Source organism: Brachybacterium halotolerans, assembly GCF_016623465.1.
In the GTDB taxonomy this organism is placed as follows: Bacteria; Actinomycetota; Actinomycetes; order Actinomycetales; family Dermabacteraceae; genus Brachybacterium; species Brachybacterium halotolerans.
Genome location: NZ_JAEDAJ010000013.1, coordinates 1 through 57338 on the forward strand (window position 1 = coordinate 1; position 57338 = coordinate 57338).

General features: G+C 71.8%; 49 protein-coding genes (1 of these 49 running past the window's edge). 23 read left to right on the plus strand and 26 right to left on the minus strand.

The window, feature by feature from the left end:
* Nucleotides 1-37: 37 nt before the first annotated feature.
* The 4 genes from I8D64_RS15130 to sucC form a co-directional block, all read right to left on the minus strand.
* On the minus strand, nucleotides 38-994 hold the full coding sequence (locus I8D64_RS15130) for a C40 family peptidase (protein WP_343068602.1): 957 nt from the start codon (nucleotides 992-994) through the stop codon (nucleotides 38-40).
* A gap of 193 nt (nucleotides 995-1187) precedes the next feature.
* A complete protein-coding gene (locus I8D64_RS15135; protein ID WP_200503632.1) occupies nucleotides 1188-1916 on the minus strand; it encodes a metal-dependent transcriptional regulator in 729 nt (242 codons plus the stop codon).
* Nucleotides 1917-2180: 264 nt separating this feature from the next.
* Nucleotides 2181-3071 carry a succinate--CoA ligase subunit alpha gene (sucD, locus tag I8D64_RS15140; protein WP_200503633.1) on the minus strand — a complete coding sequence of 297 codons (891 nt, stop codon included), beginning with the start codon at nucleotides 3069-3071 and terminating at the stop codon, nucleotides 2181-2183.
* 9 nt (nucleotides 3072-3080) lie between these two features.
* The gene (sucC, locus tag I8D64_RS15145) at nucleotides 3081-4247 is read right to left on the minus strand and encodes an ADP-forming succinate--CoA ligase subunit beta (RefSeq protein WP_200503634.1); all 1167 of its coding nucleotides are present in this window, start codon (nucleotides 4245-4247) and stop codon (nucleotides 3081-3083) included.
* Between the two features lie 126 nt (nucleotides 4248-4373).
* On the opposite strand from sucC, the gene I8D64_RS15150 reads away from it, so the two are divergent.
* From I8D64_RS15150 to I8D64_RS15160, 3 genes are all read left to right on the plus strand, one after another.
* Nucleotides 4374-4721, plus strand: a complete 348-nt coding sequence (locus tag I8D64_RS15150; RefSeq protein WP_200503635.1) for a hypothetical protein — start codon at nucleotides 4374-4376, stop codon at nucleotides 4719-4721.
* A gap of 90 nt (nucleotides 4722-4811) precedes the next feature.
* Nucleotides 4812-5435, plus strand: coding sequence for a hypothetical protein (locus I8D64_RS15155; RefSeq protein ID WP_200503636.1), 624 nt, complete (start codon nucleotides 4812-4814; stop codon nucleotides 5433-5435).
* Nucleotides 5432-6697, plus strand: coding sequence for a beta-propeller fold lactonase family protein (locus tag I8D64_RS15160; protein ID WP_200503637.1), 1266 nt, complete (start codon nucleotides 5432-5434; stop codon nucleotides 6695-6697). The genes I8D64_RS15155 and I8D64_RS15160 overlap by 4 nt, the downstream gene beginning before the upstream one ends.
* A gap of 18 nt (nucleotides 6698-6715) precedes the next feature.
* On the opposite strand, the gene I8D64_RS15165 is transcribed toward I8D64_RS15160, so the two are convergent.
* On the minus strand, nucleotides 6716-9424 hold the full coding sequence (locus I8D64_RS15165; RefSeq protein ID WP_200503638.1) for a UvrD-helicase domain-containing protein: 2709 nt from the start codon (nucleotides 9422-9424) through the stop codon (nucleotides 6716-6718).
* A gap of 97 nt (nucleotides 9425-9521) precedes the next feature.
* On the opposite strand from I8D64_RS15165, the gene I8D64_RS15170 reads away from it, so the two are divergent.
* Nucleotides 9522-10709, plus strand: a complete 1188-nt coding sequence (locus I8D64_RS15170) for a lysylphosphatidylglycerol synthase domain-containing protein (RefSeq protein WP_200503639.1) — start codon at nucleotides 9522-9524, stop codon at nucleotides 10707-10709.
* A gap of 84 nt (nucleotides 10710-10793) precedes the next feature.
* On the opposite strand, the gene I8D64_RS15175 is transcribed toward I8D64_RS15170, so the two are convergent.
* Nucleotides 10794-10994 (minus strand): BldC family transcriptional regulator, encoded by a 201-nt coding sequence (locus tag I8D64_RS15175; RefSeq protein WP_200503696.1) that lies wholly within the window; start codon nucleotides 10992-10994, stop codon nucleotides 10794-10796.
* A 530-nt stretch (nucleotides 10995-11524) separates the two neighbouring features.
* On the opposite strand from I8D64_RS15175, the gene I8D64_RS15180 reads away from it, so the two are divergent.
* The gene (locus I8D64_RS15180; protein ID WP_152351705.1) at nucleotides 11525-11731 is read left to right on the plus strand and encodes a DUF3073 domain-containing protein; all 207 of its coding nucleotides are present in this window, start codon (nucleotides 11525-11527) and stop codon (nucleotides 11729-11731) included.
* 113 nt (nucleotides 11732-11844) lie between these two features.
* Here the strand turns inward: I8D64_RS15180 and purM are convergent, their stop codons facing one another.
* The 7 genes from purM to I8D64_RS15215 form a co-directional block, all read right to left on the minus strand.
* The gene (gene purM / locus I8D64_RS15185; RefSeq protein ID WP_200503640.1) at nucleotides 11845-12984 is read right to left on the minus strand and encodes a phosphoribosylformylglycinamidine cyclo-ligase; all 1140 of its coding nucleotides are present in this window, start codon (nucleotides 12982-12984) and stop codon (nucleotides 11845-11847) included.
* Nucleotides 12981-14582, minus strand: a complete 1602-nt coding sequence (gene purF, locus I8D64_RS15190; RefSeq protein WP_200503641.1) for an amidophosphoribosyltransferase — start codon at nucleotides 14580-14582, stop codon at nucleotides 12981-12983. The genes purM and purF overlap by 4 nt, the downstream gene beginning before the upstream one ends.
* A gap of 76 nt (nucleotides 14583-14658) precedes the next feature.
* The gene (locus tag I8D64_RS15195) at nucleotides 14659-15021 is read right to left on the minus strand and encodes a hypothetical protein (RefSeq protein WP_200503642.1); all 363 of its coding nucleotides are present in this window, start codon (nucleotides 15019-15021) and stop codon (nucleotides 14659-14661) included.
* Nucleotides 15018-15797: a copper homeostasis protein CutC gene (locus I8D64_RS15200; protein WP_200503643.1), complete on the minus strand. Its 780-nt coding sequence runs from the start codon at nucleotides 15795-15797 to the stop codon at nucleotides 15018-15020. The genes I8D64_RS15195 and I8D64_RS15200 overlap by 4 nt, the downstream gene beginning before the upstream one ends.
* The gene (locus I8D64_RS15205; RefSeq protein ID WP_200503644.1) at nucleotides 15794-16264 is read right to left on the minus strand and encodes a sterol carrier family protein; all 471 of its coding nucleotides are present in this window, start codon (nucleotides 16262-16264) and stop codon (nucleotides 15794-15796) included. Before I8D64_RS15205 ends, I8D64_RS15200 begins: the two co-directional genes overlap by 4 nt.
* Nucleotides 16265-16289: 25 nt before the next feature.
* Nucleotides 16290-17582: an adenylosuccinate synthase gene (locus tag I8D64_RS15210; RefSeq protein ID WP_200503645.1), complete on the minus strand. Its 1293-nt coding sequence runs from the start codon at nucleotides 17580-17582 to the stop codon at nucleotides 16290-16292.
* 164 nt (nucleotides 17583-17746) lie between these two features.
* Nucleotides 17747-18175 carry a DUF3151 domain-containing protein gene (locus I8D64_RS15215; RefSeq protein WP_200503646.1) on the minus strand — a complete coding sequence of 143 codons (429 nt, stop codon included), beginning with the start codon at nucleotides 18173-18175 and terminating at the stop codon, nucleotides 17747-17749.
* Between the two features lie 165 nt (nucleotides 18176-18340).
* Here I8D64_RS15215 and I8D64_RS15220 point away from each other — a divergent pair, with 165 nt between their 5' ends.
* On the plus strand, nucleotides 18341-19885 hold the full coding sequence (locus I8D64_RS15220; protein ID WP_200503647.1) for a phosphotransferase: 1545 nt from the start codon (nucleotides 18341-18343) through the stop codon (nucleotides 19883-19885).
* 30 nt (nucleotides 19886-19915) lie between these two features.
* Nucleotides 19916-20353 carry a D-aminoacyl-tRNA deacylase gene (gene dtd / locus I8D64_RS15225; protein WP_200503648.1) on the plus strand — a complete coding sequence of 146 codons (438 nt, stop codon included), beginning with the start codon at nucleotides 19916-19918 and terminating at the stop codon, nucleotides 20351-20353.
* Between the two features lie 24 nt (nucleotides 20354-20377).
* Here dtd and betT read toward each other — a convergent pair whose 3' ends face one another.
* Nucleotides 20378-22615 carry a choline BCCT transporter BetT gene (gene betT / locus I8D64_RS15230; protein WP_343068603.1) on the minus strand — a complete coding sequence of 746 codons (2238 nt, stop codon included), beginning with the start codon at nucleotides 22613-22615 and terminating at the stop codon, nucleotides 20378-20380.
* 411 nt (nucleotides 22616-23026) lie between these two features.
* Here betT and I8D64_RS15235 point away from each other — a divergent pair, with 411 nt between their 5' ends.
* Both I8D64_RS15235 and I8D64_RS15240 read left to right on the plus strand, forming a co-directional pair.
* Nucleotides 23027-23773, plus strand: coding sequence for a phosphoglyceromutase (locus I8D64_RS15235; RefSeq protein ID WP_200503649.1), 747 nt, complete (start codon nucleotides 23027-23029; stop codon nucleotides 23771-23773).
* A 164-nt stretch (nucleotides 23774-23937) separates the two neighbouring features.
* The gene (locus tag I8D64_RS15240) at nucleotides 23938-24552 is read left to right on the plus strand and encodes a C39 family peptidase (RefSeq protein WP_200503650.1); all 615 of its coding nucleotides are present in this window, start codon (nucleotides 23938-23940) and stop codon (nucleotides 24550-24552) included.
* A 33-nt stretch (nucleotides 24553-24585) separates the two neighbouring features.
* Here the strand turns inward: I8D64_RS15240 and I8D64_RS15245 are convergent, their stop codons facing one another.
* Nucleotides 24586-26268, minus strand: coding sequence for a helicase HerA-like domain-containing protein (locus I8D64_RS15245; RefSeq protein WP_246483094.1), 1683 nt, complete (start codon nucleotides 26266-26268; stop codon nucleotides 24586-24588).
* Between the two features lie 62 nt (nucleotides 26269-26330).
* On the opposite strand from I8D64_RS15245, the gene I8D64_RS15250 reads away from it, so the two are divergent.
* Nucleotides 26331-27365, plus strand: a complete 1035-nt coding sequence (locus tag I8D64_RS15250) for an acyltransferase domain-containing protein (protein WP_343068604.1) — start codon at nucleotides 26331-26333, stop codon at nucleotides 27363-27365.
* Between the two features lie 12 nt (nucleotides 27366-27377).
* On the opposite strand, the gene I8D64_RS15255 is transcribed toward I8D64_RS15250, so the two are convergent.
* Nucleotides 27378-28124: a TetR/AcrR family transcriptional regulator gene (locus I8D64_RS15255; RefSeq protein ID WP_228357599.1), complete on the minus strand. Its 747-nt coding sequence runs from the start codon at nucleotides 28122-28124 to the stop codon at nucleotides 27378-27380.
* A gap of 172 nt (nucleotides 28125-28296) precedes the next feature.
* On the opposite strand from I8D64_RS15255, the gene I8D64_RS15260 reads away from it, so the two are divergent.
* The gene (locus tag I8D64_RS15260; RefSeq protein WP_281392356.1) at nucleotides 28297-30225 is read left to right on the plus strand and encodes an MDR family MFS transporter; all 1929 of its coding nucleotides are present in this window, start codon (nucleotides 28297-28299) and stop codon (nucleotides 30223-30225) included.
* A 134-nt stretch (nucleotides 30226-30359) separates the two neighbouring features.
* Entirely contained in the window at nucleotides 30360-31487 is a 1128-nt protein-coding gene (locus I8D64_RS15265) for a GNAT family N-acetyltransferase (protein WP_200503652.1), read from the plus strand.
* 287 nt (nucleotides 31488-31774) lie between these two features.
* Here the strand turns inward: I8D64_RS15265 and guaA are convergent, their stop codons facing one another.
* Genes guaA through I8D64_RS15280 form a run of 3 tightly spaced genes read right to left on the minus strand, consistent with a single transcriptional unit; the run spans nucleotide 31775 to nucleotide 34754 of the window.
* A complete protein-coding gene (guaA, locus tag I8D64_RS15270) occupies nucleotides 31775-33367 on the minus strand; it encodes a glutamine-hydrolyzing GMP synthase (protein WP_200503653.1) in 1593 nt (530 codons plus the stop codon).
* A gap of 9 nt (nucleotides 33368-33376) precedes the next feature.
* Complete coding sequence (locus I8D64_RS15275) at nucleotides 33377-33853, minus strand: DUF3817 domain-containing protein (protein WP_200503654.1); 477 nt, start codon at nucleotides 33851-33853, stop codon at nucleotides 33377-33379.
* On the minus strand, nucleotides 33828-34754 hold the full coding sequence (locus I8D64_RS15280) for an SURF1 family cytochrome oxidase biogenesis protein (RefSeq protein WP_200503655.1): 927 nt from the start codon (nucleotides 34752-34754) through the stop codon (nucleotides 33828-33830). Before I8D64_RS15280 ends, I8D64_RS15275 begins: the two co-directional genes overlap by 26 nt.
* A 118-nt stretch (nucleotides 34755-34872) precedes the next feature.
* Here I8D64_RS15280 and pta point away from each other — a divergent pair, with 118 nt between their 5' ends.
* From pta to I8D64_RS15295, 3 genes are all read left to right on the plus strand, one after another.
* Nucleotides 34873-37032, plus strand: a complete 2160-nt coding sequence (gene pta / locus I8D64_RS15285) for a phosphate acetyltransferase (protein ID WP_200503656.1) — start codon at nucleotides 34873-34875, stop codon at nucleotides 37030-37032.
* Nucleotides 37029-38306, plus strand: a complete 1278-nt coding sequence (locus I8D64_RS15290) for an acetate kinase (protein ID WP_200503657.1) — start codon at nucleotides 37029-37031, stop codon at nucleotides 38304-38306. Before pta ends, I8D64_RS15290 begins: the two co-directional genes overlap by 4 nt.
* Nucleotides 38307-38375: 69 nt before the next feature.
* A complete protein-coding gene (locus I8D64_RS15295) occupies nucleotides 38376-39011 on the plus strand; it encodes a hypothetical protein (RefSeq protein ID WP_200503658.1) in 636 nt (211 codons plus the stop codon).
* 36 nt (nucleotides 39012-39047) lie between these two features.
* Here I8D64_RS15295 and I8D64_RS15300 read toward each other — a convergent pair whose 3' ends face one another.
* Nucleotides 39048-39701: a biliverdin-producing heme oxygenase gene (locus I8D64_RS15300; protein WP_200503659.1), complete on the minus strand. Its 654-nt coding sequence runs from the start codon at nucleotides 39699-39701 to the stop codon at nucleotides 39048-39050.
* Between the two features lie 292 nt (nucleotides 39702-39993).
* Here I8D64_RS15300 and I8D64_RS15305 point away from each other — a divergent pair, with 292 nt between their 5' ends.
* The 6 genes from I8D64_RS15305 to I8D64_RS15330 all read left to right on the plus strand — a co-directional run bounded on the left by I8D64_RS15305 (nucleotide 39994) and on the right by I8D64_RS15330 (nucleotide 49728).
* On the plus strand, nucleotides 39994-41154 hold the full coding sequence (locus tag I8D64_RS15305; RefSeq protein WP_343068605.1) for a heme/hemin ABC transporter substrate-binding protein: 1161 nt from the start codon (nucleotides 39994-39996) through the stop codon (nucleotides 41152-41154).
* Between the two features lie 101 nt (nucleotides 41155-41255).
* Complete coding sequence (locus tag I8D64_RS15310; RefSeq protein WP_200503660.1) at nucleotides 41256-42302, plus strand: FecCD family ABC transporter permease; 1047 nt, start codon at nucleotides 41256-41258, stop codon at nucleotides 42300-42302.
* Nucleotides 42299-43183, plus strand: a complete 885-nt coding sequence (locus tag I8D64_RS15315; protein ID WP_200503661.1) for a heme ABC transporter ATP-binding protein — start codon at nucleotides 42299-42301, stop codon at nucleotides 43181-43183. Before I8D64_RS15310 ends, I8D64_RS15315 begins: the two co-directional genes overlap by 4 nt.
* Nucleotides 43180-47103: an HtaA domain-containing protein gene (locus I8D64_RS15320; protein ID WP_200503662.1), complete on the plus strand. Its 3924-nt coding sequence runs from the start codon at nucleotides 43180-43182 to the stop codon at nucleotides 47101-47103. The genes I8D64_RS15315 and I8D64_RS15320 overlap by 4 nt, the downstream gene beginning before the upstream one ends.
* 133 nt (nucleotides 47104-47236) lie before the next feature.
* Entirely contained in the window at nucleotides 47237-48673 is a 1437-nt protein-coding gene (locus I8D64_RS15325; RefSeq protein WP_200503663.1) for an HtaA domain-containing protein, read from the plus strand.
* Nucleotides 48674-48759: 86 nt separating this feature from the next.
* The gene (locus I8D64_RS15330) at nucleotides 48760-49728 is read left to right on the plus strand and encodes a WxL protein peptidoglycan domain-containing protein (protein ID WP_200503664.1); all 969 of its coding nucleotides are present in this window, start codon (nucleotides 48760-48762) and stop codon (nucleotides 49726-49728) included.
* Nucleotides 49729-49759: 31 nt separating this feature from the next.
* Here I8D64_RS15330 and I8D64_RS15335 read toward each other — a convergent pair whose 3' ends face one another.
* Nucleotides 49760-50869: a GuaB3 family IMP dehydrogenase-related protein gene (locus I8D64_RS15335; RefSeq protein ID WP_200503665.1), complete on the minus strand. Its 1110-nt coding sequence runs from the start codon at nucleotides 50867-50869 to the stop codon at nucleotides 49760-49762.
* A 25-nt stretch (nucleotides 50870-50894) separates the two neighbouring features.
* Nucleotides 50895-51602, minus strand: coding sequence for an exonuclease domain-containing protein (locus tag I8D64_RS15340; RefSeq protein WP_200503666.1), 708 nt, complete (start codon nucleotides 51600-51602; stop codon nucleotides 50895-50897).
* 150 nt (nucleotides 51603-51752) lie between these two features.
* Between I8D64_RS15340 and I8D64_RS15345 the strand changes: the two genes are divergently transcribed.
* Nucleotides 51753-52178, plus strand: a complete 426-nt coding sequence (locus tag I8D64_RS15345) for a VOC family protein (RefSeq protein WP_200503667.1) — start codon at nucleotides 51753-51755, stop codon at nucleotides 52176-52178.
* A 16-nt stretch (nucleotides 52179-52194) separates the two neighbouring features.
* Here the strand turns inward: I8D64_RS15345 and guaB are convergent, their stop codons facing one another.
* The 3 genes from guaB to I8D64_RS15360 all read right to left on the minus strand — a co-directional run bounded on the left by guaB (nucleotide 52195) and on the right by I8D64_RS15360 (nucleotide 56134).
* Complete coding sequence (gene guaB / locus I8D64_RS15350; RefSeq protein WP_200503668.1) at nucleotides 52195-53694, minus strand: IMP dehydrogenase; 1500 nt, start codon at nucleotides 53692-53694, stop codon at nucleotides 52195-52197.
* Nucleotides 53695-53801: 107 nt separating this feature from the next.
* Nucleotides 53802-54974: an ABC-2 transporter permease gene (locus I8D64_RS15355; RefSeq protein ID WP_200503669.1), complete on the minus strand. Its 1173-nt coding sequence runs from the start codon at nucleotides 54972-54974 to the stop codon at nucleotides 53802-53804.
* Nucleotides 54971-56134 carry an ABC transporter permease gene (locus I8D64_RS15360; RefSeq protein ID WP_200503670.1) on the minus strand — a complete coding sequence of 388 codons (1164 nt, stop codon included), beginning with the start codon at nucleotides 56132-56134 and terminating at the stop codon, nucleotides 54971-54973. Before I8D64_RS15360 ends, I8D64_RS15355 begins: the two co-directional genes overlap by 4 nt.
* 76 nt (nucleotides 56135-56210) lie before the next feature.
* Between I8D64_RS15360 and I8D64_RS15365 the strand changes: the two genes are divergently transcribed.
* On the plus strand, nucleotides 56211-56819 hold the full coding sequence (locus I8D64_RS15365; protein ID WP_200503671.1) for a TetR/AcrR family transcriptional regulator: 609 nt from the start codon (nucleotides 56211-56213) through the stop codon (nucleotides 56817-56819).
* 6 nt (nucleotides 56820-56825) lie between these two features.
* On the opposite strand, the gene I8D64_RS15370 is transcribed toward I8D64_RS15365, so the two are convergent.
* Nucleotides 56826-57338, minus strand: partial view of a hypothetical protein gene (locus I8D64_RS15370; RefSeq protein WP_200503672.1) — the 3' portion only. 285 nt of this gene lie beyond the right edge of the window; only the last 513 of its 798 coding nucleotides appear in the window; its start codon lies beyond the right edge, outside the window; the stop codon is at nucleotides 56826-56828.

Here is a 57338-nt window from a genome sequence, read left to right on the forward strand (position 1 = left end):
GGGGCCCGCCGCGCGACGCGGGGGATGTCAGGGATGATCAGTGGGTGTACGTGACGTACGTCCAGGAGCCCGAGTAGATGTGGCGCTCGGTCGTGCCGACGCGCTTGTTGCCAGCGTCGATCAGCATGTCGCCGCCCGCGTAGATGGCCACGTGGCCGGGCTTGCGCATGAGGTCACCGGGGCGCGCCTCGGACTTGGAGATCACGCGACCGCCGGCGGCCTGGGCCGAGTCGGTGCGGGGGAGGCTGATGCCGTTCTGCGCGTAGACCCACTGGGTGAAGCCCGAGCAGTCCCAGCCGCTGGTGCTGGTCCCGCCGAACACGTACGGGGTGCCGATGCCGCTGCGGGCGGTGGCGAGGATGCCGTTGCCCGAGGAGCTCGAGGCGGCGGGGGCGCTGGACTTCTTCTCCGAGGAGTCCGAGGTGGACTTCTCCGAGGTCGAGGACGAAGAGCTGCTCGCGGAGGAGCTGCCCGAGGTGCTCGAGTGCGAGGAGGTGCTCTCCTGCGACTGGTCGTCCTGCTGGCTCTGGGACTGCTGGTCCTCAGCCTGGTCGTCCTGGCTCTGGTCCTGGGCCCGGTCGTCCTGGGCGGCTGCGTCGGCGGCCGCCTGCTCGGCGGCCTCGCGCTCGGCGTCAGCCTTCTCCTGGGCACGCTTGGCCTTCGCGTCGGCCTCGGCCTTGGACTCGGTGTCGAACGCACTGTCGACCTTGGAGGCCGAGAGCACCGACGCGGTCTTCGCCGACTTCGCGGGCGACTTCACGGACTGCAGCTGGACCGCCTCGGCCTTCGGCGCGGGCAGAACGGCCGGGGCGGCGTTCCCCTGGGCCTGCGCGGCGCCATCGGCCTGGGTCGAGCCATCGGCCGTCGCGGCGGCGGACCCGCCGAACAGCATGGTGGCGGCGATCGCAGCGCCGGCGGCGGTGCGGCCGGCGCGGACGGCCGGCGTCACCGGGCGCATGGCTCGACGGTGCGTGTTCATCGCGGTCTTCGACACGTGAGGGCTCCCCTGGGCCTCCGCCGGAGCGGAGATTCGGCTTCGTCTTCAGTTGCCCGATCCGAAGCGCTGCGCGCCGAACTCGGTGGGCGTCGGCCGATCGTTCCGCGATCGACACGCCCTCGACCCTAAGGACTGCTGAACGCCCGCACCCAGCGTCCTGAGAAGGTCTGGGGAAGACCTTGCCGACTCTTTACTCGGCCGCCGCGGGGGTCACCACGAGCTGACCGGCGGTGTCCTCGTCGATGATGATCGGCTCGGCGCCATCGCCTTGCAGCCGGAAGCCGGACTGCGTCCGCTCCGCCCGGAACGTCTCGCCCGGGAGGATGCCGTGACCAGCGAGATCGCGCAGGAGGTCGACGTCGGTCTGGGCCGTCTCGCCGATCCTGCGCAGGCGCAGCTCGAGCGAACCGGAGCCCCCCAGCGCGCGGTCCAGGGTGCCGTGCCAGCTTGCCGAGTCTTGACCTTCGGGGGTGACGCCGGTCTCGTCGGAGGTGTCGATCCCGAGCTCAGCGAGACCCGGGATGGGATTGCCGTAGGGGTCGATGAAGGGCGCGGCGATCTGCTGGGCGATGCGCGTCTCGACCTCGCGGCTCATGACGTGCTCCCAGCGGCAGGCCTCCTCGTGGACCAGCTCGAAGGGCAGCCCGACCTGCTCGATGAGGTGGCGCTCCGCGAGACGGTGCTTGCGCATCACGTCGGTCGCGATGGCCTGGCCCTTGTCCGTGAGCATGATGCGGCGCTCGTCGTCGAGGTGCAGGAGGCCGTCGCGCTCCATGCGGGCGACGGTCTGCGAGACCGTCGGCCCCGAGTGCCCGAGCCGATCCGCGATCCGGGCGCGCATCGGGGGGATGCCCGCCTCATGAAGCTCGAACACCGTCTTGAGATACATCTCGGTGGTGTCGACAAGATCGCTGCTCATGGATGCTGCTCCGTTCCTGGTTCCTCCGACGGGCTCTACCGTACCTGTTCAGACCGACACTCCCCCAGCGATTGCGCTGTCGGCCGACGCGCACGCCGGCGTGCGTTCGCCGGCCGGGACCTTGGGTCCCGTCCTGACCCGTCCCGTCACGCCCCAGACGCACGGGCGGGGGGGGGCCCCCCGGGGGGGGGGGGCCCCCGGGGGGGGCCCCCCCCCGCCCCTCGGCCGCATGACCCGATCGGGCCCGAGCGACCGGAGCCGCTCTCAGGCCTGGGACGAGATGATCTCGCGCATGAGGTCGGCCGTCTCGGTCGGGGTCTTGCCGACCTTCACGCCCGCGGCCTCGAGGGCCTCCTTCTTCGCCTGCGCGGTGCCGGCGGAGCCGGAGACGATCGCGCCCGCGTGGCCCATGGTCTTGCCCTCGGGGGCGGTGAAGCCCGCGACGTAGCCGACCACCGGCTTGGACATGTTGTCCTTGATGTACGCGGCCGCGCGCTCCTCGGCGTCGCCGCCGATCTCGCCGATCATCACGACGCCCACGGTGTCGGGGTCGTTCTCGAACGCCTCGAGGGCGTCGATGTGGGTGGTGCCGATGACCGGGTCGCCGCCGATGCCGATGCACGTGGTGAAGCCGAGGTCGGCCAGCTCGTACATCATCTGGTAGGTCAGCGTGCCGGACTTCGAGACCAGGCCCAGCTTGCCGGGGCCGGTGATGTTCGCCGGTGTGATGCCCGCGTTGGACTTCCCGGGGCTGATCAGACCCGGGCAGTTCGGCCCGATGATCCGGGTGGTGCCCTTGTCCTTCGCGTAGTTGAAGAACTCGGCGGAGTCCTTCACCGGGATGCCCTCGGTGATGACCACGAGCAGCGGCATCGCGGCGTCGATGGCCTCGATCGCGGCGGACTTGGCGAACTTCGGCGGCACGAAGATTACGGAGACATTCGCGCCGGTGGCCTCCATGGCCTCCGCGACGGATCCGAAGACGGGGACCTCGTGGCCGCCCTCGAAGGACACGGTCTGACCGGCCTTGCGGGGGTTCACGCCGCCGACCACGTTCGTGCCGGAGTCGAGCATGCGCTGGGAGTGCTTCATGCCCTCCGAGCCCGTCATGCCCTGGACGATGACCTTGCTGTTCTCATCGAGGAAGATCGACATGACGGTCCCTCACTTTCCTGCGGCGAGCTCGGCGACCTTGGCCGCTCCGCCGTCCATGGTGTCGGCCTGGGTGACGAGCGGGTGCGCGAAGTCCGCGAGGATCTTCCGCCCCTCTTCGACGTTGTTGCCGTCGAGGCGGACCACGAGCGGCTTCGTCGCGGCGTCGCCCAGCTTCTGCAGGGCGCCGACGATGCCGTTGGCCACCGCGTCGCATGCGGTGATGCCGCCGAACACGTTGACGAAGACCGCGGAGACCTGCTCGTCGCCGAGGATGACGTCCAGACCGTTGGCCATGACCTCGGCGCTCGCGCCACCGCCGATGTCCAGGAAGTTCGCGGGCTTCACGCCGTTCGACTCGCCCGCGTAGGCGACGACGTCCAGCGTCGACATGACCAGGCCCGCACCGTTGCCGATGATGCCGACCTCGCCGTCGAGCTTGACGTAGTTGAGGTCCAGGGCCTTGGCCTTCGCCTCGAGCGGGTCCTCGGAGGCGGTGTCCACGAGGTCGCCGTGGTCGGGGTGGCGGAACTCGGCGTTGTCGTCGAGGGTGACCTTGCCGTCCAGGGCGACGATCTCGCCGGAGCCCGTCTGCACGAGCGGGTTCACCTCGACGAGGGTCGCGTCCTCGGCGCTGTAGACGTCCCAGAGCTTCTGCAGCACGGGGACGACCTTGGCGCCGGTCTCCGCGTCGAACCCCGCGGCCTGGACGATCTCCTTCGCCTTCGCCTCGTCGATCCCGGTGTTGGGGTCGACGGCCACCCGCGCGAGCGCGTCCGGGCGCTCGACGGCCAGCTGCTCGATCTCCATGCCGCCCTCGACCGAGCACATGGCCAGGTAGTTGCGGTTGGCGCGATCCAGCAGCAGGGAGAAGTAGTACTCGGAGGCGATGTCCGCGCCGCCCGCGATCATCACGCGGTGCACGGTGTGGCCCTTGATGTCCATGCCGAGGATCTCGGAGGCCTTCTGCTCCGCCTCCTCGGGGGACTTCGCGATCTTCACGCCGCCGGCCTTGCCGCGACCTCCAACCTTCACCTGGGCCTTGACGACCACGACCGGGGTGCCGATGGTCTCAGCGGCGGCCTTGGCGGCCTGTGGGTCCTCCGCGACGATTCCGGGGAGCACGGGGACGCCGTGCTTCTCGAAGAGATCGCGGGCCTGGTACTCGAACAGGTCCACGGATGTTCGTCCTTCCGTTGTCGTAGGCGGGCGGCGGGCCCTCGTCGGCCCTCGAACCGCCCCTCGAACGCCTCCACCATATCGCCGCGGACCCCCGTCCCAGCACCGCACGACTACGCTGTGACCGTGGCCCCACGATCCCGCAGTCTCACCGGCCGGATCCGCGACCAGATCGGCTTCAGCCTCGTCGCGGTCCTGGTGCTGTTCATGCTGCTGCGCGTGTTCGGCGTCCGCTCGAGCGTCGCGGGCCTCGTGCTCTCGATCGCGCTGACCCTCGCGCTGAACGTGGGCCTCTCCTACATCGGCGAGGCGCGTGCGCGCAGCGCCCGGCGCCGCGCGCAGGAGGGCTCCCGCGATCCCCGCCGGTACGACCCCCGCGACGATCTCGACGCCCCCGAGCGGCGCGGCGGGACCCGCGAGGGACGACGGCGGCAGGGCGGTGGCGACATCCGCTGGCGGGACGACGGCCGCTGACGGCCGACGGGGACGGCGAGCACGCAGGGTAACGATGACGCAGACCGAGCACGGGACGGGGCGGCCCGCAGGACGAGCGAGGGAGGATCCATGAGCAGCTGGAGGACCTACGCGAAGGCGGCGCGCAACACCGCCCGTCGGCAGGCGCCCGACCTCGCCCGCCAGGCCCGCGACTCCACCCGCCGCAGCACCGAGCGCGCGGGTGCCTACGCGCGCGCGGCGACGAAGGCGGCCGACGAGGGCACGCGCGAGTCCCGCGAGCACATGCGCGAGCGCGGCCGTCGCTACCGCCGGGACGCCGCCGTCTACACCGAGGCCACGCGGCGCCACCTCAAGCGCGCGCGGATCGGGCAGCGCCTGCTCTCGGCCCTGCGCGACGCGGTGATCATGGGCGCCTCGCTGGGCGTGATCTGGTTCGTGGTCACCCGCACCGGCGTGCAGATCCCCTTCACCGCCGTGCTCGCGATCGTGCTCGTGCTCATGGTGATCCGCTTCGGCTGGGCGCTGTGGGTCGGCTTCGGACTCGCGGACGACGAGGACGAGCTCGACGAGAACGAGGACGAGGTGGACGAGGACGGGCGGGCCGACGAGGAGTCGGACGCGGGCGGGCCGGCTCGGGCCGACGAGCGCAGCTTCGACGCGCGCCGCCCGGAGCACCCGGAGCGTCGGGACCGCGAGCCCCTGCGCGAGCACGAGCGCCCCCGGCGGCGATGAGCCCGCGGAACCGGCGATCGACGCGGCTCGCCGGCCTGCACGCGGAGACCGATCCCCGTCGGCCCGCCGTGCTCCCCCTGCTCACTGCGCTGCTGTGCCTCGCGCTGGTGATCGCGGTCGTCGGCCTCGTGGAGCACCGGCGGGGCGCGACCGGGGGCGACGGCGGTCTGCTGGGAGAGCCGTCGGGCACTCCGTCCGGTCCCGCCGAGGGCGTGCCGACCGCGACCGCTCGCGTCCTCGACGGGCCGTCCTCCGGGACCCGGATGAGCGACCGGAAGCGGATCACCGGGGACATCACCCCGAAGTCCGTGGTGGCCAGCGGCCACGGGCACGTGCTCGCGAACAACATGCTCTACAGCCACTCCGTCACGCTCTACGACGCGGCCGATCGCAGCCTCGCCGCGACCGTCCCGGACACCGTGGACATGTCCGCGCTCGGATTCCCCCAGTACCCGGGGACCAGCAGGGGCGCGCCGGTCGAGGCCGCCTGGACCGCCGACGGCCGCTATGCCTACGTCTCGCAGTACCAGATGACGGGCGAGGGACACGGCGCCTCGGGCAACGACGACTGCCGCAACGGGGACGCGACCGGACGGAGCGCGCTGCTGCGCCTGGACGTGGCGACCATGAGCTGGGACCAGGCGATCGAGGTGGGGCGGGTGCCGAAGTTCGTGGCACTCTCCCCCGACGGGTCCCTCGCCCTGGTCTCCAACTGGTGCGACCGCACCGTCTCCGTCGTCGACCTCGAGGCCGCCGAGGTCACCGCGGAGATCCCCGTGGACTCCGCACCGCGGGGCATCGTCGTGCTCCCGGACAACGAGACCGCCTACGTCACCGCGATGTACGCCGACGAGCTGTTCCGTCTGGACATCCCCACCGGCACGAGCGAGCTCGTGCGCGAGACCGGGCGCAAGCCCCGCCACCTGGTCCTCTCCCCCGACGCCACCCGCGTGTACCTCACGGAGGCGGGCTCGGACCGCCTGCTCGAGCTCGACACCGCGAGCGGCGAGGTGCTGCGCGAGACACCGACGGGACGCGAGCCGCGTTCGATGGACATCTCCCCGGACGGCACCGCGCTCTACGTCGTGAACTACTACGAGGACTCCGTCTCGAAGTTCGACGTCGACACCTTCACCGAGATCCAGCGCCAGAGCGTGGGCCGCAATCCGGTGGGCGTGGCCTACGAGCCGACGACCGCGAGCGTCTGGGTCGCGAACTATGCGGGCAGCATCGACGTGTTCGACGACTCCGGGCAGGCGTGAGCGCGGCCCGCTCCGCGCTCAGAGCTTCGTGAGCGGGGCGTAGCGCAGCAGCAGTCGCTTGGTGCCGTGGGGTGCCTTGAACTGGACCTCGACCTGGGTCTTCTCGTCCTGTCCGGTGACCTCGGTGACGGTGCCCATGCCGAAGGTGTCGTGGGTGACGCGATCCCCGACGACGAGCGAGGGCATGTCCGCCGCGGACCGCGCGCCGCGGCCCGACCCGAAGGACGGGCGCGTGACGTCCCGCCGGCCGCCCCCGGCGCCGCCGCTGAAGGACGGCCCGCGGGAGGAGCCGCTGCGGCCGCCCCCGTGGCCGCCGCCGTAGCCGCCTCCCCCGAAGCCTCCGCTCCCGTAACCGCCGGATCCCGCGTACCCCATGCCCGAGAGGGAGGAGCCCGCGCGCGCGACGTCGAGCACTGGCTCGGGGATCTCGTCGAGGAAGCGGCTGCCGGGGAAGAACTGCGGAGCGCCCCAGGTCGCGCGCATCTGGGCGCGCGTGAGGTAGAGCTTCTCGCGGGCCCGGGTGATGCCCACGTACGCCAGGCGCCGCTCCTCCTCGAGCTGGTCGGGGTCGGCGAGCGTGCGCTGGTGCGGGAAGGTGCCGTCCTCGAGACCGGTGAGGAAGACGACCGGGAACTCGAGGCCCTTGGCGGTGTGCAGCGTCATCAGGGTGACGAACTGGTCCTCCTGCCCGGGGATCTGGTCCGCATCGGCCACGAGGGAGACCTTCTCGAGGAACTGGTCCAGCAGCGGCGCCTCGGGGTCGTCGGTCGCGGGCAGGGCCGAGCCGCCGGAGCCGTCACCGGGCGAGGCGGAGGCGCTGCCGCCGTCGCCCGTCACGGCATCCCCGTCGTCCTCGTCGTCCTCGAACTCGCTCGCGGCGGCCGCGGCGGCCTCCGTCTGGGCCTCGAACTCGCCGGCCACGCCCACGAGCTCGGCGAGGTTCTCCAGACGCGACTCGTCCTGCGGGTCGTCGCTGTTCTGCAGCTCGGCGTAGTAGCCGGAGCGCTGGAGGACCTGTTCGACGAGCTCCGCCGGACCGGTACCGCTCGCGTAGAGCTCCCGCAGGTCGTCGAGCATCGAGACGAACGTGCGCACCGAGTTCAGGGAGCGGGTGGCGATGCCGGGGGCCTCCTCGGCCCGACGCAGGGCGTCGCCGAAGCTGATGCGGTCCTGCTCGGCGAGCAGGGCGATCGCGGCCTCGGCCCGGTCGCCGATGCCGCGCTTGGGGACGTTGAGGATGCGACGCAGGTTGATCTCGTCGTCGGGGTTGGCGAGCACCTGCAGATAGGCGATCGCGTCCTTGATCTCGCGCCGCTCGTAGAAGCGGGTGCCGCCGACCACCTTGTAGGGCAGCCCCACACGGATCAGCTGGTCCTCGAGGGCGCGGGACTGTGCGTTGGCGCGGTAGAAGATCGCGATGTCGCTCGCGCGGCGGCCCGCGTCCACGAGCGCATCGATCTGCCGGCCGATGTAGCGGGCCTCGGCCTGCTCGTCATCGGCGACGTAGAGGGTGATCTTCTCGCCCTCTCCCTGGTCGGTCCACAGGTTCTTCTTGCGCCGTCCCTGGTTCTCCTCGATCACCGCGTTCGCGGCGCTGAGCACGTTCTGGGTGGAGCGGTAGTTCTGCTCGAGCACGATCGTGCGGGCCGAGGGGAAATCCTGCTCGAACTCGACGATGTTGCGGATGGTCGCCCCGCGGAAGGCGTAGATCGACTGATCGGAGTCACCCACCACGGTGAGGTCGGCGCGCGGGTCGTCGCCCACGAGCTCGCGCACCAGGGAGTACTGCGCATGGTTGGTGTCCTGGTACTCGTCCACGAGCACGTGGCGGAAGCGCCGGCGGTACGTCTCGCGCACGGCGGGGTTCTCGCGCAGCACCTCGACGGTCAGCCCGATGAGGTCGTCGAAGTCCACCGCGTTCGCCTGGCGCAGGCGCTCGGTGTAGGCGGTGAACACCTGGGCGATGGATTTCTCGAACGGGTTCTTCGCGCTCTCCGCCTGATCGGCGTAGTCGATGGGGTCGACGAGCTCGTTCTTGAGCGAACTGATCTTCGAGGCGATCCCGCGGGGCGGATTCTTCTTCGTGTCCAGCCCGAAATCCTTGGCGATGTTCGTGATCAGCCGCAGCGAATCCGCCGAGTCGTAGATCGTGAAGGAGCTCTTGAGCCCGGCGGCCGCGTGCTCGCGGCGCAGGATCCTCACGCACGCGGAGTGGAAGGTCGAGACCCACATGCCGCGCCCCGCCGGGCCGACGAGCTCCTCGACCCTCTCCCGCATCTCGGCAGCGGCCTTGTTCGTGAAGGTGATCGCGAGGATCTCGCCGGGCAGCGCTTCTCCCGTGCGCAGCAGATGGGCGATCCGGCGCGTGAGCACGCGGGTCTTGCCCGAGCCGGCGCCCGCGACGATCAGCAGCGGGCTGCCACGGTGCTCGACGGCCTCGCGCTGGGGAGGGTTGAGGCCCTCGACGAGATCGGAGACATCGGGGAGCGGGCCGCGTGGGGCGGCCGACGGCGCTGCGGACCCGGCCGCAGCGGGGACCCAGGCCCCCTCGGGCTCGCCCTCGTCCTCGGGCGGAGGGGCGTCGTCCTCCGGGGGCGGGGGCAGCTCGTCGACCGACGGCGGGGCATCGGGCGCCTGGGGCGCGTCGGGCGCGTCGGGGTCCACCCGCACCCCGCTCAGGCGGCGGAAGGACTCGGGAAGGGACATGTCGTCGAACAGAGAGCTCATGGCCCGACCAGGATAGGCGGGCGCACCGACATCCCGCGCACCGTCGGACACCGCTGTGGACGACCTCGCGCCGCCGCCGCATGGGAGAATTCCGGGCATGGCGCCAGATGACCCCGCTGACCGCACCGGGGACCCGTCGACCCCGCCCTCCCGGCCCTCCGGCGCGTCCCCCGCGACGCCGCCCGCCGGGGCCGACGGCCTGCTCGCGAGCCTGCTGGGCCTCACCCGCGCAGACCGCCCCTCACCGGGCCGTCTGGTGCTCGCCGCGTGCTCGCTCGTGCTGCTGGTGGTGCTGCTCGTGTGGCTCCTGCCGCGCGCCCTCCGCCTCGACCCGCCACAGCTCCTCGATGCGCTCGCCGGGGTGCCGACGCCCGTGCTCCTCGCCGCCCTCCTGCTCGGCGTGCTGGCCGTGCTCCTCGAAGCCCTCGGGGCGCGCGCGGCGCTCCCCGGCGCTCCGGTCGGCGCGGTCGTGAGCGCACAGGCGGCGGCCTGGGCCACGGCGCTCGCGGTGCCCGGCGGATCCCTGCTGGGGATCGCGATCACGGGCGCGGTGCTGCGCCGGCGCGGCACGCCGATGCGCACCATCGTCACCGGCATCGCCGCGTTCTCCGCGGTGGACCTGCTGCTGGGCGGAGTCGCCATCCCCCTCGCGGCGCTCGCGTCCTACGCCGCGCTCGGCAGCCGCCACGACCTGCCGGGGACCCTCGGGGCGACGATCGTCGCCGCTGTGGGCGTCGTGCTCACCGTGGCCGTGCTCGTGCTCCTCGCGCATCGGCCGACGACCGTGCGGATCCTCGACGCCCTCGCCCCGACGATCCGCACCGTGCTCGCGCTCGTGGGGCGCGGCGGGGACACGCAGGGCGAAGCGCGGGAGGAGGACCGGGCGAGCACCGGCGAGGACCCTGCGGCGCTCGTGCTGGAGGCGCGGGACCGCGTCGCGCGGATCCTGCGGAGGCGCTGGGCGGGCATCCTCGTCCCGATGCTCGCGGCGCGCGCGGCGCAGGGCGCCGTGCTGTGGATCGCGGCCGACGCCCTCGCGAGCGGGACCGGGCCGCTCGCCCTGCTCGGGGTCTTCCTCATCGGCCGGGCGCTCTCGCTCGTGCCCGTCACGCCCGGCGGGGGCGGGGTCACCGAAACGGCCGTCGCCCTGCTGCTCACGTCGCTCGGCGCCGCGCCGGCCGCGGCCGGTGCGATCGCGCTCGTGCTCGGGGGTGCGACCTGGGCGGTCCCCCTCGTCCTCGGCGGTGCGCTCGGGATCCGGGAGCTGATGCGCCGACGCGCCTGAGCGCACAGCACGACGGCCCACGATCCATGCAAATCGCGGGCCGTCGTGCCTGGCACGCCACTGGTGGGGGCGTCGGCTCAGAGGTCAGCGGACCTCTTCACCCGTGCTCTCGGTCAGGAGCCTCTCGACCTCTTCACGCCGGTAGCGGCGGTGGCCGCCGAGCGTGCGCAGAGGCGAGAGCTTGCCCGACTGCGCCCAACGCGTCACCGTCTTCGGATCGACCCGGAAGAGCCGGGCGACCTCAGCGGGGGTGAGAAGTGCCGTGTAGGACGACGAGCTCTCCATCGAGTGCTGTTCAATCGTTGCAGCCATTGGGGGGGTCCCCTTTCTCTGGGTGTGTGGGGCCAAGGTTGCGCTTCCATCTTAGCGACTCGGACAGAGCCGACGACACGGACGAAAGTTCCAATACCGACTGGAAACTTTCGCGCTCCAGCACGGGACGGGGCCGCGACCGGCACCAAAGGACGAAATTCGGACATTCATCCGGCTTTCTCACGTGCCATCCGCTATGCGCCTCCCGCGCCCACGACAGCGCGCGCGGGAGCAGGCCGGCGGGACGATCGCGGCCCGCCGTGAGGATCCGGACACGTCCGCGCCCCGGAGGGCGGCGTCGACGGCGTCCGGCCGACCCCATCCCCCGCCCCACCAGCGCCCGGATCGGGGCCCGCCGCACGCTCGCGCGCCGGGTTCGGCGTTGCTCACACCTGCCTCGCCGGCTGGCTGGTGCACATGGTTCCGATGTAGTATCAGGTTCCGAAACATTGCCATCGTCCGGGCTCGCGCGCCCGCCAGCCGACGCACAGGGGGTCAGATCCATGGGTCGTGGCCGACAGAAAGCCAAGCAGACCAAGGTGGCACGGGACCTCAAGTACTACAGCCCGCCAACGGACCTCTCCGCCCTCCAGCGCGAGCTCCAGTCCCATCGTTCGGCCGACACCGAGTACGAGGCGCCCGAGAGCGACACCGACGACGCCGACTGGGCGGAGGACGGACCGGCCTCCACGGCCTCCCGCCGCCGCTGAGCCCCGCTCGGCAGATGCATACCCTGTGAAGAGGGCGACCCCGAAGGGGTCGCCCTCTTCACGTGCACGGGAGTTCGTCCGCTCGGGATCGGCCCTTCAGGCGGATCGACCGCTCAGGACCAGCCCTCGTGCATGCCGGTCAGCAGCACGCCTCCCCCGTCGACGCCCTTCGCGCCGGAGACGAGGACGTCCTGGCCCGTCGGCCGCGGAGCGTCGTCGCCCGCGACGACCTCTCCGATCACGCGGGACGGCAGACCCCGGGACCCGAGGAGGCCGACGGCCGCGTCGGCCTGCTCGGGCGCGACGGCCGCGACCATGCCGATGCCCATGTTCAGCGTGGCCTCGAGATCGTGCAGGGGCACTCCGCCCCAGGTGCTCACGCGCTCGAAGATCGCTGCGGGCCGCCAGGCTCCGCGGTCCACGACGGCGGTCGTGCCCTCGGGCAGCACGCGCGCGAGGTTCGCGGCGAGCCCGCCGCCGGTGACATGGCTGAGGGCGTGCACGCCCTCGCCGGCCGGGTCGTCGAGGAGGGCCAGCAGGTCCCCGGTGTAGATGCGCGTGGGCTCGAGCAGCTCCGCGCCCAGCGTGCGGCCGAGCTCGGGGATCTCGGCGTCGAGCCCCAGCCCTGCGGCCTCGATCACGGCGCGCACGAGCGAGTAGCCGTTGGAGTGCAGGCCCGAGGAGTCCATGCCGATGATCCGGTCGCCGGGTCGCACACGGTGCGCGCCGAGCATGGCGGACGCCTCGACGACGCCCACGGCGGCTCCGGCCACGTCGTAGTCCTCGGGGGCCATCAGGCCGGGGTGCTCGGCGGTCTCCCCGCCCACGAGCGCGCAGCCGGCCAGGCGGCAGCCCTCGGCGATGCCGCGGACGATGTCGGCGATCCGCTCGGGCACGACCTTCCCGCAGGCGATGTAGTCGGTCATGGCCAGCGGCCTCGCTCCGACCACCACGATGTCGTCGACGACCATGCCCACGAGGTCCTGGCCGATGGTGTCGTGCACGTCGAGGGCCCGGGCGATCGCGATCTTCGTGCCCACGCCGTCGGTGGACGAGGCGAGCAGAGGACGCTCGAAGTCCTTGAGGGCGCTGACGTCGACGAGGCCGGCGAAGGCGCCCACGCCTCCGAGCACCTCGGGGCCGTGGGTCGCGGAGACGGCGGCCTTCATGAGCTCGACGGCCTTGTCCCCCGCGGCGGTGTCGACGCCCGCCTCGGCGTAGGTGAGCGCAGGGGTTTCGGGAGTGGTCGTCATGCGGATGCGGTCTCCTGGGAGGTGGCGGCCGGGACGGGCCGTTCATCGGGGGCGGGGTCGGTGGCGGTGGAGGCGGTGACGGGCGTCGGGGCGGGAGCGGCCGACGAGCCCGCGCGCGTGCCGCGCTGCTCGCTGCGGCGCGCCTCGAGCACGCTCTTGCCGAGGGCCGAGGGGTCGGGCAGCGGCACCGGGTACTGGCCGCTGAAGCATGCGGTGCACAGGGCCGATCGGGGCTGCTCGGTCGCGGCGATCATGCCGTCCTCGGAGATGAAGCCGAGGGAGTCGGCGCCCAGCGAGCGGGCGATCTCGGGGACGGCGAGCCCGTTGGCGATGAGCTCGGCGCGGGTCGCGAAGTCGATGCCGTAGTAGCAGGGCCACTGCACGGGCGGCGAGGAGATGCGCACGTGCACCTCGGCCGCTCCGGCCTCCCGCAGCATCCGCACGACCTGGCGCTGGGTGTTGCCGCGCACGATCGAGTCGTCGATCACCACCAGGCGCTTGCCGGCGATGACCTCCTTCAGCGGATTGAGCTTGAGGCGGATGCCGAGCTGGCGGATGGTCTGGCTGGGCTCGATGAAGGTGCGGCCGACGTACGAGTTCTTCACCATCCCCTGCCCGTAGGGGATGCCGGACTCCTGGGCGTAGCCGATCGCGGCCGGTGTGCCCGATTCGGGCGTGGGGATCACGAGGTCGGCCTCGACGGGGTGCTCGCGGGCGAGCTGGCGCCCCATCTCCACGCGCGAGGCGTTGACGCTGCGGCCCGCGATCTCGGTGTCGGGGCGCGCGAGGTAGACGTACTCGAAGACGCAGCCCTTGGGGTGGGGCTCGAGCACCTGCTCGCTGCGCAGGCCCTGGGCGTCGATGGTGATCATCTCGCCGGGGGCGATCTCGCGCACGAAGCTCGCCCCGCAGATGTCGAGGGCGGCGGTCTCGGAGGCGACGACCCAGCCGCGCTCGAGGCGGCCCAGCACCAGCGGGCGGATGCCCTGCGGGTCGCGCGCCGCGTACAGCGTGGTCTCGTCCATGAGGGTGAAGCAGTAGGCGCCGCGCAGGTGCGGCATCAGGTCCCGCAGCGCCTCGCCGAGCGGGGCGCCGGTGTCCAGGAGGGCCGTGACCAGGGCCGTGTCGGTGGTGTTGCCCCGCGAGATCTCGCCCTTGCCGGGACCGGAGTCCCCATGGCGATCGCGCAGGAGCTCGACGAGCTCACCGGTGTTCACGAGGTTGCCGTTGTGGGCGAGGGCGACGGTGCCGTCGGGCCGCGGGCCGAGGGTGGGCTGGGCGTTGGACCAGATCGAGCCGCCGGTCGTCGAGTAGCGGGCATGGCCGATGGCGATGTGCCCGGTCAGGGAGCTCAGCGCGGACTCGTCGAAGACCTGGGAGACCAGGCCCATGTCCTTGTAGACGAGGATCTGCTCCCCGTCGCTCGCGGCGATGCCCGCGGACTCCTGCCCGCGGTGCTGCAGGGCGTAGAGACCGTAGTAGGTCAGTTTGGCGACCTCCTCACCGGGGGCGAAGACGCCGAAGACGCCGCAGGAGTCCTGGGGCCCCTTCTCACCGGGGAGCAGATCGTGCGAGAGCATTCCGTCGCCGCGTGCCACGGGCCCATCATCGCATATGCGATGAGGCCGACCGCCGGCCGTCCGGGGGCGCGCAGCGGGCCGCTCCCCCGCGGGCTCAGCGGGGCCGACGACGCTCCGAGCGGTGCGCCACGGCGTCCACGATCGCGGCGATGAGCGCGAGCGGGAGGCCCACGAACACGCCGCCGGTGACGGCGAAGTAGAGGATGCCGCCGACGTCTCCCACGCCGGTGACGAACGCAGTGATCGCGCCGGCCACGAGACCCACGAGGATCGCGAGGGTCACCCAGAAGGCCAGCGTCGGCACGCGGCGCCGGCGCACGTAGACGGCCGTCGTCTCGGGCTCGCGCGCGGGCGCCGCGGGCTCGGGCGCCTTCTCGTCGGGCTGCGCGGGTGCGGGTGCGGGCGTGGGGTCCCCGGGGCGCTCGGGGGCGGGATCGGGCGTGGGCTGGGAGGTCACGGTTCTCCTGCGGCGTCGACCGCGGCCTGGACGACCGCGGGATCGGTGATGGTGCGTCCGTCGTCCGCGGGGCGGCGGGCGGAGAGGTGGATGTCAGGGACGGCGGTCCGGGACGCGAGCTCCGGGATGTCGATCGGGCGGATGCCCGCGCCGGCGCACACGTCCAGGAGCCCGTCGGCCGCTCGGACCATCCGGGCCAGGCATGCCGCGCCCTCGGGGGCGCTCGCGGCCCCTCCGGAGCTCAGCACGCGGTGGAAGCCGAGCCCCAGCAGCGTGAGGACGGCCTCCTCGCGCGCGTCGTCGTCCACCAGGGCGTCGACGGCGCGATGGCACGTGAGGACCACGCCGCGCAGCGCCTCGGATCCAGCGCGCAGGGCGCCGTCCCGCAGGGCCTCGAGGGCGGGCAGGTCGAGCGTGCGCTGCGGGGTGAGGGCGCCGAGGACGACGCCGTCCGCGCCGGCGGTGACGGCGTCCGCGGCCTGCTGAGCCATCCGCGCGATCTCGTCCTCGTCGAAGACGAACTCGTCTGGTGCCGTGCGCAGGTCGCCCTCGCCGGCCCGGCAGCGCACCAGCACGTGCACGCCGAAGTGGGGCTTCGCGTCGCGCGCCTCGCGCATCCGCGCGGCCTCGGCGACGCAGGCCTCCACGAGGGCGGGGTCAGGGGTGAGGCCTCCGCGCGAGAGGTCCTCGCAGAGCTCCACGCGGTCCGCGCCGGCCAGGGCGGCGGTGCGCAGGCCCTCGAGGTCCTGGACGGCGATCTCGACGGCGAGGCTCATCGTGCGCCCTCCGTCGACCCATCGGCCGACGGGCCGCTGTCCGTCGGCTCCGAGGACCCGGCCGCGGCATGCGCCTCCCGTGCGCGGCGCGCGACGCGCCGCGGTCCGGGCAGCGGCAGCAGGTCGGTGAGGTCCGAGCGCTCGCCGCTCGCGCTCACGCTGCCGCTGGCCAGTGCATCGCCCCAGGCCAGGTCGCCGACGGCGAGCGACAGCCAGGTCGTGGCGTCGGTCTCGACGATCGCCGGAGGGGTGCCGCGCGTATGGCGCACTCCGGCGATCGCCTGCACGGCGCCGAAGGGCGGGACGCGCAGCTCCACGGAGTTGCCGGGCTGCTCCTCGGCGACGAGCTCGAGGGTGTGGCGCACGGCGGGCGCGAGGATCGTCCGGGTTGCGGCGCCGGGGTCGAGCGCCCACGCGGCCAGGGCGCGGTCGCCGGCCGCGGGGTCGGTGCGTCGGCGGATCGTCATGGGCGTGCGGTCATGCTCGGACGCCTCAGCTGCGCGGCAGCAGGTCGTGCACGGTGATGGTGTCCTCGCGGTCCGGGCCCACGCCGATGGCGCTGATCCGGCAGCCGGCGAGCTCCTCGAGGCGGGCGACGTAGGCGCGCGCGTTCTCCGGCAGCTCCTCGAGGGTGCGGCATCCCGAGATGTCCTCGGTCCACCCGGGCAGCGTCTCGTAGACGGGCACCGCGTGGTGGAAGTCGGTCTGGGTCATGGGCATCTCGCGGTGGATCACGCCGTCCACGTCGTAGGCGGTGCAGATCGGCACCTCCTCGATGCCGGTGAGCACGTCGAGCTTGGTGAGCACGATGTCGGTGAAGCCGTTGATGCGCTGGGCGTGACGGATCATGAGCGCGTCGTACCAGCCGCAGCGCCGCGGGCGACCGGTGTTCACGCCCACCTCGCCGCCGGTGGTCTGGAGGTACTCGCCCCACTTGTCCTCGAGCTCCGTCGGGAAGGGACCCGCGCCCACGCGCGTCGTGTAGGCCTTCACGATCCCGATCACGCGGTCGATGCGGGTGGGGCCGATGCCCGCGCCGATGCAGGCGCCGCCCGCGGTCGGGTTCGAGCTGGTGACGAACGGGTAGGTGCCGTGGTCGACGTCCAGGTAGGTGGCCTGGCCGCCCTCCATGAGCACGACCTCGTCGCGATCCAGGGCGGTGTTCAGCAGCTCGACGGTGTCCACGACCATCGGACGCAGGCGCTCCGCGTAGGAGAGCAGGCCCTCGACGATCTCGTCGACCTCGACGGCGCGGCGGTTGTAGAGCTTCACGAGCAGCTCGTTCTTCTGCCGCAGGGCGCCCTCGACCTTCTGGCGCAGGATGGACTCGTCGAAGAGGTCCTGGACGCGGATGCCCAGGCGCCCCACCTTGTCCATGTAGGCCGGGCCGATCCCGCGGCCCGTGGTGCCGATCGCGCGCTTGCCCAGGAAGCGCTCGGTGACCTTGTCGAGCGTCTGGTGGTAGGGGGCGACGACGTGCGCGTTCGCGCTGATGCGCAGACGGGTCGTGTCCACGCCGCGGCGCTCGAGCGTGGCGATCTCCTCGAAGAGCGCCTCGAGGTTCACCACCACGCCGTTGCCGATCACGGGCGTGACCTGCGGGGACAGGATACCGGCGGGAAGGAGCTTGAGCTCGAACTTCTCGCCGTGGACGACCACGGTGTGCCCGGCGTTGTTGCCGCCGTTGGGCTTGACCACGTAGTCGACGCGCTCACCGAGCAGGTCGGTGGCCTTCCCCTTCCCCTCGTCCCCCCATTGGGCTCCGACGATCACGACGGCCGGCATGGCAGCTCCTGCAGCGGGTGGGACGGTGGATGGACCTCGAAGAGTCTAGCAATCGGCGCCTGGATCCCCGGGCCGTCCCGACGCGGGTGTGATGAGGCGCGGATGCTCCCCGGACGCAGAGGCGACGAGGCGGCGGGGACGCCGCGGTGGGACGCGGCGGGGACTCAGCCCAGCAGGCTCGGATCGGCGTCCTGGACGAAGTCGCGGACGCGCTCGGCCTCGTCGCGCTCGCCGATGCGTCCGGCGGATTCGCCGAGCAGTGCGAGCGCCTTGAGGAAGCCGCGGTTCGGGGCGTGGGAGGCGGGGATCGGCCCCTGGCCCTTCCAGCCCGCGCGGCGCAGGGCGTCCAGTCCGCGGTGGTAGCCGGTGCGGGCGTAGGCGTAGGCGGCGACCGGGTCCTCGGACTCGAGGGCCTCCTGGGCGAGCTCGGCCCAGGCGAGCGAGGAGGCGGGATAGCGGGCGGCGAGCTCGCGGGCGTCGGCCCCGTCGGCGAGCGCGGCGGCGACGGCCGTGTCCGGATGGTCCTCGGGCAGGTAGGTCGGCGGGATGCCCAGCAGGTTCTCGGCCCCGATCGGGCGGGAGGTCTCGTTCATGGATCCATCGTATGCGGGTGGGAGCGGCCGACGGGGAGCGGCGGGGCGCAGCACAGGGGGCCGGACGGGCCCGGACGGGCCCTGGACGGCCGCGAACCTCTCACAGGGCCGCGAACCTCTCACAGGAGTGTGTGCTCGCGCACGGCACCTGGTAGAAACAGGGTCATGGATCGAACATCCGACGGGTCCGAGCTGCTCACGGGACCCGGCGCCGGAGGCCTGCTGCGCTCGGCAGTAGGCAATGCCGGCGGCGTGCTGCGCACGTGGGAGCTCGATCACGTCGACCATCGGCCCGGCCGCTCGACGAAAGCCCTCTATCGCACCACGGTCTCCTGGCCGGAGATCGACGGCGCGCAGGCGCCCGCGCGCGAGGAGCTGTTCGGCGCGAGCGCCCACGTCGGCGAGCAGGAGAAGGACCTCCTGGACGCCGAGAACTCCATGGTGATGACCGACGGCGACATCAACGTGCGCGTTTGGCGCTACCCCCACGACCCGTGGCTGCCGATGCTCCCGAAGGTCTGCTACCCCGACGTCGTGGGCCGTACTCTCGTGGACATGGGCGTGCCGCTGATGCCGGGCACCGCCGAGCACGTCCCGATCGAGGTCATCTCCTACCGTCCGGGCCGACGCGCCGTGCTGCGCGCGCAGCTGCCCGACCGCGGCCTGTACCTCAAGGTCATGCAGCCGCGACGGTCCGGCGAGATCGTCGAGCGTCATCGTCATCTCCTCGCCGCGGGCGTGCCCGTGCCGCGCGTGATCGCCCATCGCGACGGGCTGGTCGTGCTCGAGGAGCTGCCGGGCGTGCCGCTCTCGCGGGCGATCCTCGACCAGGGCGTCGACGCCTGCCGCGCCGAGGACCTCGTGGCGATGCTCGACCGCCTCCCCGCCTCGCTCTTCCCCCTCCCCATGCGGCCGCCGTGGACGGATTCGATCGAGTTCTACGCCGGGATCGTGAGCTCCTCGCTGCCGCCGCTGGGCCCGCGCGTCGACGCCCTCGTGCGCGAGATCCGCGAGGGGCTCGCGGCCGTCGGCCGACGCCAGGACCTCTCCGCCCACGACGTCGTCCACGGCGACTTCTACGAGGCGCAGGTGTTCGTCGACGGCGGCGAGGTGGTGGGCGTCCTGGACATCGACACGGTGGGCCCGGGACGCAGAGCCGATGACCTCGCCTGCCTGCTCGCCCACCTCAGCGTCCTCGCCGACGAGGGCAGCACACGGCGCATCGATCCCGCCGTGCAGCAGCGCGTCCTCGAGGCCATCGACGCCTGGCAGCAGGTGTTCACGCGCCGCGTGGATCCCACCGAGCTCGCCCTGCGCAGCGCGGGTGTCGTGCTGTCGCTCGCCACCGGCCCGCACCGACAGCAGGAGGCCGCCTGGCAGGCCGCGACCGAGGCGATCGTGCGGATCGCGGAACGCTGGGTCGATGCCGCCCGCACCGCCGAGACCGAGCGCATCGCCGCGCAGCAGGCGGGGACGGGCGCGGCCGGAGCGCCGACTCAGCCGCAGCCGCAGGGTGGGCAGCCCTCTTCGCACACTCCTCCGCAGCAGACCCCGCCCGCGCAGACGCCTCCGCCGCAGGCCCCGCCGTCGCCGGGTGCCCCCGCCGGCCCGCCTCCGGCGCCGCAAGGCGGGGCCGCGCCCCAGGCCCCGTATCCCGGCGACGACTCCCCCACCCTGGAGAGGCGCATCCCCCCGGGTCTGGACGGCTGAGAAGGCGACGGGCCCGATACCCTCGCAACCATGCGAGCAGTGCTGCAGAGGGTCGACGGAGCGAGCGTCGAGGCGGACGGTCCCGAGGGACGCGAGATGACGGGCGACGTCGCGGGCGAGGGACTGCTCGCCCTGGTGGGCGTCACCCACGGGGACGGGCCCGAACAGGTCGCCGTGCTCGCCCGGAAGATCTGCGAGCTGCGGATCCTCACCGGCGAGCGCTCGGTGCTCGACGCGGGCGCACAGGTGCTCGTGGTCTCCCAGTTCACGCTCTACGGCGACGCACGCAAGGGGCGCCGGCCGTCCTGGTCGAAGGCCGCGCCCGGCGAGATCGCCGAGCCTCTCGTCGACGATCTGGCAGCGGAGATCCGCGCGCGCGGCGTCGAGGTCTCGACCGGGCGCTTCGGCGCGCACATGCGGGTCTCTCTCACGAACGACGGCCCCTTCACGATCCTCCTCGAGGCCTGAGCCCGGCCCGTCGGCCGGGCGCGCTCAGCGCACCATCGGCGGCGCCGGCTCCCCGGCCACGGACTCCTGCGTCTCGCCTCCCTCGCCGACCCCGAGCGGAGCGATCGCCGAGAGCCCGTCGTTCTCGTGGCTGAGCTGCAGGAACGCCAGGTGCGCCCTGTAGCAGTCGAGGACGTCGCCGATCACCTGCTGCTCGCTCATGCCCATGAGGTCGTAGCCCGCGGAGCCGGTCTGCGAGAACACCTCGAGCCGCCAGTAGCGCTGCTCGCCGCGGGAGGCCTTCGACCCGATCTGCGGGACCGGGGCCTGCACCGAGGCGGCGCGGTAGAGGAAGTCGCGCTCCTCGCCCATCGGGACCGTGAGCACGAACTCGTCGACCCCGGTGAGGGGCTCCTCGGTGCGCGAGACCTCCGCCTCGGTGCCGGAGGCGCGGAACTCGGCGGCGACCTCCTCGAGAGCGGGGCCGACGACCGTGTCCGCGAAGGCCGCGACCTGGTCCCTACCGGGATAGGCGCGGATCGAGGCCATCCGCTGCCGCCACGAGCGGCCCGAGCCCGAACGGCGCTGACCGGCCGAGCGCAGTCGCGCCCAGCCCGCGCGCTCGGCGGCCTCCATGCGCAGCACCTGGGTGAAGGAGAACATCACCAGGTAGGCGATGATCGTGACGGGGAGCGCGAAGATCAGCGTCGCGTACTCCATCGTGGTGACGCCGCCGGCGATGAGCATCGCGACCGTGAGAACGGCCGTGAGCACCGCCCAGTAGATGCGCAGCCACTTGGGGCCGTCCTCGCCGGGGTCGCGGATGCTCGAGGAGAAGTTCGACATGACCATCGCCCCCGAGTTCGCGCTGGTCAGGTAGAACAGCAGGCCGGAGAGGGTCGCGAGCCCGATGAGGAAGGCAGCGCCGGGGAACATCTCGAGCAGGGCGTACCAGCCCTCCTCGGGGCTTGACATCGCGAGCTTCCCGAAGGCGTCGTTCCCGTCCAGGACCTCGGCCATCGCGGAGTTGCCGAACACCGAGACGATGAGGAGATCGCACAGCACCGGTGCGGTGATGGCGGCGATGACGAACTCGCGCAGCGTCCGCCCGCGGGAGATGCGGGCGAGGAACAGGCCCACGAACGGTCCCCACGCGAGCCAGAACGCCCAGAAGAACAGGGTCCACCCGGCCATCCACTCCGAGCCGCCGGGCTCGTAGGCCATGGTCTCCATCGTGCGGCCCGGCAGGCTGGTGACGAAGCGGCCGATGTTCTCGACGATCGCGGAGAGCAGGAACGCCGTGCGCCCGGTGACGATGATGTAGAGCAGCATCGCGCCGGCGATCCAGATGTTCAGCTCGGAGATCAGGCGGATGCCCTTGTCCACGCCCGAGGTGCAGGCGGCGATCGTCATCACCACGGCGATCGCGACCAGCGCGATCTGGACGGCGAGCCCGGAGGGCAGGCCCAGCAGGTGCTCGAGACCGATGTTCAGCAGGACCACGCCGATGCCCATCGAGGTGGCGACCCCGAAGACGGTCCCCACGAGGGTGACGATGTCGATCACGTGGCCCGTGGCACCGCGCACGCGCTTGCCGAAGAGCGGGTAGAGGACCGCGCGGATGCTCAGCGGCATCCCCCACCGGTAGGCGAAGTAGCCCATGGCCATGCCCAGGAGGGAGTACATGGACCAGCCGGCGACGCCGTAGTGGAAGATCGTCCAGACCGCCGCGTCGCGGGCTGCCTCGGCGCTCTCCGCCTCGAGGGTCGGCGGGGCGTAGTACTGGGTGACGGGGCCGGTCACCGAGAAGAACAGCATGTCGATGCCGACGCCCGCGGCGAACAGCATCGCGACCCACGTGAACAGGCTGTACTGCGGGCGCGAGTGGTCGGGGCCGAGCCGCACGGTGCCCTGCTTCGACAGCGCCACCCAGATCACGAAGCCGATCACGACCGTCACGGTGAGCACGTAGAACCAGCCCAGGTTCGTCGAGATCCAGCCGACGGCCCCCTCGAGCGTGCTCTGGGCGCCGCCGGGCCGCAGGATCGCCCACAGGGAGAAGGCGAGGATCACGGCGGAGGAGACGCCCAGGACGATCCGGTTCACGCGGATGCCGCCGCTGGGCTCCAGGTCCGACTGACCGCGGTGCATCTCCTCGCTCGTCGAGGGCGGGCGCTTCTCCTGGCGCGCGGCCTCCGCGGCCCGGCGCTCGGCCGCCCGTCGCTCGGCGGCGGCCCGCGTCGGGGCGCTGGCTTCGAGATGCTGGTCGTCGGCTTCCTGCACGCGGTCCTCCGCTTCGTCGGGTGTCCTGGTCGGGCAACCGGTGTGCGGTCGGCGCGGTGGGGCCGGTCGGGCACGGCGGACGTGCGCGACGCGGCCGACGCGGTCGGCACCGTCGGAGCGCGGCACGGCGGGTCTCGCCGTGGCATCGCGCGGAGCAGGCAGGGCGGCGGATGGTGCTCGCGGCCCGTGCGGCGCTGCGGTCGGGATCGTCCGGGCGCCCGGTCCTTCCATGCTAGGGACCTGGGATGCTCCTGCAAATTCCCGGAGAGCAAGCAGACACGGCGCCCGTCGGCGCCCTCTGGGGGCACGACGTCCGGGTGCGCGGCGTCCGGGTGCACGACGACCGAGTGCACGACGACCATGCCCGAGCCGCGCCCGACCCCCATCGGGGCCGTGGATTAGTCTGGTCGCATGACCTACACACTCGTGCTGCTCCGCCACGGCGAGAGCGAATGGAACGCGAAGAACCTGTTCACCGGCTGGGTCGACGTGCCGCTGTCGGAGTCCGGGAAGGCCGAGGCGACCGCCGGCGGCGAGCTGCTGGCCCGCGAGGGCGTCCTGCCCGACGTCGTCCACACCTCGCTGCTGCGCCGCGCGATCATGACCGCGAACCTGTCGCTGGACGCGGCCGACCGCCACTGGATCCCGGTGCGCCGCGACTGGCGCCTGAACGAGCGCCACTACGGCGCGCTGCAGGGCCTGGACAAGGCGGAGATCCGCGAGAAGTACGGCGAGGAGCAGTTCATGGCCTGGCGCCGCTCCTACGACGTGCCGCCGCCCGAGATCGAGTTCGGCACCGAGTTCAGCCAGGACCAGGATCCCCGCTACGCGGACCTGGGTGACCAGCTCCCCCACACCGAGTGCCTCAAGGACGTCGTCGAGCGCTTCCTGCCGTACTGGGAGGAGGGCATCAAGCCCGATCTGCGCGAGGGGAAGACGGTCCTCGTCGCCGCCCACGGCAACTCGCTGCGCGCCCTGGTCAAGCACCTCGACGGCATCAGCGACGAGGAGATCGCGGGGCTGAACATCCCCACCGGTCAGCCGCTGGTCTACGAGCTCGACGAGGACTTCCGGCCCGTCGAGAAGGGCGGACGCTACCTCGACCCGGTCGCCGCGAAGGCCGCCGCCGAGGCCGTCGCCAACCAGGGCAAGAAGTGAGCAGTCCGATCGACGGCTCGCACTGAGCACGCGCGGAGCGCGACCGAGTCGCACGCGGCGCCCATGGGGAGTTCTCCCCATGGGCGCCGCGTCGCGTGGGGCCTAGCGTGGGTGTGCGCCGCGTCATACCGGGGCGCCCATCCCACCCCTCGAAGGAGACTCCGATGCTCGATCGACGAACCCTTCTGCGCCGCGCCGGACTCGGCGCCCTCACCCTCTCCGCCATCGCCGGCGCGACGCCCGTCGCCTCCGCCGCTACCTCGAAGAACCTGCCCACGACGTGGCAGCAGCAGGAGACGGTCTACTGGTGCGGGCCGACGGCCGTGGCCATCGCCCTGAGCGCCCTCGGGGACGCGCCGTCCCCCGCCTCCCTCGCCGACGAGCTCGGCACCACGCAGGACGGCACGAACTTCGGTGCCGTCTCCCCGGTCCTGACCGCGCACTCCCCCGGCGCCACCTACCGCGACCAGTGGATGGAGTCCACCACGGCCAGCGAGGCCGACGCCGATCTGCTGTGGGAGCGCGCGACGGCGAACGTCGACGACGGCTTCGCGACCGTGCTCAACTGGTGGGTGATGCCCGGCGAGTACCCCGACTGGGGCGGGAACACCGGCGAGATCTTCCACTTCGTCGCCGTCGACGGCTACGACCCGGACGAGCGGACCCTGCGGATCGCCGACCCCGCGGGCGCGACTCTCTCCGCCGACCTCCCGCAGCATCACCAGCTGCCCGTGCAGCAGGTCGCGACCTATTGCGCGGGCAGGGGCTACTTCTGGTGATCGACGGCCGGGGGTCGGCTCGCCCGCCCCGGCTCAGCGACGACGGCGGGTGCCGAACAGCGACCGCGTGATCTCACGGCCGAGCACCGTCCCGGCCGAACGGATGAAGGACTTCACCGCAGGGTTGCCCATGAAGCCCTCGTCCTTTGACCCGCCCTGCTTCCCATCCTGCTTCCCGTCATGCTTCCCCGCCTTCGGGGACGTCTCCGCCGACGCCCCCTGTTCCGTGGGAGCGGTCGGTGCGGGCGCGGTGCTCGCGTCCTGGCCGTCGGCCCCGGCGCCCTGCGCCCCGGCCTGGGCCGCCTGCTCGTCGCGCCTGCCGAGGATCTCGTAGGCCGATTCGCGGTCGACGACCTCGGTGTAGGGGGCGAGCGGGGAGGCGGCGACGATCTTCTCGAGCTCCTCCTTCGGCGCCGGCTCCATCGAGGACTCGGGGGCGCGCACCGCGGTGACGGCCACCGGGGTCGGCGCGCCCTCCTCGCTCATCACGGTCACCACGGCCTCACCGGTCTTGAGCGAGGGGATCACCTCGACGAGGTCGTCATCGCTCGTGGGGAACGTGGAGGCCGTCGCCTTGAGGGCCTTCGCATCGTCCGGCGTGTACGCGCGCAGGGCGTGCTGGACGCGGTTGCCGAGCTGCGCGAGGACGTCCCCGGGGACGTCCTTCGGGGTCTGGGTGATGAAGATGATGCCCACGCCCTTGGAGCGGATGAGGCGGACGGTCTGCACGACCTGCTCGAGGAAGGCCTTCGAGGCGTCCTTGAACAGCAGATGCGCCTCGTCGAAGAAGAACACGAGCTTGGGCTTGTCCGCGTCCCCGACCTCGGGAAGGTCCTGGTAGAGATCCGCGAGCAGCCACATCATGAACGTCGAGAACAGGGTGGGGCGAGTGGCCACGTCGGGGAGCTCGAGGCAGGAGATGATGCCGGTGCCGTCGGAGGCGGTGCGCAGCAGGTCCTGGGTGTCGAAGGCGGGCTCGCCGAAGAAGACGTCGGCCCCGGAGTTCTCGAACTCGGTGAGCTCGCGCAGGATCACCCCGGCGGTCGCGGCGGAGACGCCGCCGATGCCCTTGAGCTCCTGCTTGCCCTCGTCGTCGGCCGTGAGGAACCGGATGAGCGCGCGCAGGTCCTTGAGGTCGAGAAGCCCCAGGCCCTTGGTGTCCGCGTAGTGGAAGATGAGCCCGAGCGAGGACTCCTGGGTGTCGTTCAGGCCCAGGGTCTTGGCCATCAGCACGGGGCCGAAGTCGCTCACGGTGGTGCGGATGGGGATGCCCGTGCCCTGCCCGCCGAGGGTGAGGATCTCGGAGGTGCCGGCGCGGGAGGTCCACTCCTGGCCGCGGGCCGCGGCGCGCGCGGTGAGCTTCTCGCTCGGCGTGCCCGGCACCGCGATGCCCGAGAGGTCGCCCTTCATGTCCGCCACGAACACCGGGGTGCCCGCGGCGGCGATCTGCTCCGCGATGACCTGCAGCGTCTTGGTCTTGCCGGTGCCCGTCGCGCCGGCGATGAGGCCGTGGCGGTTGAGCATGCCCAGCGCGAGGTTCACGGGCACCTGGGGATCGGGCTCGCCGTCGCGCACGAGGACGCCCAGATGGATCTGCGTGCCCTCGAAGCCGTAGGCGTCGCGCACGGCGGTGGCCCTCTCGTCGAGAGCGGGAGGCGTCGGGGCCGACGCGGCTGCGGGATCGGGGGCGGGGGTGGTCGCGGACTCGTCGGTCATGGATCCTCCTCGAAGGGTCATGATCGCCACGATCGTAGCCGGAGGGCACGTAGGCTTCCTGCGTGACCCGCACCGATGCGCTTGCCTCCGTCCCCGGCCGCTCCGAGACCCCTCCCGTGCGCGGAGCCCTGCCCGATGGATACCTGTCAACGGGAGTCGCCGCGACCGGCGCACTCACCGAGGACGACGTCGCCCGCGCACTCACCGACGACGGCCGTGACGCCCTGCTCGAGCGCCTGGGAATCACCGACCAGGACCACGAGGAGCTCACGGCGCTGATCCCCCGCGCCCTCGCCGCGCCGGAGCTCCTCGCCGCGATCACCCGCACCGCGCACCTCCTGCGCGCATCGGCAGGACTCGACGCGCCCGCCGCACCGCTCGCGGACCTCGCCGCGGAGCACAACGCCCTCCAGCAGCAGATCGCCCCCGGGGAAGGACTCATCGCGATCCTCGCCCTCGTGGTCTCCACGGACACGGTGCGCACCTGGCACGCCCAGCGCCGTCTCTCGGAGGCGCAGTCCTGGCACGTGCTCTCCGACCTCGGCCAGCAGATGCGCGTGCACCGCGCCAGCAGCCACGGTCGACTGGGCCTGCATCAGGTCCCCTGGACCGCGATGAACTGGAGAGGCCGGCTCGTCCACCTCGGGCGACTGCAGTTCGACCTCCACCGCTCGGCGGCCGACGGCCGGTGGATCATCGGCGTGCACATCCCGGCGACCGGACCTCTGGACCCCGCCGCGGTCGAGGCGAGCTTCGAGGCCGCGAGCGCCTACTTCCCGGAGGCCTATCCCGATCTCGTCGCCGCCGCCCCCGCGGGCGCCGCCTTCGGCCGCGAGTTCGAGTGCCATTCGTGGCTCATGAACCGGGTGCTCGTGGACTCCCTGGGCGCGGACTCCAACATCGGCGCCTTCGTGGACCGCTTCGAGATCCTCGAGAACAGCCGCGACGACGACGGCGCCGCGTTCTTCGTGTTCAGCGCGCGCCCTCCGTACGATCCCGCGGCGCTGCCGCGACGCAGCCGGCTCGAGCGCGAGGTCGGCGGGCGGCTGGCCGACGGGCGGGGCTGGGAGTCGGGACGCGGGCACCTGGTGCGCTGAGCGGCGGCCCGCTCAGTTCGCGATGCGGCGCGTCCCCACCACCTGCGAGACGTGGTCGAACTCCTCGAGGACCGTGGTGCCGCGGGCCATCGACAGCGAGAACGCGCTGCGGGAGACGGCGAATCCCAGCTGGACCGCGATCACCGCGCGCTCGTAGAGCTGCGGGTCGTCGGCGGCGACGTCCGCGAGGGTCTCCGCGTCCTGGCCGATGAGCTCCTCGGCCTGCTCCGGGGTGAGCGGGCCGAGGCGCACGCGGCGCTCGAAGGCGGCGATCAGCGCCGACTGCATGTGCATGGTGCGCCCAGCGCTCACCGCGTGGAGGCTCGGCTCGCGGTGCAGCACGCGCTTCTTCAGCTCGCGCAGGCCGAGGTCCGCGTCGGCCGTGCGGATGATCTGGCGCAGCACCTCGCGCAGCGCCTGCTCCGGCGTCGCCTCGGGACTGGCCGTCAGCAGGGCGCGCCACGACTCGTCGGGGCCGAGCACCGGCAGCCCCAGCACCGCGGACTCCTTCGAGGCCCAGTGGTTGAAGAAGGTGCGGGGCGAGACCCCCGCGCGCTCGGCGATCATCTCGACGGTGACGCTGTCCAGCCCGTGCTCGGCGACGAGCTCGAGCGCGGCGCGGTGCATGTCCGCGCGCGCCTGGCGCTTCTTGCGCTCACGCAGCCCGCATTCGGGGACGAGCTCCGGGCCGCGCTGCGGGTCTCCGGAGGGTGTGGAGCCGGCGGTGGTGTCCGGCTCGGTGTCTGGCGCGCTGCTCACGGAGCGACCGTAGCCCACCTCACGAGAAAAGTGCAGTGACTGCAATTGTGCAGTGACTGCAATCGCAGTAGTGTTGACCGGTCGAAGCTCGATGGAGCGCTCCGGCCACTCCGCGTGCGCGGTTCTGCGCACCCGCCGTCACCGATCGCCCCTTCTGGACTCAGGAGAATTCTTGACCTCCACCACGTCATCCGCGCCCAGCACGCGCAGCGCGCCCCGCGGCGGAACCGAGCAGGCCTTCACCGGGCTCGACCGGGCCGGCAAGCTCGTCTTCGCCGGTCTCATGCTCGGCATGCTCGTCGCCTCGCTCTCCCAGACCATCGTCGGCCCGGCGATGCCCCGCATCGTCGCCGAGCTCGGCGGGCTCGACCACTACAACTGGATCGCGACCGCCGCGATGCTGGTCTCCGCCGTCGCGGTCCCCATCGTCGGCAAGCTCTCCGATCTCTACGGGCGCCGCTGGTTCTACCTCGCGGGCCTCGCGGTCTTCATGATCGGGTCGATCCTCGCGGGCATGTCCACGAACTTCTGGTTCCTGGTCTTCGCCCGCGCCGTGCAGGGCCTGGGCATGGGCACGCTGATGCCGCTGTCGCAGACCATCATCGGCGACATCATCCCGCCCCGACAGCGCGGCAAGTACCAGGGCCTGATGGGCGCCGTGTTCGGCGTCTCCTCGGTGGTCGGCCCGCTCGTCGGCGGCTCGATCACCGACAGCTTCGGCTGGCGCTGGCTGTTCTACCTCACCCTGCCCATCGGCATCCTCGCCTTCGTCTTCATCTTCAAGTTCCTGCACCTGGACCACACCGCCAAGAGCGGCAAGGTCGACATGCTGGGCATGATCACGCTGACCCCGGCGCTCGTGGTGGGTCTGCTCGCGACCACCTGGGGCGGCACCACCTACGAGTGGTCCTCGCCCGTGATCATCGGGATGTACGCGGTCGCGGCCGCACTGCTCGTGGCCTTCGTGATGATCGAGAACAAGGTCGCCGAGCCGCTGCTGCCGATGCACATGCTGTCCCGCCCGATCATCGCGCTCTCGGTCGCCGCGTCCTTCGCGATCGCCGTGGCCATGTTCGGCGCGATCATCTACATCCCCGTCTACGCGCAGGGCGTGCTGGGCGTCTCGGCCACGAACTCCGGCGCGATCCTCATCCCACTGTCCGTCGCGATGATCCTCACCTCGATCGTCGTCGGCATCCTGATCTCCAAGCTCGGCAACTACAAGATCTTCCTGGTCGCCGGCGGGATCGTGCTGGTGGTCGGCTACTACCTGCTGCAGAACATGCAGTACGGCGACTCGCAGTGGCACCTCACGCTCGCGATGGTCGTGATCGGCCTGGGTCTGGGCCTGTGCATGCAGGTCTACACGCTCGTGGTCCAGAACGCCGTGCCGCAGCACGAGCTGGGCGTCGCCACCTCGGCCGTGCAGTTCTTCCGCAACATGGGCTCCACCATCGGCACGGCGGTGCTGGGCACCGTGATGAGCGCGCAGATGGCCACCGCCATCCAGGACAAGATCTCCGCGCTGCCGAAGGAGGATCTCGCCAAGCTCGCGCAGATGCAGTCCAGCGGCGGCGGCGTCGAGTCCTCGGACCTCGAGAGCTCCGTGCTGGATCCCTCGAAGCTCGAGAAGCTGCCCGACTTCCTCGCCGACGCGATCCGCAGCGGCATGGGCGATGCGATGCACGACGTGTTCCTCACCGCGGTGCCCTTCGTGATCGCTGCGCTGCTGCTCTCGCTGTTCATCAAGCAGCTGCCGCTGCGCGACACCCTCCACGTGGCCGACGAGCCGGGCACCACGACCGGCCAGTTCGCCGCAGTGGGCGGCTCGGGTCCGCTCGCGGAGTCCTCGATCCACGACGAGGAGGAGCCGGCGCTCGCGTCCGACGCCTCGTCGGCACCGGGCAGCGAGCCCGCGCCGGGCGCCGAGTCCGCGCAGGCCGCCCCGGCGGCAGGCGAGCCCACACAGGCCGAGCCCGCGCAGGCCGGATCCGAGCACACCGCCGAGGGGGCGTCCTCGGCCGCCGGGTCCACGCCCGCGCATCACCAGACGCACCGCGCCGACGGTCCCCCGCAGCACGGTCGTCACGCCGAGCGCTGATCCCGCCGCAGGCGCCGGCGCGCCGCGCGTCCGAGGAGGCCCCGCACCACGAGATGGTGCGGGGCCTCCTCGCTGTCCGCTGCCTGCGATCTCCCCCGGGCTCGATCCGGCACGGCACGTGGGACCATGGGCGGGTGCAGCTGAGCGACCACGTCCCGCCCCGTCTCCCGGAGATCCCCGGCCGTCCCCTCGCCTCGCGCGTGCCCATGGAGCCCGACGTCGAACCCGTCGCGGCCCTGCTCGGCGCGGCCCAGGACGATGTGGACCTCGAAGCCGCGCCGATCGACCTCGACGACCTGCGCTCACGGATGGTGGGTCTGCGCTCCTGGTCCCGGCGGCAGGTGGTGATCGTGCCGGCGGACGCCGACGGCACGGCGCGCGCCGATGCCGCGCCGATCGCCTGGATCGCGCTCGAGGACCGGGCACGCGGCCGCACCGACCTGCAGAGCGTGATCGCTCCGGACGCTCCCGCCCGGGAGGAGCTCAGCGCCGCCCTGATCGCGTGGGCCGTCGAGGTCAGCGGCTCCTTCGCCCGCCATCGCGGCGTCGACTCCACGCAGCTGAGCATCGACATCGACGAGCGCGACGCCGATCGCGCCGTCCAGCTCGCCGCCGGGGGCCTCGAGAAGGTCCGCACCTGGCTGCACATGCGCCGCGGCGTGCTCGCCGAGGAGGCCGACTCCCTGCCGGGTCCGCGCCCGGGCGTCCGCGTGCGCCCCGTGCACCTGCACCCCTCGGGACTGCCCGTCGCCCAGGACGTGCGCAGCGTGCATCGCATGCTCGAGGAGTCCTTCGCCGACCACTTCAGCTCGTACCGCGAGTCCTTCGCCGAGTTCTCGCAGCGGCTCGTCGAGTCCCCCGAGGAGGCCGACTGGGACCTCTGGTGGATCGCGGAGATCGACCACGACGGGGACGGCACCTGGCTGCCCGCCGGCGGGCTCGTCGCCTCGATGCGCCGCGCGCACGAGACCGACCACGGCCGCGTCGGCGAGGGCACCTACCTCGACTACCTGGGGGTGCACCGATCCGCCCGCGGGCACGGCGTCGCCAAGGCGCTGCTGCGGGCGGCGATCGCCGATGCGGCGCGCCGCGGCCGCGACCACGTGGACCTCGAGGTCGACGCGGACTCCCCCACCAGCGCCGACGGCCTCTACAGGTCCATGGGCTGGGAGACATTCGAGCGCACGCAGTCCTGGCACCTGGACGTGCCGCCCCACCCCTCGCGGCTCCTGGAACCCGAGACCGAGGACGAGAACGCCTGACACCTGCCCGACGACGCTCACCCGGGACCTGGCGGCGCGCGCCGCGGGCGCGCCGGGTGCGCAGGGGTGCGCGCCGCGAGGGCGAGCGATCCTGACCTCGGGCGGATGACGGCAACGGGCTCCTGGTGAGGAGCCACGGCACATATGCCATGGCTCCTCACCAGGAGCCCGTCCGCGACACGATCGCCGCGTCGTCCCGCCAACGGCACCGCCTCCCGAGCGTCGTGCAGCCCTCGGGAGCTATGTCGATCCGGCGGAAGGTCCTGCAGGTCAGCCCCGCAGACCCCTCACTCCCACTCGATCGTGCCCGGCGGCTTGCTGGTGACGTCGAGGGTGACGCGGTTGATCTCCGCGACCTCGTTGGTGATGCGGGTGGAGATGCGGCCCAGCACCTCGTAGGGCAGCTTGGCCCAGTCCGCGGTCATGGCGTCGTCGCTGGTCACCGGGCGCAGCACGATCGGGTGGCCGTAGGTGCGGCCGTCGCCCTGGACCCCCACGGAGCGGACGTCGGCCAGGAGCACCACGGGGCACTGCCAGATCTCGCGGTCGAGCCCGGCCGCGGTCATCTCCTCGCGGGCGATGGCGTCGGCCCGGCGCAGCACGTCGAGCCGCTCCTTGGTGACCTCGCCGATGATGCGGATGCCCAGGCCGGGGCCGGGGAAGGGCTGACGCCAGACGATCGCGTCCGGGAGGCCCAGCTCGGAGCCGACGGCCCGCACCTCGTCCTTGAACAGGGCGCGCAGGGGCTCGACGAGCTCGAAGGAGAGATCCTCGGGCAGGCCGCCCACGTTGTGGTGGCTCTTGATGTTCGCCGCGCCCTCGCCGCCGCCGGACTCGACGACGTCGGGGTAGAGCGTGCCCTGGACCAGGAACGCCTTCGCCTCGGCGTGGCCCGCCTCGTCGATGACGCCGCGCTCGCGCAGGATGTCCGCCTGGGCGCGCTCGAAGGTGCGGATGAACTCGCGGCCGATGATCTTGCGCTTCTGCTCGGGATCGGTGACCCCGGCGAGCGCGGAGAGGAACTGCTCCTCGGCGTCGACCACGATGAGCTTCGCGCCGCCGGTTGACTCGCCGAAGGCCTTCTCGATCTGCTCGGACTCGTTCAGGCGCATGAGCCCGTGGTCCACGTACACGCAGGTGAGGCGATCCCCGATGGCCTTCTGGACGAGGGCCGCGGCGACCGCGGAGTCCACGCCGCCCGAGAGCGCGCAGATCGCGGTGCCCTCGCCGATCTGGGCGCGGATCCGCTCGACCTGCTCCTCGATGACGCTGCCGGTGGTCCACTCGGGGGAGATCCCGGCGCCGCGGTAGAGGAAGTTCTCGAGGACCTCCTGGCCGCGGTCGGAATGGCCGACCTCGGGGTGCCACTGCACGCCGTAGAGGTGCTTCTCGGGGTGCTCGAAGGCGGCGACCGGGGAGGCAGAGGACGTCGCGACGACGCGGAACCCGGTGGGCGCGGCGGTCACGGAGTCGCCGTGGCTCATCCACACGTTCTGCTCGGTGTCCTGCTCGCGCAGGAGCTCGCTCGCGGAGTCGACGGCCTCCAGGCGGGTGGCGCCGTACTCGCGCACTCCCGTCGGGGCGACGGTCCCGTCGAGGGCGGCGGCCATCGACTGGAATCCGTAGCACAGGCCGAGCACGGGCACGCCCGCCTCGAGCAGGGCGGGGTCCAGGCTCGGAGCCCCCTCGGCGTAGACCGAGGAGGGCCCGCCGGAGAGGATGATCGCGCGCGGGTCCTTGGCGAGGATGTCCGCGGTGGATGCCGTGTGCGGGACGATCTCGGAGTAGACCTGGGCCTCGCGGACGCGGCGCGCGATCAGCTGCGCGTACTGGGCGCCGAAGTCGACGACGAGGACGGGTCGGGCGTCGGTATCAGTCACCGGATCAGTCTACTTTCCGTCGGCGGGGCTCTGCCCCGGGGTGTCCGTGCCATCGGGTGCCGCCGGGCCGGCCGCGCCGGCGCCGTCCTGGCCGTCGATGTCCTGGAGGGTGGGCCGGCGCCGCAGGTCCTCCTCCATCGAGGAGTGCAGGAACCGCTCCCCGAAGAAGGAGAGCACGGGGATGACGCCGAAGAACATGATGAGCACCATGCGCGGCAGCTTCCAGCGCATCTTGTTCCACATGTCGAAGCCGAGGATCACGTAGATCATGTAGATGACGCCGTGGATCGGCGACCAGCGGCTACTGATCGTGGACCACAGGTCCGAGGTGGAGTTCCACCACGGGTCGCCCCCGTAGACGCCGTAGCGCATGATCATGATCCCCACGAGGATCAGCAGGGCGATGCCCTCCGCGATCGCGGCCCAGCGGAAGCGGGCGAAGGATGCGCGGGCGGTCACCTCATCGAGCGGGCGCGGAGTCGGCACCTGTCTCTCCCTCGGTTGTCGGGTCGGCCTGCGAGGGGCCGACGGTCTGGTCGGCCGGGGTGCGGTCGACGGGGCTGGCGGACTCTGCGGGCGGGCTCTGCTGCTCCCCCGCGAGCCGGGACTGCATCTGCTCGCGCTTCTCGGCGAGCTCGTCGAGATGGGCGGTGCGCACGGACCGCCACCACAGGTAGAGGAAGAAGCCGCCGAACAGCACCCACTGCAGGGCGTAGCCGAGGTTCTGCCAGTTCAGCCCGGAGGAGAACTGGGACTCGGCCTTGGGCAGGGCGTGCAGTCCGTCCTGCGAGGACCCGACGGCGACGTACCCGGCGTACATCGGCGAGCCCCATTCGTTGATCAGCAGCGGGGTCGCGATCTCCTGGGCGACGCCGCCCTCGAGGCCGTGGCTCGCGGCCTCGCTCGCCTCGAGCCGACCGTTCACGCTCACCTCGCCCGTCGGCGGCGCAGGAGCGAGCGCCGGGTCGATCTTCCCGTCGTCCCCGGTCACCTGCTTCTCGGGGATCCAGCCGCGCGCGACGGGCAGCAGGGCGTCGTCGGAGCCGGCCGTGCTGCCGGCCCCCGAACCGGGCTTCACGTGCAGGGCGGTCACCACGATCACGGCGTCCTCGCCGTCGATGCGGCGGCCGGGCACGAGCACCTGCTGGTCGGCGTCGTAGGTGCCGCTCGCGTCGACGATGCCGCCGGCGATCTCGTTGGTGACGGCCTTGCCGGGCTCGATCACGTCGGTGATCTGGCCCAGTGTGCGGTCCTCGCCGGTCTGCTGGGTGAGCGCGCGGTGCGCGCGGTCCCACTGCCAGGTGGCCAGCAGGCCGCAGACGAGCGTCGCCACCACCATGAGGGCGAGCAGCCCCAGGAAGCGGGGACGGAGGGCGACGCGGAGCACGCGACCATGGTAGGCGGCGCCCCCGTGCGCGAGCCGGGAGCGCGGGCCCGGACGTGACGCGCGTCCCCAGGATCGCCGGTCCCTGGGATCCGAGGGAAGGTGCACCTATCCTGGTCGGGTGTCGCACAGCGTGTATGTCGCCAGTCCGGAGGGCATGACCGGGAAGTCGAGCGTCGCGTTCGGCCTCCTGGAGGCCCTCGCCGCCCGCTCCGATCGCGTGGGGGTGTTCCGACCCGTCTTCAAGGCCGAGAGCGCGGGGCCGGAGGGGTCCCGGCCCGACGGCCCGAGGCCGGCGGGCTCCCGTGACCACAGGGACTACTCGGTCGACCTGCTGACCTCCCATCCGGCCGTCGACCAGAGCTACGAGGAGGCCCTGGGCGTCGACTCCCGCCGGGCCCTCGCGGACCCGGACGCCGCGCAGGAGGAGATCCTCGCGAAGTACCACGAGCTCGCGCAGCGCTACTCGGCGCTCGTCGTGCTCGGCTCCGACTACGATGACATGGCGAACCCCACCGAGCTGGCCTTCAACGCGGAGGTCGCCGCGAACCTCTCGGCGCCCGTCGTCATCGTGGTCTCGGGACTGGACCGCACGCCCGATCAGGTCGCGGCGCTCGCGCAGGTCAGCGTGCAGGAGTTCGCCTCCCACCACGCGATGCCGATCGCGCTGGTCGCGAACCGCAGCGATCCCGAGCAGCTCGAGGCGACCCGCGAGGCCGTCTCCGCGCGGCTGCCCGCGGGCGTGGTCGTCGCCGCGATCCCGGAGAACCCGGTGATCATGGCGCCCACCGTGCAGGCGCTGAAGGACGCGGTGGGCGGCACCCTGGTCCAGGGCAATCCCGAGTGGCTGGGACGCGTGGCCCTGGGCAATCTTGTCGCCGCGATGAGCCTGCCCAACGTGCTGCGGCGCCTCACGGAGAACTGCACGGTGATCGCCCCCGGCGACCGCTACGACCTGCTGCCGGGGCTGTTCCTCGCCCAGCAGTCGGGCACCTTCCCCGCGCTCAGCTCGATCGTGCTGACCGGCGGCTACGAGATCCCGGGCGAGGTCACCCGCCTCATCGAGGGCGTGCAGCAGGACCTGCCGATCATCGCCACCGAGGACTCGACCTACGAGGCTGCGGTCGCGATCGCCGGCACCCACGGCCGTCTCACCGCCGACAGCCCGCAGAAGCTCGACGCGGCGCGCCGCGCGGTCGCCGAGCACCTGCCCATGGACGAGCTCCTCGAGACCCTGGACGTGACCCGCAGCGACGTGGTCACGCCGATGATGTTCGAGTTCGAGCTGCTCGCGCGCGCCCGCGGCGAGAAGAAGACGATCGTGCTGCCCGAGGGCGACGAGCCGCGGATCCTCGCGGCGGCCGCGGCCATCCTGGCCCGGGGCGTCGCGGACCTCGTGCTGCTGGGCGAGGAGACCACGATCCGCTCGCGCGCCGCGCAGCTGGGCCACGACATCTCCGAGGCCTCCGTGATCTCCCCGCACGACCCGGAGCTCGTGGAGCGGTTCGCCGCCGAGTACGCGCGCCTGCGCGCGAAGAAGGGCGTGACGCTCGAGCAGGCCCGGGAGAAGGTCCAGGACGTCTCCTACTTCGGCACCATGATGGTGCAGCTCGGCACGGCGGACGGCATGGTCTCCGGCGCCGTCCACTCCACGGCCCACACCATCCGCCCGAGCTTCGAGATCATCAAGACGAAGCCGGGCGCGAAGATCGTCTCCTCGGTGTTCCTCATGGCCCTGCAGGACCGTGTGCTCGTCTACGGCGACTGCGCGGTGAACCCCGATCCCACGGCCGAGCAGCTCGCGGACATCGCCGTGCAGTCCGCGGAGACCGCTCGCCAGTTCGGCATCGACCCCCGCGTCGCGATGCTCTCCTACTCCACGGGCAGCTCGGGCTCCGGGGCCGACGTCGACAAGGTCCGCGAGGCGACCGCCGCGGTCCGCTCCCAGCACCCGGACCTGGACGTGGAGGGGCCCATCCAGTACGACGCGGCCGTGGACGCCTCGGTCGCGAAGACGAAGCTGCCGGACTCGGCGGTCGCGGGCCGGGCGACGGTGTTCGTCTTCCCCGACCTGAACACGGGCAACAACACCTACAAGGCGGTGCAGCGCTCGGCGGGCGCGATCGCCATCGGACCCGTCCTGCAGGGCCTGAACAAGCCCGTCAACGACCTCTCCCGCGGAGCGCTCGTGGACGACATCATCAACACGGTCGTGATCACCGCGATCCAGGCGCAGGCCGCGGACCAGGCCGGCACGACCCCCACCCAGGAGGACGCATGAGCACCCCCAGCACCCCCGACGCTCCCGGATCCTCCGACGCCGCCGAGCTCGGCCCGGGCGCCCCGTCCGCGGGCACCTCGACCGTGCTCGTGGTGAACTCGGGCTCCTCGTCCCTGAAGTTCCAGCTGCTCGACCCGCTCGCGGGCGAGGTCTTCGCCTCGGGCATCATCGAGCGCATCGGCCTGGACCAGGGCATGGGCCGCATCACCGCCGGTGAGGCGTACGGCGCACACCAGGGCGAGGTCCCGGACCACGTCGTCGCCATGCAGATCGTCATGGAGCTGTTCGACCAGGTGGGCCTGGCCCTCGAGGACGCGCACGTGGTCGCCGTCGGCCACCGGGTCGTCCAGGGCGGGGCGCGCTTCTCCGCGCCCACGCCGATCGACTCCTGGGTGCGCGACCAGATCGCCGACCTCAGCTCGCTCGCGCCCCTGCACAATCCGCCGGCCGTCGACGGCATCGACGCGGCACGCCGGATGCTCCCGGACATCCCGCACGTGGCCGTGTTCGACACCGCCTTCTTCGCGGACCTGCCCGCGGCCTCCCGCACCTACGCGCTGAACAAGGGCGTCGCGGACGAGTACCGGATCCGCCGCTACGGCGCCCACGGCACGAGCCATCAGTACGTCTCGAAGAAGGTCTCCGAGCTGCTGGCCTCCGAGGGGAATGACGCATCGCGTCTGCGCCAGATCGTGCTGCACCTGGGCAACGGCGCCTCCGCCTCCGCGATCGCCGGCGGCGCGCCCGTCGACACCTCGATGGGCCTCACCCCGCTCGAGGGCCTGGTCATGGGCACCCGCACGGGCGACATCGACCCGGCGGTCTTCGTGCACCTGCACCGCAGCGCGGGCATGAGCGTCGAGGACATCGACACCCTGCTCAACAAGCGCTCGGGCATGCAGGGCATGTGCGGCATGAGCGACTTCCGCGACATCACCCAGGCGATCCGCAACGGCGACGAGACCGCCGAGCTCGCCATGCAGGTCTACGTGCACCGTCTGCGCAAGTACCTGGGCTCCTACGCCTTCGCGCTCGGCGGGCTGGACGTCATCGCGTTCACCGCCGGCATCGGCGAGAACGTGCCTGAGGTCCGCGAACGCGCCCTCGCGGGCCTCGAGGGCTTCGGCATCGTCCTGGACCGCGAGCGCAACGCCGAGCGGGCACCGGGCATCCGCACGATCTCGACCGACGACTCCCCCGTGCGCGTCCTCATCGTCCCCACCGACGAGGAGCTCGAGATCGCCCAGCAGGCCCTCGCCGTCGCGCGGGGCTGACGCCTCCCGCGCCCGCTCCTTCTCCCCTCCCGTCCCTCCCTCCCCTCCTCACCTCCTGAAAGGGTCACCATGACCGTCCCGCCCCCTGCCTACGGCCCCTCGAGCTCGTACCCCTCCGAGCCCGCCTACCAGGCGCCCCCGAAGAAGCGCGGGCTGAAGCGCATCATCTTCGGCGCGCTCGGCATCGTCGCGAACCTCATCGGGCTGGTCGTGATGCCGATCATCGCGCTGGGCATCGTGGCGGTCGTCGTCGTGGCGAACGCGGATGCCACCTCGCTCGGGTCCGAGAGCGGGAGCGTCAAGGCGTCCGGCATGTCCATGTACTACGTGTACGTGCCCACCGAGGAGGCCGACGGGGCCACGTGCTCGGTGTCCGGCGGCGACACCTCCATGGACAGCACCTCGGGCGAAGGGATGACGGCCACCGTCGACGGCGCCTCGTACACCGCCGTGGGCACGTTCAACGTCTCGGGCGACCAGACCGTGCAGGTCTCCTGCGAGGGCGCGAGCGACGTGGCCGTCGCGGACGTCGGGATGACCGGCGTCCTGATCGCCGCGGGCGTCGGCTTCGGCATCCCGATCCTGCTCGGCATCATCGCTCTGATCCTGCTCATCTGGGGCATCGTCGCGCGCGTGCGCTCCTCCCGGCAGATCCGCGAGCACATGCAGCAGCACCAGCAGTTCCAGGGCTACCCGCAGTACTGATCCGGCCGACGGGACCGCGCCGTCGGCCGACGGGGATCAGCGCGGGTCGAGCGCCGCGAACAGGGCGCCGGCGAGCCCGTAGCCCGCGCGTGCCTCGGCGAGGAACTCCTCCTGCACGGCGGCATCGGTGATGTCGTCCAGGCGCGCGCGGTAGGCGTCCTTGACGCACTTGGGCGCGTCGATCTCCGAGAAGTCCCACATGGTCAGCTGCTCGCGCGGCACGGCGTAGTGCCGCGCGACGAGTGCCCCGATGGCCTGCCCGCCCGAGAGGTCGCCGAGGTAGCGCAGGTAGTGGTGCGCGAGCAGCGCGGGCACGGAGGCGCTGCGGATCCGCTCGGCATAGGCGGTGGTCGCAGGCAGCGGCGCGGTGAGGGAGACGCCGTCGACCACGGGGGCGGCGGTGCCGAAGCGCGCGGCGAGATCCCCGCGGGTCGCCTCGGCGCGGGCGAGCCGCGGGTCGTGGAAGGACGCGGCGAGCGCGGAGCGCGCGGCGGCCGTCTCGATCGCCTCCTCGAGCGCGACATAGAGCGGGAGGTACTGGCCCAGCAGGCGCCAGTAGTCGAGCTCCCCCAGCTCACCGCCCATGAGCGCGGTGATGAAGCCCTTGCTCTCGGCGTCCGAGTGCTCGGCGCGCGTGGCGTCGCGCAGACGCCGGGCGAAGGGTGCGGCGGGGGTGTCCAGAGCGGTCATCGTCGTCTCCCGGGGTGAGTGCTGGGGTCTCCGCGCCACTTTTTCTGACGCAGTGTCGCGTCAAGTGGACCATGCCGACGGCGTCCGCACAAGGGTCGCCTTACCTTTCCCTCGCGTGGCGCCCACCACGTCCTGACACAGTGGCGGAAAACCGCTTCATGGGATAGGTTTGCCTCACCTTGCCACTTTTCGCAAGGACTGTCTTGCGTTTTCCCTCCCGCATCTTCGCCTCATCCCCCTGCGCTCGGATCCACCCGCGCACCCCCACTTCTCACCTCACAGGAGAGGTCTCGTGCCGCCGTCCTCCTCGTCCTCCTCACTCACCTCACCGTTCCCCCGTCGCCGCCTGGGCTCCCTCGCCCTCGGCGCACTCGGCATCTCTCTCGCCGTCCCCGCCGTCTCCGGCTGCTCGCAGCTGGGCAGCGCCGCGACGAAGGACGCCGCGGCCTCCGGGACCTTCGCCGAGGCGAAGGTCCTCGACAACCCCTCGTCCTACGAGGGTCCGAGCACCGCGGACCTCGGCGAAGCGGGAGTCCGCCCCGTCGCGACCTCCCCCACACCCTCGCTCCCGGTCACGATGAAGGACTCCCAGGGCACGAAGGTCACGATCGAGGACACCTCCCGGATCCTCGCCATCGATCTCTACGGCAGCACCTCGCGGATCGTCTACGACCTGGGCCTCGGCGACAGCGTCGTGGGACGCGACGTCTCCTCGGGCTTCGACGAGATCAAGGACAAGCCTCAGGTCACGCAGAACGGCCACGAGCTGAACGCCGAGGCGATCCTCGCTCTGGACCCCTCGCTCATCATCACCGACAGCTCGCTGGGCCCCTGGGACGTGATCTTGCAGATGCGCGATGCGGGCGTGCCCGTGGTGGTCGTCGACTCGAAGCGCTCGATCGACACCACCCCGGACCTGATCCGCCAGGTCGCGGAGGCAGTCGGCCTGCCGGAGGAGGGCGAGAAGCTCGCCAGCCGCACGAAGCAGGAGATCGAGGACACGATCGCGAGCATCGACGGCCACAGGCCCGACGCCGAGCCGCTGCGGATGCTGTTCTTCTACGCACGCGGCACGAGCGGCGTCTACTACATCTTCGGCGAAGGGTCAGGGGCCGACGACCTCATCAACGGCGTGGGCGGGGTGGATGTCGCGAAGGAGATCGGCTGGGAGGGCATGAAGCCCATGACCGACGAGGCCATCATCGACGCGAAACCGGACCTGCTGCTCATGATGACCAAGGGGCTGGAATCCCGCGGCGGCGTCGACGGCCTGCTCGACTCCAAGCCGGCGATCGCGCTCACGCCGGCCGGGCAGAAGCACCGCATCGTCGACATGGCCGATACCGACATCCTCAGCTTCGGACCGGCGACCGCCGGTGTCCTCGACGCGCTCGCGACCGCGATCTACGCGCCGACACCCTCCGACGGAGCCTCGGCGCAGGGCGCGGCATGACCGCCCCGCTGCGCCTCGCCCCGTCCCCCGCCCATCCATCCTCGGCCACCCCGGCGCGCGCGCCGGAATCTGTCGGACCTGCGGATGCCTCCGCGCCGTCGATGCGGGACCATCGCGCCCGCCGCGCGCCCTGGCTGTTCACCCTCGCCGCCGTGCTCCTCGCCCTCGGCGTGCTCTGGGCGGGCGCGAGCGGCCAATTCCCGATCTCCCCCGCCCAGGTGCTCGATGCGATCTGGCGCGGGGCGACCGGCACGGCCACCTCCGGCGACCAGACCCGTCTGGCGGACGCGACCCTATGGAACGTGCGCTTCCCGCGTGTGGTGATGGCGCTGCTGGTCGGATCCGCTCTGGCCGTCGGCGGCGCCCTCATGCAGGGGGTCTTCGGCAACCCGCTCGCCGAACCGGGCATCGTGGGCGTCTCCTCGGGCGCGGCCGCGGCCGCCTGCATCGTCATCGTCCTCGGTCTGACGGTGCTCGGGTCCTGGACGCTCGTGGCCGGCGCCTTCGTGGGCGGGCTCGCCGCGACTGCCGTCGTCTACTCGACCGCTCGCCAGGGCGGGCGGACCGAGGTCGTGACCCTGGTGCTCACAGGGATCGCCGTCAACGCCGTCGCCGGCGCGATCATCGCGCTGATGACCTTCCTGGGCACGAACGCGACGCGCGAGCAGATCGTGTTCTGGCAGCTCGGAAGCCTCAACGGCTCCCGATGGGTGCACGTGGCCGTCGCCGCGCCGATCGTCGTGGTGTGCCTCGCGCTCACGGCCCTCGTCGCCCGGCCGATGGACCTTCTGAGCCTCGGCGAGAAGCCCGCGCGACATCTGGGTGTGGACGTCGAGCGCCTCCGGATCGGGGTGATCGTCATGGTCGCGATCCTCACCTCGGCCGCCGTCGCCTTCACGGGGATCATCGCCTTCGTCGGCCTCGTCGTGCCCCACGTGATCCGGATGATCACCGGCCCCGGGCACCGGATCCTGCTCCCGGCCAGCGCACTCTGCGGAGCCGTGCTGCTGCTGTACGCCGACACCATCGCGCGCACCGCCGTCGCCTACGCAGACCTCCCCATCGGCCTGCTGACCTCGCTGATCGGCGGCCCCTTTTTCTTCTACCTGATCCGACGCACGCGCCGCGGCGCAGGAGGCTGGTCATGAGCGCAGCGCAGGACGACCGCCGGAACCCGGTCACCCTCGCCTGCGAGGACGTGCACGTGGAGCTGGGAGGCACCGAGATCCTGCGCGGCATCGACCTCACCCTGCGCAGTGGCGAGGTGACGGTGCTGGTGGGCCCCAACGGCGCGGGCAAATCGACGCTCTTCGCCGTGCTCGCCGGCGATCTCGCGCCACGCACGGGGCGCGTGCGGATCGCCGCCGACGCCGACGGCCGGCTCGAGGACGTCTCGAGCATCCGCCCGCTGCTGCTCGCCCGCATGCGCGCCGTGCAGATGCAGGACAGCCGTCTCTCCTTCGCGTTCACCGCCCGCGCGAGCGTCGAGATGGGGCGCGCACCGTGGGTCGGGACCGACGAGGAGGAGCGGGACGACGCGGTCGTCGAGAGCGCGATGCGCGCGAGCGAGACGCTCGCCCTCGCCGGACAGCAGGTCCCCGTGCTCTCGGGCGGCGAGCGCGCCCGCGTCGCCTTCGCACGGGCCCTCGCCCAGGAGACGGGGATCTTGCTCCTGGACGAGCCCACGGCCGCGCTCGACATCCGCCACCAGGAGCGCGTGATCGCGACCGCTAGGGAGCGCGCAGCCCAGGGCGCGACGGTCCTCGTGATCGTCCACGACCTGTCCCTCGCCGGCGCCTACGCGGACCGCATCGTGCTGCTCTCCGACGGCCTGGTCGTCGCCGACGGCTCCCCCGCCGAGGTCCTCGACGCGGCTCTGCTCAGCAGTGTCTACGACTATCCGGTCACCGTGCTCAACGCACCGGGCACGGACGAGAGGCTCGTCGTGCCCCTGCGAGGGCGAGCCCCCGCATCCCCCGCACCATCTCTCGACACCCCTTCGAGCACGCCTCTGGAGGCGAACGCATGAGCGCCACCCGGCCCTCCCCCACCGACCCGGCGTCGGCCGTGTCATCATGTGCCCGGCCCTCGGTGCGCACGTCCCTCGTGGCCCTCGTCGCCGCCATGGTCGCGGCCCTGTGCACGGTGACGGCGCCTCCGGCTGCCGCCGCCGGGAAGGTCTCGATCAGCTCCTCGCTGGGCGGTGCCACCGCATCGTCCGACGCCCCCACCGAGGTGAAGCTCTCGGGCAGCGGCTTCCAGTCGATCCAGGGCGGCTTCGGCGGCATCTACGTCCTGTTCGGTTCGGTGGACTCCGGCTGGCGCCCGAGTCAGGGCGGGGAGACCGGCGTCGACTACCGCTATGTGCCCGACTCCGAGACGAAGGACAACAAGGGCTACGAGAAGTTCGTGTCCTTCCCCGGGTCCGAGACACAGGATGCGGCGAACGGCGGTCTGATCGCGAAGAACGGCACCTGGAGCACGAGCCTCGTGATTCCCGGCCCGGTCTTCGACAGCGTGGACCGCGACGGCAAGGTCACCCGCGTGGACTGCCGGAAGACCACGTGCGGCATCATCACGATCGGCGCCCACGGCGTGAAGAACGCGAACAACGAGTCCTTCACGCCGATCTCCTTCACGAGCGGCTCCAGCGGCGCGGCGGGCTCCTCCGGATCGAAGTCCTCGTCGGCCGACGGGTCCACGAGCTCATCCGGGTCGGCCCAGGCTTCGGGCGAGGGCAAGAGCGACACGAACGATTCGGCAGGCTCCGCGCGGTCCGATTCCGGTACTGCTGGCGGTTCCGGGTCTGCCGACGAGGCCGGCGCGGGGTCCGGCTCGACGGCCGATGGCACCTCCGACGATGCGTCCGACGAGCCAGGCGCCGCCGCGGACGATGACGCGGACTCCGCGGAGCAGGGCTCTGGAGAGGAGGACAAGGCGTCTTCGGGCGACAGCGCCGAGGACCAAGCCGCCGCGATCAAGGCGCTCGGGGAGGCGAGCATCGGGATCGTCGACAAGGAGGTCACCCAGGGCGGCGCGCTGAGCTTCACCGCCAAGGGCTTCCTGCCGGACGAACAGGTCGCGGGGACCCTCGACACCGGGACCAGCGGCGCGGGCCCCTATCAGGTGGGCCAGTACGGGGACCTCGCGGGCTCCGTGCCGATCCCCGGCGATCTGCGTCAGGGCACCCACGTCCTCACCCTCACGGGCGCCGCGTCAGAGCAGACCGCACGCGTGACCTTCACTGTGCTGCCCGCCTCCGATGCACTCGGCACTGCGGGGACGCAGGACGAGTCGCAGCCCCTCACGGCCTGGGACATCGTCATGATCATCGCCCTGATCCTGCTCGGCGTCGCCGTGCTGGTGCTCCTGGTCGCGCTGGTGACGACGCTCGCCCGCAGGTCCGCCGCCCGTCGAGCGCGGAAGAAGGCCGAGAAGACGCAGGCCGAGGCGGCACAGCCCGCACAGCCGTCTGCGCATCCTGTCTTCCCCGATGCGACCCCGCCCGAGGCCGAGGGCTGGCAGCCGGTCGACGAGCGCGCGGATCGCTCGCGCGGACGCCACGGCGCAACCCTCGCGCTCGCGCTCATCGCGCTCGCCGCCTCGGAGATGCTGATGCCGATCGGCGGCCAGCAGGCGCAGGCCGCGGATCACAGGGATGACCAGGTCGACGTCGACGTGACGGTTCCCGAGACAACTCCCGGGGACGCGACGACTCCAGGGACGAGCTCCGGGGACGTGGAGAACGCCCAACTCTCCTGGTCGATCAACGCGGAGTCCGGCGGCGGCGCCTACTTCGGCGGCTGCAACTTCCTGGTCGCCGGGAACGTCGGCGACCTGAAGTCCAGCCACGTCTGGACCGCCGACGAGGCCACGAACGTCTACAAGACCACCGATGGCGACCTCACCGTCACCAAGCCGAACTCCGCCGGCAAGCAGGTCGCTCCGACCTGGGCCGACAAGTGCAAGGACGCCGACGGCGCCACCGTCAACACCTCCGAGACCTCCTCGACCCACAACCAGCTGAACTTCGCGAAGGGTACCGGCAGCTACGACGCAGCGAAGAACACGGCTGACGTGCAGTGGAAGGGCACGGCGACCGTCGTCTACTACGGCGGCATGACCTACTGGACGCTCTCCGATCCCCATCTCGTGGTGAAGAACGGGAAGGCGACGCTCACGGCGACCGCGGGCGGTTACGGCGCGGACATGTACGACGCCACCAAGTGGGTCAAGCTCAAGAGCACCACGATCACCCTCGCCAGCTTCAAGGACGCGAAGGTGGGGAAGGACGGCTTCACCGCCACACCGGAGTACAAGGGCGTGAAGGTCTCGACAGACGGAGGAATGAGCCCGCAGGACACCACGAAGAAGGACTGGGGCTCCTTCCCCCAGGACTTCGTGGACTTCCAGATCCAGACCGGCCAGTCCTCCTACTGGTACACCTCCGGCGGTCAGGTCGACTCGCGCAAGGTGGCCGATCCCGTGACCGTGAGCTGGGATGCGAAGAACCCTGTGGATCCCGGCGACGGCAGCGGCTCCGGGTCGGGGAGCGGGTCCGGGTCGGGAAGCGGCAGCGGGTCGGGTGAGGGTTCGGGCAGCGGCTCGGGGACCGGGAGCAGCGGCGATTCCGGTGACGCGGACGACTCCGGCCGTACGTCGAACACGACAGGTTCGCGCACTCTGAAGAACGCGCAGCTGCGCTGGGGCATCAACCAGGAGTCGACATCGGCCGCCTTCTTCGGGGGATGCAACTTCCTGGTCGCAGGCACCGTCCCCAACATGGGCTCGAGCCACGTCTGGTCGGACGCCGACAGGAAGAAGGCCTACAGGACCAGCGCCGGCCAGGTGAGCCTGGACCGCAAGGGGACGAAGCCCTCCTGGTCGCAGCGCTGCGCGACCTCGAGCGGCGGGACGCTCAGCACCACCGACACGATCGGCACGGGCACCGAGATCGTCATCGACGGCGGCACCGGCACCTACGACCCGAAGAAGAAGACGGCCACGGTGCAGTGGAAGGGCTCCTTCTCCGTCGTCTTCTACGGCGGCATGACGTACTGGTCCGCGAAGAACCCGAAGCTGACGGTGGACGGGGACGGCACCGGGACCCTCACCGCGACCGTCAGCGGATACGGGGCGGACATGTACGACACCTCGAAGTGGGTGCCGCTGAAGAGCCGCACGGTGAAGCTCGCGACGCTCTCGGGCGTGAAGCTCTCCGACACGGGATTCTCCGTGACCCCCGACTACTCGCATGTGGGCGTGGACGCGAAGGGCGGCATGAATCCGCAGAAGAAGGACTCCTCCTACTGGGGAGCCTTCCCGCAGGACTTCATCGACTTCCAGATCGACACCGGCCAGTCCTCCTACTGGTACAGCTCGGGCGGTCTGCGCGACCGCGCGAAGCCGCCGCGCCCGCTCACGGTGAGCTGGGACGCGAGCAGCCCGCAGAAGGCCAGCACGTCCGAAGGCCCCGGCACGGCGGGCACCGCGCAGGGCGGCGCCGTGAGCACCGACGACGGCCTGGGCGGCGGCCCGGTCACGGTGTCCTCCGACGGGACGGTGTCCGCTGACGGCTCGGGGCTCGCTGGGGCATCGGGCACGGATTCGGGCGCCCGCGCAGGCGCTGGCGGCTCCACGGCGTTCGGCAACTCCCCGGCGAGCGCCCTCCCCCTCGCCGCGGCGAGGAATGCGACCGCGGCCCATGCGCTCACCCCCTCGCAGCTCGCGGCGGAGCAGAGCGGCGGCGACTCCTCGCTGATGAGCCCCACCTGGGGCGGCACCGCACTCATCCCGGCCGCGGTCGACACGGCCTTCGGAACTCCGCTCCGCGCCGCCGGGACGCTCTCGATCCTGGCTCTGACCAGCGGCGGCCTCGTGCTCTCGCTCAGAAAGGGCTGGCTGGTCCTGCCCTCCTGGAAGGCGGCGGCCACAGCATCCAGCACCTGATCCCGAAGACCCCCGCCGCAGCCGGGGCGGTGCCGACCAGGTCCGCGACGCTGTGACATGCCCGGCCGACGACCGTCGGCCCCCATCCCTCGCCCGAGCATTCGGGGCACCACTCCACACGAAGGACAGCATGATGAACACACTCCTCCCCCTGCGGCGCTCCGTCGCCGCACTGTCCGGGGCGCTGATCGCCTCGGCGGGGGCCTTCGCCCTCTTCGCACCGAGCGCGAGCGCCGCCGAGAAGGTCGACGACGCCTCGCTCTCCTGGTCGATCAACGCGGAGTCCGGCGGCGGCGCCTACTTCGGCGGCTGCAACTTCCTGGTCGCCGGGAACGTCGGCGACCTGAAGTCCAGCCACGTCTGGACCGCCGATGAGGCCGCGAGCGTCTATAAGACCACCGCGGGTGACGTCAGCATCACCAAGCCGAACTCCGCCGGCAAGCAGGTCGCTCCGACCTGGGCCGACAAGTGCAAGGACGCCGATGGCGCCACCGTGAACACCTCGGCGAGCTCCTCTACCCACAACCAGCTGAACTTCGCGAAGGGCACCGGCAGCGTGGACGCGGCCAAGGGCACGGCGGACATCACCTGGAAGGGCGAGGCGAGCGTCGTCTACTACGGCGGCATGACCTACTGGACCCTCTCCGATCCGCACCTGAGCATCGACGCTGACGGCACCGGGACCCTCACCGCGACCGGTGGCGGCTACGGCGCCGACATGAACGACACCACCAAGTGGGTCAAGCTCAAGGACACCCAGATCACCCTGGCCACCTTCAAGGACGCGAAGATGGGCGAGGACGGCTTCACCGCCACCCCCGAGTACAAGGGCGTGAAGGTCGACACCGACGGCGGGATGAGCCCGCAGAACACCACCGCGGACGGCTGGGGCAGTTTCCCCCAGGACTTCGTCGACTTCCAGATCCAGACCGGGCAGTCCTCCTACTGGTACAGCTCCGGCGGGCAGGCCGACGTCCGGAAGACAGCTGACCCGATCGCTCTGAGCTGGAGCGCTCCCGAGGAGGATCCGTCGACCGGCGACGAGGGGGAGAAGACCGGCGACGTCGATGTCGATGTGGACGTCCCGACGCCCGAGGATCCCACCGACCCGACGGACCCCACGGATCCGACCGACCCGGCGGACCCTAAGCCTGAGTTCAAGGTCACCCTGAGCGGCGACTCCGCGACCCTGGGCACCGCCAAGGAGAACAATGCCGGCTTCTCGGCCAGCGGCACCCTGCCCACCGTGACCGTGAAGGACACCCGGACGGAGTCCAGCGCCTTCCACGTGAACGCGGTCGCCTCGGACTTCACGGGCGACGCGGGCAGCTTCTCTGGCAAGGCTCTGGGATGGGAACCGAAGGGCACGGGCACCATCACGGATGCGACCGTCGGAGCGAAGGTCGAGGCCAACAACCCGGGCCTGGGCACCTCACAGACGCTCATCTCCGCGAAGGACGGTCACAAGACCGGCACCGCTGAGGTGAAGGCCGCTCTCACGCTGCAGGCGCCCGCGGGCACCGCAGCGGGCTCCTACAGCTCGACGATCACGATCACCACGATCCACTGATGATCAGGCGGCGGGCGCTCTGCGCCTCAGACGCCCGCCGCCCTCTCGACTCCCCTGCTCGCTCCGCTTCCGATCGAGGCCGCCCCATGTCCCGCCCCGCGCCCGTCCGCCGCAGCCTCGCCGCCCGCGCGCTGCACACGTTCCTGCACCTGTTCGCCGTCGCCGCGCTCGTGCTGATCGCACCGCTCGCCGCGCACGCCGACGACGTCACCCTCTCGATCGACGCCGGGCCCGTCCCGAAGGGCAGCGGCCGCGGTGAACAGCTCGCCTGGGCCCTGGAGCCCGGCGCGACCGTCGAGGACTCGGTCGTGATCACGAACTTCGACGACAGCTCCCTGCAGCTCGACGTCGCCGCCAAGGACGGGGTGACGACCTCGAGCGGCCTGCTCGACCTCGCTCCCCCCGAGACCGCGGACACCGGCATCGGCTCCTGGGTCCATCTGGAGAAGGACCACGTGGACATCCCTGCGGGAGGAAGCGCCACGGTGCCCTTCACCCTGAAGGTCCCGAAGGACGCCGCACCCGGCGACTACTCCGGAGGGATCGCCGCCATCCTCGGCACCGAGGGCTCAGCCGTGAGTGTGCAGAACCGCGTCGCGACGCGGCTGGACGTGCGCGTCGCGGGGGACGTGACGGTTTCGCACACGGTCTCCGACCTCCACGTCGACATGCCCTCGACCTGGCACCCGCTCTCGCCGTCCACGGCGACGGTGCACTACACGCTCACGAACACGGGAAACGCGCGCATCTACGTGCAGGAGTCCGTGACGGCCGCGGGGCCCCTGGGCATCGGAGCCCTGCGCACAGACGCGACGCTCGACGAGATCCTGCCGGGTGCGAGCGTGGATCGCACCGCGACGGTGGACGCGCGGGCACTCGTGTGGAACCGCGTCACCGTGGACACGACGGCCTTCGGCGTCGACGAGACCCCCGGCACCAGTGCGCAGCTGCACGCAGACACGTTCGCGGCCCCGTGGACGCAGCTCATCGTCGCCCTCGTGCTCGTCGCCCTCGCGATCGTCCTGGGCCTGAAGCTCGGCTCCCGACGGCGCTGATGCTGCGGACGCCTGCGGGACCCCGCCGGTGTCAGCGGGTCGTGACGACCTCGATGCGCTGGAACTCCTTGAGCTCCGTGTAGCCGGTGGTCGCCATCGCGTGGCGCAGAGCGCCCACGAGATTCGTGGTGCCCTCGGCGCTCAGGCCCGGGCCGAAGAGGATCTGGTCCAGCGGGGCGACGGTGCTGACCTCCACGCGGTGACCGCGCGGCAGCGTCGGGTGATGGGCCTCGCTCCCCCAGTGGTAGCCGCGGCCGGGGGCCTCCTCGGCGCGCGCGAGGGCCGCGCCGACCATCAGGCCGTCGGCCCCGCAGGCGATCGCCTTGACGAGGTCGCCGCTGCGGCCCAGACCGCCGTCGGCGATGACGTGCACGTAGCGGCCGCCGGACTCGTCCATGTAGTCGCGTCGCGCGGCGGCCACGTCGGCCACGGCGGTCGCGAGCGGGACCTGGATGCCCAGGGTCTCGCGGGTGGTGTGGGAGGCGCCGCCGCCGAAGCCGACCAGCACGCCCGCGGCGCCCGTGCGCATGAGGTGCAGGGCCGCGGTGTAGGTCGCGCAGCCGCCCACGATCACGGGGACGTCGAGCTCGTAGATGAACCGCTTGAGGTTCAGCGGCTCCCGCCCCGAGGAGACGTGCTCCGCCGAGACGGTCGTGCCGCGGATGAAGAACAGGTCCACGCCCGCGTCGACGACGGTGCGCCAGTGCTCCTGCGTGCGCTGCGGCGAGAGGGAGCCCGCGGCGGTCACCCCGGCCTCGCGCAGCTGGCGGATGCGCTCGGTGATCAGCTCGGGCTTGATCGGCTCCTCGTACGCCTCGCGGAGCACGCCGACGACCTCGTCCTCGGTCGCCGAGGTGATGCGGTCCAGCTGGGGCGTCGGGTCCTCGTAGCGGGTCCACAGGCCCTCGAGGTCGAGCACGCCCAGACCCCCGGCGCGTCCCAGGGCGATCGCGACCTCTGGGGAGACGACCGAGTCCATGGGGGCCGAGAAGATCGGGATGTCGAAGTGGTAGGCGTCCACCTGCCAGGCGGTGGAGACGTCCTCGGGGTCCCGGGTGCGCCGGGAGGGCACCACCGCGACGTCGTCGAAGCTGTATCCGCGGCGTCCCCGCTTGTTCCGGCCGATCTCGATCTCGCTCATCACCATGACAGTCTACCGGGGCTCCTCACAGCGGCCAGCTCAGCGGCACGTCGGGCGTCTTGCCCTTCTTCTGCAGGAACTCGTTGAAGTTCTTCGCCCAGTCCAGGTGCCAGGCGATCTGCTGCTGGTGCAGCTCGGCGAGACTCGTCCCCTCCAGCTGCGGGAAGGCGGAGACCTGGGCGCGCAGCACGTCGAGCGTGCCGGAGACGTCGACGTCGGCGGTGTGCAGCCTCCCGTCGGTGACCACGCCGTAGTGCTCCATGAGGGCGCTCAGGGTGCGCTTGCCCTTGCGGAAGCGGTCCACGCCGCGGTCGATGACCAGCGGGTCGAGCATCGGGGCGACGTCGTGCCCGAGGCGCTCAGCCAGGGTGGGCAGCCCCAGACGGCGCAGCTCGTTCTCGAGGATCTGGAGGTCGAAGCTGCCGTTGAAGGCGACGAGCGGGACGTCCTTCGCGAGCGCCTCGGCCAGCATGCTCGCGACCTCGTCGAGCGCGGGCGCGGGCTGCATGCCGTGCTCGCGGGCGTGCTCGGTGGAGATGCCGTGCACCTTCCGGGCGGGCTCGGGGATCTCGACGCCCGGGTCGATCAGCCAGGTCGCGATCGTCTCGTTCTCGCGCCCCGGACCGGCGGAATGGACGAGGGCCGCGGTGACGATGCGGTCCTGCGCGACGTCGGTCCCGGTGGTCTCGGTGTCGAAGCCCAGCAGCGGGGCCTGCGTCCAGGAGGTGCTCATGGCGTCAACCCTATGCGCGGTCCCCGACGTCCGAGACCGCGCCGTGGGCACTGTGGACGACGGGGGTGTGGGGAGGACGCGCGTGTGGGGAGGACCGGCGTGGGGAGGACCGGTGTGGGAGGACGGCCTCGGGGCGTAGGGTCGGTGCGCATGAACGCTCCTGCGCCGTACCTGCACTTCCCCGGCACCGCCCGCGAGGCCCTGGAGTTCTACCAGGGGGTCTTCGGCGGCGAGCTCAGCGCGCACACGGCCGCCGAGATGGGCCGCGAGGACCTGCCGGGCGACGCCGTCGCCCACGCGCAGCTGCGCGGCCCGGTCACGCTGTACGCCTCGGACTCCGTGGGCGACGCCCCGCTGCGGCTCGAGGGCCTCATGCTCGCCCTGCTGGGCGCCGCGGACCCCACGACCCTGCGCACGTGGTTCGCCCATCTCGCGGCCGACGGGGAGGTCGTCGAGGATCTGCAGCGTCGCCCCTGGGGAGCGTCCGACGGGCAGGTCCGGGATCGTTTCGGCGTGCTCTGGCTGATCGGTTACGAGCACAGCGGCGACACCGACCCCGCCGCCCGGGCGGAGTAGCGCTCGCGGCGAGCGCTCAGTGCGCCGAGTAGTTCGGCGCCTCCATGATCGCGGCCATGTCGTGGGGGTGGGACTCCTTGAGTCCCGCCGGGGTGATGCGCACGAACTGGCCGCTCTCCTTGAGCTCGCCCACGGTGTTCGCGCCCACGTAGAACATGGACTGGTGCAGGCCGCCCGCGAGGTGGTGCAGCACGGTGCCGAGCTTGCCGCGGTAGGAGACGCGCCCCTCGATGCCCTCGGGGACGATCTTGTCGTCGCTCTCGACGTCGGCCTGGAAGTAGCGGTCCTTCGAGAAGGACTTCTTGCCGCGCGAGGCCATCGCGCCGAGCGACCCCATACCGCGGTAGGACTTGAACTGCTTCCCGCCCACCAGCACGATCTCGCCCGGGGACTCCTCGGTGCCCGCGAGCAGCGAGCCCAGCATGACGGTGTCCGCGCCCGCGACGAGCGCCTTGGCGATGTCGCCCGAGTACTGGAGGCCGCCGTCGCCGATCAGCGGGACGCCCGCGGGCTTCGTGGCCTTGGAGGCCTCGTGGATGGCGGTCACCTGCGGGACGCCGACGCCCGCGACCACGCGCGTGGTGCAGATGGAGCCGGGCCCGACGCCGACCTTGACCGCGTCGGCCCCCGCGTCGACGAGCGCCTGCGCGCCCGGGCGGGTGGCGACGTTGCCGCCGATGACCTGCACGCCGGCGAAGGCCTTGTCGCTCTTGATGCGACGGATCATCTCGAGGGCGAGGCGCGCGTGGCCGTTCGCGGTGTCGACGACGAGCACGTCGACCCCCGCCTCGGTCAGCGCGCCCGCGCGCTCCAGGGAGTCGCCGAAGAAGCCGACGCCCGCACCGACCAGCAGGCGGCCCTGGGCGTCCTTCGAGGCGTCGGGGAACTGCTCGGACTTCACGAAGTCCTTGACGGTGATGAGGCCGGTCAGGCGGCCGTCGGCGTCGACGAGCGGGAGGCGCTCGCGCTTGTTGCGGCGCAGCCGCGCGGTCGCCTCCTCCTGGGAGACGTCGCTGGGAGCGGTGAACAGCTCGGTGGTCATCACGTCGCGCACCCGGGTGCTCGCCCAGTCGGCGACGGGGATGAAGCGCAGGTCGCGGTTGGTGCAGATGCCCAGCAGGCGCTCGTCGGCGTCGACCACGGGGAGGCCGGAGACGCGGTACTGGCCGCAGATCTCGTCGAACTGCTCGAGCGTCGCGTCGGGGCCGATGGTGACCGGGTTGGAGATGCGGCCGGTCTGGGTGCGCTTGACGAGGTCGACCTGATGGGCCTGGTCCTCGATGGAGAGGTTGCGGTGGAGGATGCCGATGCCGCCGTGGCGGGCCATCGCGATCGCCATCCGCGACTCGGTGACGGTGTCCATGGCCGCGCTCGCGAGCGGCACGCGCAGGGTGATCTCGCGGGTGAGCCGGCTCGAGGTGTCCACCTCGGAGGGGATCACATCCGTCTCACCCGGCAGCAGCAGGACGTCGTCATAGGTCAGGCCGACAAAACCGAAGGGGTCCGCACTCGTCATGCACCGATGCTACTTGGCACGCCGGGGGCACCGGCAGAGCGCTGGGACGTGGGACGGGCCACGCCCGGCGCCCTGCCGATGCGGTGCGGCTGGGCCGCGCTGTCCGCTCAGGCCGCCGCGGCGCCGACCGCGAGCGCGGTGCTCGTCTCCTCCTGCTCGGTGAGCATGGCGAAGAGGTGCCGACGCTTCTGCCGGAGGGTCCCCAGTGCCGCGAGCAGAACGCCGCCGACCATCCAGGCGAGCAGCACGAGCACCGGCACCGTAAGGGAGGCGTCGTCGAAGTAGAGCGCGTCGCGCACGCCCGAGATCCCCTGGGCGGAGAACACCCACGTGTGCATGCCCCGGTAGAAGCCGCCGATCATGTCCAGAGGCGCTGCGACCCCGGAGCTCGACATGCCCAGCAGGGGGATCAGCAGGATCGCGATCGGCATCGCCGCGGGCCCCAAGCTGAGCATGAGCCCGCTGGTCACGGCGCAGGCCGTGAGGCTCAGCAGGAAGAGCATCACCCAGGGCATGATCGCGACGCCGCTGAAGATCCCGAAGACCGCCCAGCCGTAGACGATCATCCCGGTGGCGAACACCGCGGGCATCACGACCCCCAGGGCCAGGCGGGCCTTCGAGCCCGTCGGCATGAGGCTCAGGATGATTCCCGTCATGAAGCCTCCCAGGATCGTTCCGAGCGAGAGGTACAGGGCTGCCGTGCCCGACGGGTCGTGGTCCTCGAGCGGGACGACGTCGCGCTCCGTCGGCTTCTGGTCCTGCTGCTGGGCGACCTTCTCGAAGAAGCTCGTGACGGCCCCGGTGACCTGTCGCCCGTTCGCCCCGGCGTAGTAGACGACGCCCTTCTCCGGGTCGTAGGCCCCGCGCAGGTCGTGCTCGGCGATCTGCGTATTCGCCTCATCGATCGAGGTCACGCGCGTGACGTCGAAGGAGTTCCCGGAGGAGTCCTGGAGGTCGGCGACGAGGTCGTCGGCCTCTGAGGCGGAGCCGATCACCGCGACGTCCATGTGCCGCGGCGAGCTGTGCGTGGTCATGCCGGTCATGACCATCGGCATCACGAAGAGCATGAACAGCGGGAGGAGCATGCCGACCGTGAGCATGCGACGCGTCGTGAGCTTCCGATCGACCGGCGGGCCGGGCTTCTTCGTCGGGTCGCTCATCGCGCCGATGGCCGAGGCGGCCGGCGCGGAGGAGAGCCGCTCCAGCAGTGTGCCGCGCGGGGGCGTGCGCTCCTGGGCGCGGTCGTCCGGCTGCGCCTCGTTCGTGCCTGTCTCGTTCATGCCAGTCCCTCCTCGGGGGCGCGATGGCGCGGCGCCTGGGGCGCGCGCTCGGGATCGTCCGACGGGGTCGAGGTCGGGCTCGACTCGGCCCGCTCCCCCGCCTCGTCGTACGCGGTGAACATGCCGCCCTCCGGATGCGCGCGCAGGTGCTCGCGCTCCTCGGTGACGACGCTCGTGGCCGGATCGGCCGACGGCGAGCGCAGGGTGCTCAGCCAGACCAGGCCCGCTCCCACGAGAAGCCAGGTGACCAGGAGAAGCACCCAGGTGCCGATGCCGTGGGCGTCGAAGTAGAGCACCCGGCGCAGCAGCTCGCCTCCCGCGCCCGAGGGCAGCAGGCGATGCAGCACGCGGAAGAACCCGGGGAGCATGTCGGGCGTGGCGGCGACTCCCGAGGCGGGCACCCCGAGGATCACGAAGAGGGTGATCCCGACGAGTGTCGACGCCTGACCGAGCAGACCCGCGAAGCCCAGTTGGACGACGGAGGCGGTGAGGAACAGGGAGCCGCCGATCAGCGCGGCGCCGACGAGGTGGTGGTCGTAGACGCCGTAGAAGCCGAAGCAGACGCCTGCGGTGAGCACACCGGCGACCACGGACATGAGCAGCTGCACGGCGAGCTTCACGGGCAGACGGACGCCGCGGGCGAGGCTCGTGAGCATGGTGGCGGTGACATAGCCGGCGACGAGGCACGCGGTGAGCATGTACATGAAGCCGGTGCCGGTGGAGTCGGCGGCGGTGGTCCCACGCAGGTCCTTGACGTGCAGGGTCTGGTCGGTCTTCTGGGCGACCTCGTCGAAGATGCTCTGCGCCGCGCTCGTGGCCTGGGCGCCGCCGGCGGAGGCGACGTAGAGGCTGCCGTTCGAGGGGTCGTAGGCGGCGCGGGCCTCGAGGTCGGTGACGGCGTTCTTCGCCGCGGCCGTGTCGGCCACGGTGGTGACGTCGACGGCGTCCCCTCCCTCGGCCTGCAGCTGCTGGGCGATCTGCGGAGCGTCCTTCGTGCTCTCGACGACGGCGAGCTGCATGTGGTCGGGAGCGGGCTCGAGCATCGCCGAGAGGTACGAGCCGGGGTAGGCGAAGGCCATGAAGACCGGGAAGAGCATCGCCATGAGGATCATGGGCAGCGGGACGCGTCGAGCGGAGCCCGCGAGTGATGGCATGGACATGAGGGCGATTTTTTACAGTCGTCGCTCTGCTTGACAACTGTAAGTGAATGTCCTCACGCGCTGATAGCCTGGGGAGATGGACAGCAGCGAGGGGCCCGCACGCACGGGCAGCGGTGAGGCGGGCCGTGCCGTCGAGGATGCGCGCGTGCTGCGCTCGCGGACCGCCGTGAAGGACGCCTTCGAGGAGCTCTCGCGCGAGCAGGGCCTCGAGACGATCTCGATCTCTCAGCTGTGCAAGGCCGCGGGCATCTCGCGGCCCACCTTCTACCAGCACTTCGCGGACATCGACGACGTCTATGCCTCCGTGGTGCGCGACCGCCTCGAGTCGGGTGAGCAGAGATTCCTGCAGGAGGCCCCCGATGAGGACCCGCTCGAGCACATCCTCGAGCGCCTGAGGCAGGGCGAGATCGAGGCGTCGCCCGCGCTCGATGCACGCGAGGCGCTCCCCCGCGCGCGCTCCGTCGTCTTCGACTGGCTGTGCGAGCGCGTGACCCGGAGCGTGTTCGGCGCCGAGCCCGTCGACCTCGATCCCGGCCAGCGCCGCCGGATCGAGTTCGCCGTCGGCGGGCTGATGGCCGTGCTGGGCACGCGGTATCTCCGCGCCGACGGGGCCATGGAGTCCCCCGAGGAGGCCGCCGTCGTGCGCGAGGCCATGGGCGCGGTGCTGGGCCCGCTGCGGCCCTGAGCGCGCTCAGCCGCGATCGCGGGGACGGGAGCGCGTGAGATCCCCGGGCCGCGCGGGCTCCTTGCCGCCGAGGACCCGCCGGCGGCGGTCGAACTCGGCGAGGAAGGCTGACGGGTCGTCCTCGTAGGCCTGCTCCCAGGGCATGCCGATCCGGGCTGCGGACTCCTGGTCCCGCGCGATGCGGTGGGCGCGGCGGTGCGCGGCGACGAGGACCGCGCGGGGCGGCTGCACGGGCAGCCCCGCGTGCACCTGAAGGGCGCGGAAGCCGTCGAACGAGGCCGCGTCCCAGCCGGACTCGGGCACCACCCACTCCTCGCCGTCGGCGAAGGCGATCACGCCGATCCCGCCGCGCACGGCATCGGCCTCGATGCGCACCACGTCCGCGCTCAACCGCACCCCCGCCGTGCGCAGCCCGCGGATCCGGCGCAGCGTCCCGCTCTCGACATCGAGGAGGACGGTGCGGTGCACGATGATCAGCGGCACGAGCGCCCACACCGCGACGAGCGCCCACACCGCGAG

Coding starts and splice junctions, on each gene's coding strand:
- I8D64_RS15135 (WP_200503632.1), bottom strand. CDS start 1,916: ATGAGCAGCGATCTTGTCGACACCACCGAGATGTATCTCAAGACGGTG.
- sucD (WP_200503633.1), bottom strand. CDS start 3,071: ATGTCGATCTTCCTCGATGAGAACAGCAAGGTCATCGTCCAGGGCATG.
- I8D64_RS15155 (WP_200503636.1), top strand. CDS start 4,812: ATGAGCAGCTGGAGGACCTACGCGAAGGCGGCGCGCAACACCGCCCGT.
- I8D64_RS15160 (WP_200503637.1), top strand. CDS start 5,432: ATGAGCCCGCGGAACCGGCGATCGACGCGGCTCGCCGGCCTGCACGCG.
- I8D64_RS15165 (WP_200503638.1), bottom strand. CDS start 9,424: ATGAGCTCTCTGTTCGACGACATGTCCCTTCCCGAGTCCTTCCGCCGC.
- I8D64_RS15170 (WP_200503639.1), top strand. CDS start 9,522: ATGGCGCCAGATGACCCCGCTGACCGCACCGGGGACCCGTCGACCCCG.
- I8D64_RS15175 (WP_200503696.1), bottom strand. CDS start 10,994: ATGGAGAGCTCGTCGTCCTACACGGCACTTCTCACCCCCGCTGAGGTC.
- I8D64_RS15180 (WP_152351705.1), top strand. CDS start 11,525: ATGGGTCGTGGCCGACAGAAAGCCAAGCAGACCAAGGTGGCACGGGAC.
- purM (WP_200503640.1), bottom strand. CDS start 12,984: ATGACGACCACTCCCGAAACCCCTGCGCTCACCTACGCCGAGGCGGGC.
- I8D64_RS15200 (WP_200503643.1), bottom strand. CDS start 15,797: ATGAGCCTCGCCGTCGAGATCGCCGTCCAGGACCTCGAGGGCCTGCGC.
- I8D64_RS15205 (WP_200503644.1), bottom strand. CDS start 16,264: ATGACGATCCGCCGACGCACCGACCCCGCGGCCGGCGACCGCGCCCTG.
- I8D64_RS15210 (WP_200503645.1), bottom strand. CDS start 17,582: ATGCCGGCCGTCGTGATCGTCGGAGCCCAATGGGGGGACGAGGGGAAG.
- I8D64_RS15215 (WP_200503646.1), bottom strand. CDS start 18,175: ATGAACGAGACCTCCCGCCCGATCGGGGCCGAGAACCTGCTGGGCATC.
- I8D64_RS15220 (WP_200503647.1), top strand. CDS start 18,341: ATGGATCGAACATCCGACGGGTCCGAGCTGCTCACGGGACCCGGCGCC.
- dtd (WP_200503648.1), top strand. CDS start 19,916: ATGCGAGCAGTGCTGCAGAGGGTCGACGGAGCGAGCGTCGAGGCGGAC.
- I8D64_RS15235 (WP_200503649.1), top strand. CDS start 23,027: ATGACCTACACACTCGTGCTGCTCCGCCACGGCGAGAGCGAATGGAAC.
- I8D64_RS15240 (WP_200503650.1), top strand. CDS start 23,938: ATGCTCGATCGACGAACCCTTCTGCGCCGCGCCGGACTCGGCGCCCTC.
- I8D64_RS15245 (WP_246483094.1), bottom strand. CDS start 26,268: ATGACCGACGAGTCCGCGACCACCCCCGCCCCCGATCCCGCAGCCGCG.
- I8D64_RS15290 (WP_200503657.1), top strand. CDS start 37,029: ATGAGCACCCCCAGCACCCCCGACGCTCCCGGATCCTCCGACGCCGCC.
- I8D64_RS15295 (WP_200503658.1), top strand. CDS start 38,376: ATGACCGTCCCGCCCCCTGCCTACGGCCCCTCGAGCTCGTACCCCTCC.
- I8D64_RS15300 (WP_200503659.1), bottom strand. CDS start 39,701: ATGACCGCTCTGGACACCCCCGCCGCACCCTTCGCCCGGCGTCTGCGC.
- I8D64_RS15310 (WP_200503660.1), top strand. CDS start 41,256: ATGCGGGACCATCGCGCCCGCCGCGCGCCCTGGCTGTTCACCCTCGCC.
- I8D64_RS15315 (WP_200503661.1), top strand. CDS start 42,299: ATGAGCGCAGCGCAGGACGACCGCCGGAACCCGGTCACCCTCGCCTGC.
- I8D64_RS15320 (WP_200503662.1), top strand. CDS start 43,180: ATGAGCGCCACCCGGCCCTCCCCCACCGACCCGGCGTCGGCCGTGTCA.
- I8D64_RS15325 (WP_200503663.1), top strand. CDS start 47,237: ATGAACACACTCCTCCCCCTGCGGCGCTCCGTCGCCGCACTGTCCGGG.
- I8D64_RS15330 (WP_200503664.1), top strand. CDS start 48,760: ATGTCCCGCCCCGCGCCCGTCCGCCGCAGCCTCGCCGCCCGCGCGCTG.
- I8D64_RS15335 (WP_200503665.1), bottom strand. CDS start 50,869: ATGAGCGAGATCGAGATCGGCCGGAACAAGCGGGGACGCCGCGGATAC.
- I8D64_RS15340 (WP_200503666.1), bottom strand. CDS start 51,602: ATGAGCACCTCCTGGACGCAGGCCCCGCTGCTGGGCTTCGACACCGAG.
- I8D64_RS15345 (WP_200503667.1), top strand. CDS start 51,753: ATGAACGCTCCTGCGCCGTACCTGCACTTCCCCGGCACCGCCCGCGAG.
- guaB (WP_200503668.1), bottom strand. CDS start 53,694: ATGACGAGTGCGGACCCCTTCGGTTTTGTCGGCCTGACCTATGACGAC.
- I8D64_RS15355 (WP_200503669.1), bottom strand. CDS start 54,974: ATGAACGAGACAGGCACGAACGAGGCGCAGCCGGACGACCGCGCCCAG.
- I8D64_RS15360 (WP_200503670.1), bottom strand. CDS start 56,134: ATGTCCATGCCATCACTCGCGGGCTCCGCTCGACGCGTCCCGCTGCCC.
- I8D64_RS15365 (WP_200503671.1), top strand. CDS start 56,211: ATGGACAGCAGCGAGGGGCCCGCACGCACGGGCAGCGGTGAGGCGGGC.